47 protein-coding genes (1 of these 47 only partly in view) are annotated in these 57,671 nt (G+C 37.8%); 41 read left to right on the top strand and 6 right to left on the bottom strand.

Annotated elements, in window-relative coordinates:
* The 4 genes from ACEN4L_RS05925 to ACEN4L_RS05910 all read left to right on the top strand — a co-directional run.
* Positions 1–926, top strand: the 3' portion of a protein-coding gene (locus tag ACEN4L_RS05925; protein ID WP_407096229.1) for a ribose-phosphate diphosphokinase. It extends 55 nt beyond the left edge of the window; only the last 926 of its 981 coding nucleotides appear in the window; the start codon falls outside the window, past its left edge; the stop codon is at positions 924–926.
* A gap of 459 nt (positions 927–1,385) precedes the next feature.
* Positions 1,386–3,686 carry a glycoside hydrolase family 65 protein gene (locus ACEN4L_RS05920; protein ID WP_407096230.1) on the top strand — a complete coding sequence of 767 codons (2,301 nt, stop codon included), beginning with the start codon at positions 1,386–1,388 and terminating at the stop codon, positions 3,684–3,686.
* Positions 3,687–3,783: 97 nt separating this feature from the next.
* Positions 3,784–5,121, top strand: a complete 1,338-nt coding sequence (locus ACEN4L_RS05915) for a M20 family metallopeptidase (RefSeq protein WP_407096231.1) — start codon at positions 3,784–3,786, stop codon at positions 5,119–5,121.
* A 1,010-nt stretch (positions 5,122–6,131) separates the two neighbouring features.
* Entirely contained in the window at positions 6,132–7,049 is a 918-nt protein-coding gene (locus ACEN4L_RS05910) for a nuclease-related domain-containing protein (RefSeq protein WP_407096232.1), read from the top strand.
* 103 nt (positions 7,050–7,152) lie between these two features.
* Here ACEN4L_RS05910 and ACEN4L_RS05905 read toward each other — a convergent pair whose 3' ends face one another.
* Positions 7,153–8,121 carry an L-lactate dehydrogenase gene (locus tag ACEN4L_RS05905; RefSeq protein ID WP_407096233.1) on the bottom strand — a complete coding sequence of 323 codons (969 nt, stop codon included), beginning with the start codon at positions 8,119–8,121 and terminating at the stop codon, positions 7,153–7,155.
* A 274-nt stretch (positions 8,122–8,395) separates the two neighbouring features.
* Here ACEN4L_RS05905 and pth point away from each other — a divergent pair, with 274 nt between their 5' ends.
* The 5 genes from pth to ACEN4L_RS05880 are packed head-to-tail and all read left to right on the top strand — an operon-like array spanning position 8,396 to position 15,096.
* The gene (gene pth, locus ACEN4L_RS05900; RefSeq protein WP_407096234.1) at positions 8,396–8,956 is read left to right on the top strand and encodes an aminoacyl-tRNA hydrolase; all 561 of its coding nucleotides are present in this window, start codon (positions 8,396–8,398) and stop codon (positions 8,954–8,956) included.
* 52 nt (positions 8,957–9,008) lie between these two features.
* Positions 9,009–12,518: a transcription-repair coupling factor gene (gene mfd / locus ACEN4L_RS05895; RefSeq protein ID WP_407096319.1), complete on the top strand. Its 3,510-nt coding sequence runs from the start codon at positions 9,009–9,011 to the stop codon at positions 12,516–12,518.
* 24 nt (positions 12,519–12,542) lie between these two features.
* Entirely contained in the window at positions 12,543–14,123 is a 1,581-nt protein-coding gene (locus ACEN4L_RS05890) for an oligosaccharide flippase family protein (RefSeq protein ID WP_407123584.1), read from the top strand.
* 8 nt (positions 14,124–14,131) lie between these two features.
* The gene (locus tag ACEN4L_RS05885; RefSeq protein WP_407096235.1) at positions 14,132–14,845 is read left to right on the top strand and encodes a MazG nucleotide pyrophosphohydrolase domain-containing protein; all 714 of its coding nucleotides are present in this window, start codon (positions 14,132–14,134) and stop codon (positions 14,843–14,845) included.
* Positions 14,842–15,096 carry an RNA-binding S4 domain-containing protein gene (locus ACEN4L_RS05880; RefSeq protein ID WP_079650950.1) on the top strand — a complete coding sequence of 85 codons (255 nt, stop codon included), beginning with the start codon at positions 14,842–14,844 and terminating at the stop codon, positions 15,094–15,096. Before ACEN4L_RS05885 ends, ACEN4L_RS05880 begins: the two co-directional genes overlap by 4 nt.
* 1,581 nt (positions 15,097–16,677) lie before the next feature.
* On the opposite strand, the gene ACEN4L_RS05875 is transcribed toward ACEN4L_RS05880, so the two are convergent.
* On the bottom strand, positions 16,678–17,595 hold the full coding sequence (locus ACEN4L_RS05875; protein WP_407096236.1) for an NERD domain-containing protein: 918 nt from the start codon (positions 17,593–17,595) through the stop codon (positions 16,678–16,680).
* Between the two features lie 300 nt (positions 17,596–17,895).
* Here ACEN4L_RS05875 and ACEN4L_RS05870 point away from each other — a divergent pair, with 300 nt between their 5' ends.
* Both ACEN4L_RS05870 and ACEN4L_RS05865 read left to right on the top strand, forming a co-directional pair.
* Entirely contained in the window at positions 17,896–18,351 is a 456-nt protein-coding gene (locus ACEN4L_RS05870) for an FtsB family cell division protein (protein WP_407096237.1), read from the top strand.
* 121 nt (positions 18,352–18,472) lie between these two features.
* A complete protein-coding gene (locus tag ACEN4L_RS05865) occupies positions 18,473–19,006 on the top strand; it encodes a S1 domain-containing RNA-binding protein (protein WP_407096238.1) in 534 nt (177 codons plus the stop codon).
* Positions 19,007–19,477: 471 nt separating this feature from the next.
* On the opposite strand, the gene ACEN4L_RS05860 is transcribed toward ACEN4L_RS05865, so the two are convergent.
* Positions 19,478–20,380, bottom strand: a complete 903-nt coding sequence (locus ACEN4L_RS05860; protein WP_407096239.1) for a helix-turn-helix domain-containing protein — start codon at positions 20,378–20,380, stop codon at positions 19,478–19,480.
* 133 nt (positions 20,381–20,513) lie between these two features.
* Here ACEN4L_RS05860 and ACEN4L_RS05855 point away from each other — a divergent pair, with 133 nt between their 5' ends.
* The 6 genes from ACEN4L_RS05855 (at position 20,514) to ACEN4L_RS05830 (ending at position 26,902) form a co-directional block, all read left to right on the top strand.
* A complete protein-coding gene (locus ACEN4L_RS05855; protein WP_407096240.1) occupies positions 20,514–20,816 on the top strand; it encodes a hypothetical protein in 303 nt (100 codons plus the stop codon).
* 1,069 nt (positions 20,817–21,885) lie between these two features.
* Complete coding sequence (locus ACEN4L_RS05850) at positions 21,886–23,220, top strand: FAD-dependent oxidoreductase (protein WP_407096241.1); 1,335 nt, start codon at positions 21,886–21,888, stop codon at positions 23,218–23,220.
* Positions 23,210–24,679 (top strand): helix-turn-helix domain-containing protein, encoded by a 1,470-nt coding sequence (locus tag ACEN4L_RS05845; RefSeq protein WP_407096242.1) that lies wholly within the window; start codon positions 23,210–23,212, stop codon positions 24,677–24,679. The genes ACEN4L_RS05850 and ACEN4L_RS05845 overlap by 11 nt, the downstream gene beginning before the upstream one ends.
* A 217-nt stretch (positions 24,680–24,896) precedes the next feature.
* Positions 24,897–25,178, top strand: a complete 282-nt coding sequence (locus tag ACEN4L_RS05840; protein WP_407096243.1) for a hypothetical protein — start codon at positions 24,897–24,899, stop codon at positions 25,176–25,178.
* A 555-nt stretch (positions 25,179–25,733) separates the two neighbouring features.
* Positions 25,734–26,216, top strand: a complete 483-nt coding sequence (locus ACEN4L_RS05835) for a hypothetical protein (RefSeq protein ID WP_407096244.1) — start codon at positions 25,734–25,736, stop codon at positions 26,214–26,216.
* Between the two features lie 98 nt (positions 26,217–26,314).
* Entirely contained in the window at positions 26,315–26,902 is a 588-nt protein-coding gene (locus ACEN4L_RS05830; protein WP_407096245.1) for a hypothetical protein, read from the top strand.
* Positions 26,903–27,195: 293 nt separating this feature from the next.
* Here ACEN4L_RS05830 and ACEN4L_RS05825 read toward each other — a convergent pair whose 3' ends face one another.
* Positions 27,196–27,453, bottom strand: a complete 258-nt coding sequence (locus tag ACEN4L_RS05825; protein WP_407096246.1) for a hypothetical protein — start codon at positions 27,451–27,453, stop codon at positions 27,196–27,198.
* A gap of 272 nt (positions 27,454–27,725) precedes the next feature.
* Positions 27,726–28,853 carry a Fic family protein gene (locus tag ACEN4L_RS05820; protein ID WP_407096247.1) on the bottom strand — a complete coding sequence of 376 codons (1,128 nt, stop codon included), beginning with the start codon at positions 28,851–28,853 and terminating at the stop codon, positions 27,726–27,728.
* Positions 28,854–29,318: 465 nt separating this feature from the next.
* Here ACEN4L_RS05820 and glpK point away from each other — a divergent pair, with 465 nt between their 5' ends.
* The 23 genes from glpK to rfbB all read left to right on the top strand — a co-directional run bounded on the left by glpK (position 29,319) and on the right by rfbB (position 56,776).
* Positions 29,319–30,818, top strand: a complete 1,500-nt coding sequence (glpK, locus tag ACEN4L_RS05815) for a glycerol kinase GlpK (protein WP_407096248.1) — start codon at positions 29,319–29,321, stop codon at positions 30,816–30,818.
* A 282-nt stretch (positions 30,819–31,100) separates the two neighbouring features.
* Positions 31,101–32,930 carry a type 1 glycerol-3-phosphate oxidase gene (glpO, locus tag ACEN4L_RS05810; protein WP_407096249.1) on the top strand — a complete coding sequence of 610 codons (1,830 nt, stop codon included), beginning with the start codon at positions 31,101–31,103 and terminating at the stop codon, positions 32,928–32,930.
* A 4-nt stretch (positions 32,931–32,934) separates the two neighbouring features.
* Positions 32,935–33,651, top strand: a complete 717-nt coding sequence (locus ACEN4L_RS05805; protein WP_407096250.1) for an MIP/aquaporin family protein — start codon at positions 32,935–32,937, stop codon at positions 33,649–33,651.
* A gap of 348 nt (positions 33,652–33,999) precedes the next feature.
* On the top strand, positions 34,000–34,740 hold the full coding sequence (locus ACEN4L_RS05800) for a YveK family protein (RefSeq protein ID WP_407096251.1): 741 nt from the start codon (positions 34,000–34,002) through the stop codon (positions 34,738–34,740).
* 14 nt (positions 34,741–34,754) lie between these two features.
* Entirely contained in the window at positions 34,755–35,459 is a 705-nt protein-coding gene (locus tag ACEN4L_RS05795) for a CpsD/CapB family tyrosine-protein kinase (protein ID WP_407096252.1), read from the top strand.
* A 137-nt stretch (positions 35,460–35,596) separates the two neighbouring features.
* Entirely contained in the window at positions 35,597–37,462 is a 1,866-nt protein-coding gene (locus tag ACEN4L_RS05790; protein WP_407096321.1) for a polysaccharide biosynthesis protein, read from the top strand.
* Positions 37,463–37,546: 84 nt separating this feature from the next.
* Positions 37,547–38,170, top strand: coding sequence for a sugar transferase (locus ACEN4L_RS05785; protein WP_407096253.1), 624 nt, complete (start codon positions 37,547–37,549; stop codon positions 38,168–38,170).
* On the top strand, positions 38,163–39,035 hold the full coding sequence (locus tag ACEN4L_RS05780; protein WP_407096254.1) for an NAD-dependent epimerase/dehydratase family protein: 873 nt from the start codon (positions 38,163–38,165) through the stop codon (positions 39,033–39,035). The genes ACEN4L_RS05785 and ACEN4L_RS05780 overlap by 8 nt, the downstream gene beginning before the upstream one ends.
* 1 nt (position 39,036) lies before the next feature.
* Positions 39,037–40,155 (top strand): glycosyltransferase family 4 protein, encoded by a 1,119-nt coding sequence (locus ACEN4L_RS05775; protein WP_407096255.1) that lies wholly within the window; start codon positions 39,037–39,039, stop codon positions 40,153–40,155.
* Positions 40,145–41,056 carry an ATP-grasp fold amidoligase family protein gene (locus ACEN4L_RS05770; RefSeq protein ID WP_407096256.1) on the top strand — a complete coding sequence of 304 codons (912 nt, stop codon included), beginning with the start codon at positions 40,145–40,147 and terminating at the stop codon, positions 41,054–41,056. The genes ACEN4L_RS05775 and ACEN4L_RS05770 overlap by 11 nt, the downstream gene beginning before the upstream one ends.
* Positions 41,056–42,258 (top strand): glycosyltransferase, encoded by a 1,203-nt coding sequence (locus ACEN4L_RS05765; RefSeq protein ID WP_407096257.1) that lies wholly within the window; start codon positions 41,056–41,058, stop codon positions 42,256–42,258. Before ACEN4L_RS05770 ends, ACEN4L_RS05765 begins: the two co-directional genes overlap by 1 nt.
* Before the next feature lie 362 nt (positions 42,259–42,620).
* Positions 42,621–43,700, top strand: a complete 1,080-nt coding sequence (locus ACEN4L_RS05760) for an EpsG family protein (RefSeq protein WP_407096258.1) — start codon at positions 42,621–42,623, stop codon at positions 43,698–43,700.
* A 117-nt stretch (positions 43,701–43,817) separates the two neighbouring features.
* Positions 43,818–45,119, top strand: coding sequence for a glycosyltransferase family 4 protein (locus tag ACEN4L_RS05755; RefSeq protein WP_407096259.1), 1,302 nt, complete (start codon positions 43,818–43,820; stop codon positions 45,117–45,119).
* On the top strand, positions 45,106–46,152 hold the full coding sequence (locus tag ACEN4L_RS05750) for a polysaccharide biosynthesis protein (RefSeq protein WP_407096260.1): 1,047 nt from the start codon (positions 45,106–45,108) through the stop codon (positions 46,150–46,152). The genes ACEN4L_RS05755 and ACEN4L_RS05750 overlap by 14 nt, the downstream gene beginning before the upstream one ends.
* On the top strand, positions 46,127–47,236 hold the full coding sequence (locus ACEN4L_RS05745; RefSeq protein ID WP_407096261.1) for a capsular polysaccharide biosynthesis protein CapF: 1,110 nt from the start codon (positions 46,127–46,129) through the stop codon (positions 47,234–47,236). Before ACEN4L_RS05750 ends, ACEN4L_RS05745 begins: the two co-directional genes overlap by 26 nt.
* Before the next feature lie 2 nt (positions 47,237–47,238).
* A complete protein-coding gene (gene wecB / locus ACEN4L_RS05740) occupies positions 47,239–48,366 on the top strand; it encodes a non-hydrolyzing UDP-N-acetylglucosamine 2-epimerase (protein WP_407096262.1) in 1,128 nt (375 codons plus the stop codon).
* Positions 48,367–48,718: 352 nt separating this feature from the next.
* Entirely contained in the window at positions 48,719–49,852 is a 1,134-nt protein-coding gene (locus tag ACEN4L_RS05735; protein WP_407096263.1) for a glycosyltransferase family 4 protein, read from the top strand.
* A 21-nt stretch (positions 49,853–49,873) separates the two neighbouring features.
* Positions 49,874–51,178, top strand: coding sequence for a lipopolysaccharide biosynthesis protein (locus ACEN4L_RS05730; protein ID WP_407096264.1), 1,305 nt, complete (start codon positions 49,874–49,876; stop codon positions 51,176–51,178).
* 74 nt (positions 51,179–51,252) lie between these two features.
* Positions 51,253–52,212: a 1-aminocyclopropane-1-carboxylate deaminase/D-cysteine desulfhydrase gene (locus tag ACEN4L_RS05725; RefSeq protein WP_407096265.1), complete on the top strand. Its 960-nt coding sequence runs from the start codon at positions 51,253–51,255 to the stop codon at positions 52,210–52,212.
* A gap of 2 nt (positions 52,213–52,214) precedes the next feature.
* Positions 52,215–53,702, top strand: a complete 1,488-nt coding sequence (locus ACEN4L_RS05720) for a GNAT family N-acetyltransferase (RefSeq protein ID WP_407096266.1) — start codon at positions 52,215–52,217, stop codon at positions 53,700–53,702.
* A complete protein-coding gene (locus ACEN4L_RS05715) occupies positions 53,699–54,790 on the top strand; it encodes a DegT/DnrJ/EryC1/StrS family aminotransferase (RefSeq protein ID WP_407096267.1) in 1,092 nt (363 codons plus the stop codon). Before ACEN4L_RS05720 ends, ACEN4L_RS05715 begins: the two co-directional genes overlap by 4 nt.
* Positions 54,791–54,802: 12 nt before the next feature.
* Complete coding sequence (gene rfbA / locus ACEN4L_RS05710; protein ID WP_407096268.1) at positions 54,803–55,675, top strand: glucose-1-phosphate thymidylyltransferase RfbA; 873 nt, start codon at positions 54,803–54,805, stop codon at positions 55,673–55,675.
* A gap of 75 nt (positions 55,676–55,750) precedes the next feature.
* Positions 55,751–56,776 carry a dTDP-glucose 4,6-dehydratase gene (gene rfbB / locus ACEN4L_RS05705; protein WP_407096269.1) on the top strand — a complete coding sequence of 342 codons (1,026 nt, stop codon included), beginning with the start codon at positions 55,751–55,753 and terminating at the stop codon, positions 56,774–56,776.
* A 320-nt stretch (positions 56,777–57,096) separates the two neighbouring features.
* Here rfbB and ACEN4L_RS05700 read toward each other — a convergent pair whose 3' ends face one another.
* Complete coding sequence (locus ACEN4L_RS05700) at positions 57,097–57,267, bottom strand: hypothetical protein (protein ID WP_407096270.1); 171 nt, start codon at positions 57,265–57,267, stop codon at positions 57,097–57,099.
* A gap of 45 nt (positions 57,268–57,312) precedes the next feature.
* Between ACEN4L_RS05700 and ACEN4L_RS05695 the strand changes: the two genes are divergently transcribed.
* A complete protein-coding gene (locus tag ACEN4L_RS05695; RefSeq protein ID WP_407096271.1) occupies positions 57,313–57,561 on the top strand; it encodes a hypothetical protein in 249 nt (82 codons plus the stop codon).
* Positions 57,562–57,671: the final 110 nt, after the last annotated feature.

The following is a 57,671-nucleotide window of genomic DNA, read 5'->3' as shown; positions in this document are numbered from 1 at the left end:
AGCCTTTAGCTGAAAAAATCGCTAAAGTTGTTGGTGTTGAACTGGGGAAAATTTCAGTAAATCAGTTTAGTGACGGAGAAATTAGAATCAATATTGAAGAAAGTATCCGTGGAGATCATGTTTACATCATTCAATCAACTTCGAGTCCAGTAAATGATAATATAATGGAATTGTTGATCATGATTGATGCTTTAAAACGTGCAAGTGTAAAAACGGTTAACATTGTTATTCCTTACTATGGATATGCTCGTCAAGACCGTAAAGCCCGTTCGAGAGAACCGATCACATCTAAACTAGTTGCGAACATGATTACTAGAGCTGGTGCAGATCGTATCTTAACACTGGATTTACATGCTGCTCAAATTCAAGGATTCTTTGATATGCCAGTGGATCATTTATTAGGCGCTCCACTATTAGCTAACTATTTCTTAGACAACGGTATTGCTAATGAAGACACAGTAGTTGTTTCACCAGATCATGGTGGAGTTACTCGTGCACGTAAATTAGCTGAATTCCTGAAAGCTCCAATTGCGATTATCGACAAACGTCGTCCTAAAGCAAATGTAGCAGAAGTAATGAATATTATCGGCAACGTTGAAGGCAAGAAATGTATTTTGATCGATGACATGATTGATACTGCTGGAACAATCACTTTAGCTGCTCAAGCTTTAGAAGATGCGGGTGCGACAGAAGTTTATGCATGTTGTACACACCCGGTTTTATCCGGTCCAGCGATCGAACGCATCGAAGCATCCGCTTTGAAAAAAGTGATTGTGACAGACTCTATCCAATTGACTGAAGAAACAAAGAGCGACAAAATCGTTCAAATCAGCGTCAGTGAATTAATGGGAGATGCGATCAAACGTATCCACGAAAACAAATCAGTGAGCCCATTATTTGAACAAAGATTCCCATCAACTAAATAAAACAAATTCACTATAGGTCGGGTCAACATAAGTGTTGGTTCGGCTTTTTTTGAATTTTCATCTTCTAGCTTTAATAAGGAAATTTCCTCCGGTCTACGGGGTTGCTTGTGGAAAGCCATGTGACCGCTTAGGTGCCAAAAACCATGTCTCCAATCTTGTAACGTTACCGAAGACGTTGTGAGCCTGAGAGATATACGGATACGTTATGCGCAACGCAGTGGAGAACAAACTAAGAGTACGTAAACAGTGTTTCCTGTTTTTGCATTAAAAAGAAGCGTGTTTTTTACTTACAAACGCCAAATGTTGTAGAACCTTAGAGAGGTTAATTTAGATTTAGACATCAGTAACTTGAGCAATTGTCTCCATCTAGAAGGCGTAAGAGTTGCAGACCTTTTCTGATAAGGAGTACCATGACCGAAATGAGACCGGATACAGCATATCAAAAGGAGGCTGGACTTGATGCGGAAATTATTGGAAAACGGCACCCCGTGGCAGTTGGTTGAAACAGGAATTGACCCCTCTTTTATCCGACACAATGAGACCTTGTTTTCATTATCCAACGGGCATATCGGTACTAGAGGCAGTTTGGAAGAAGGAAAGTTCGTTCCCGATTACGTGTGGAACGAAGGAACTTATATGAATGGATTTTATGAAACGACCCCTATTGATTACTCGGAATGGGCTTATGGATTTGCTACCAACCATCAAATTATCACGCCTCTGCCTAATGCCAAACAAATTCGATTTTCAGTGAATAGAGAATGGTTTAATTTGGAACGCGGAAAAACGAGTGAGCATAAGCGAGTACTGGACATGCAAAAAGGCGTACTGACCCGCAGCTTTACTTGGGAAAACGAGCACAACGATAAAGTCAGTGTCGTCACAGAACATTTTGTTTCCTATGATGTTCCAGAGCTGTTTGTGCAGCAAGTGAAAATCACGCCGCTGACAGAAAATGTTGATTTGATGTTTGAAATGGTGCTGGACGATTTAAAGGATATCAGCCATAGGAAAACGGAAGACGAGAAGAAAGACCCTCGGGTACGCAAATTAACAACACGTTTATTTGCGAGTGAACAACTGAGTGAAGAATCTTTCCCGCTGCTGCATATCAACACTCCTGCCAGCGGAATGGACGCAATCGTGGGGACTAGGACACAAGTGGACGAAATAGAAACAGAATACGTCCGTATAGGGTTGACAGAGAGTTGGAGCTGCAGTCCTGAAAAAGGCAAAACAGTTACATGGAATCGCTATGCTGCATACAGCAGGCCTTACCTAGAAGATAACAAAACGCCAAAACAACTTAAACATGTCCGTAGTTTATTGAAGGCAGCACTGAGTAAAGGATATGAGACAGTAAAAGAAGAGCATATAAAAATGATGAGCGACTTTTGGCAGAAAAGTGATGTTATCATTGAAGGGGATGAACAGCTGCAAAAAGGTTTGCGGTTCAATTTGTTCCATTTGCACCAAGCAGCAGGTCGAGATGGCAAAACCAGCATCTCTGCTAAAGGGCTGACAGGTCCAGGGTATGATGGACATTACTTCTGGGACACGGAAATGTACATGCTGCCGTTTTTTATCTACACCCAACCTGAGATCGCTAAACAACTTTTATTGTATCGCCACTCGATATTGCCTGCCGCCAGAGTCCGTGCGAAGGAGCTGTCTGTCCAACAAGGGGCGCTGTTTCCTTGGCGTACCATCAATGGATTAGAAGCCAGTGTTTACTACCCAGCGGGAACAGCTCAATTCCATATCAACGCCGATATTGCTCACGCTGTATACACTTATATCAAAGCAACCGGAGACAAAGAGTTTGCGTTTAATGAAGGCTTAGAGATCTTGATTGAGACGGCACGTTTTTGGACAGCCTTTGGACAATATGACGCGTTAAATAAAAACCGGTTTGTGCTCAATGGAGTCACCGGTCCAGATGAATACACTACATTGGTAAATAACAACTTTTATACCAATCTTCTAGTGAAACACAATTTAGAGTATGCAGTAGAGGCCGTACTGGAAGTGTTGTCCTCAGGCAAAGAAAAAACTTCTAACGCCTTGGAAGTAGTCGGTTTTGAATGGCGGGAACTGGAAGAATGGTCAAAAGCAGCTGAAGCGATGTATCTTCCATATGAGGAAAATCTTCAATTGACCAAGCAAGACGACAACTTTCTCAGTAAACAACCATGGGACTTGGAAAAGACGCCTAAAGAGCATCATCCTTTACTGATGTATTATCATCCATTGGCTATTTTCCGGTATCAAGTCAACAAACAAGCCGATACAGTTTTGGCTCAATTTTTATTTTCATGGGAATTCGATGTAGAGCAGAAAAGACGGGACTATTACTATTATGAAAAAATCACGACCCATGATTCTTCCTTGTCTCGTTCGATCTTCGGTATCATGGCTAGCGAAATCGGTGATCCAGAACGGGCGTACCATTATTTTATGGATACAGCTTTAATGGACATCACCGATCTGCAAGCCAACACTAGGGATGGTATTCATGCTGCCAATATGGGTGGAACTTGGTTGAGTATGGTTCATGGATTTGCCGGGATGCGGTTATATGAAGACAAGCTGCATTTTTCACCGCATTTGCCGAAACACTGGCAAAAAATCTCGTTCCATATCCAGTATCATTCGAGCTTTTTCCAAGTAACCATCACGCCTGACGGAACAGAATATAAATTGCTTGAAGGAGAATCAGTGGAGATCGAGCACAACGGAGCAGTCCTGCGAGTCGAATAAGAGGCATAAATCACATTCCTTCTGTCGTAAATTTGGTATGAAGGCGCTCATTTTATGGTATGATAATGAAATAGAAAATCAGCTAGGAGGTCAAAGAATGACAACATGGGTAAAGGAAAATCACCAACAAGAAAGTATTGAAGCATTGAAAGAATTGCTTTCAATCGCATCAGTGAACGAAGGAGACGGTACAGGAAATCCTCCATTCGGCCAAGGGATTCAAGAGGCATTGGAAAAAGCATTAGAGATCTGTGAGGATCTAGGCTTGAAGACATTTATTGATCCTCAAGGAAATTATGGGTATGCCGAATACGGCAGCGGCGAAGAAATGATCGGTATCTTATGCCATTTAGACGTCGTTCCAGGCGGTAATCTGGCCAAATGGACCAATCCTCCATTTGAACCTGAAATCAGAGATGACGTCATCTATGGTCGCGGAACTCAAGATGACAAAGGTCCAACGATTGCGGCTCTTTATGGATTCAAATCGGTTCTAGATGAAGGCATCTCTTTCAACAAACGTGTTCGCTTTATCTTCGGTACCGACGAAGAAAGCTTATGGCGCGGTATCCAAAAATACACGGATCAAGAAGAAATCCCAACAATGGGCTTCGTTCCAGACGGTACATTCCCATTAACGTATGCTGAAAAAGGTTTGTGGGAAGTTAATTTGACAGGACCTGGAAGCGACGCAGTGAACTTGAAATTGGGTGAAGCGTCCAATGTTGTTCCCGGCGAAGCAATCTACGACGGCAACAGCATCGAATCGCTAGCCGATGAATTGAATAAACTGGGTGTTGCTTTTGACCAAGAAGACGGAAAAATCATCGTCAAAGGGAAATCCGTTCACTCCAGCGTATCTGGTGAAGGAATCAACGCAATCAACAAACTGGTCCAAGGATTGAACAAAGTAGAATCGCATCCAGCGTTGCGTTTCATTGCAGAAAAAATCGGCGACGAAACAAACGGCTTGAGTATTTTTGGCGAAGTTAAAGATGACGTTTCCGGCGAAATGACCTTAAATACCGGCAAATTAGAGATCACGAAAGACGCTTCTAAAATCACGCTGGACATTCGTTTCCCAGTAACTTACGATAAAGAACAATTGATCAGAACGTTAAGCAAAGTTGCTGGAGTATATGGATTGGAATACAAAGAATTCGACTTCATCCCTTCTCTATACGTCAAAAAAGACAGCGACTTAGTCAAAACCTTGATGAGCGTCTACCAAGAAAAAACTGGCGACCAAACAGAACCATTCGTATCAGGCGGAGCCACTTACGCTCGCCAAATGCCAAACATGGTCGCATTCGGAGCTCACTTCCCACACGCAAAAAGCTTAGCCCACCAAGAAAACGAAGGTCTAGCTTTGAGCGATTTATATAAAGCCATGGAGATTTATGCAGAAGCTATTTATCAATTGGCTTGCAAGTAACCATATAGTGAAGTTTAGATGAGCCTCACCCAACTAGTTAGTGGTACTAGTTGGGTGAGGCTTATTTTTGATTTAAATGATAGATTGGGAGGAAGAAGCTTTACGGCGCTATGAAGTTCGGCGCAACCGATACGTGTGTGGAAAGTGACCGTTACCTGACTTGTGGTGAGTAGTTTGATGCTGACAAGTCAGGTAAAAGGGATAAACCTGACTTATGGCCTTAATTTTCAGTCCCACAAGTCAGGAAAAGGAGAGTTATCTGACTTATCGCTATTACTTTGATCCTCACAAGTCAGGTTATCGACGATAAACTTCATTTTAAGCACTCAGATCCTTTCAAAAAGGAGATTTTTCGCGAGGCGAAAAATTTCTTATTAAAAAGGTCTTGGTTTACTTGGGTATGAAGCTCGGAGGGGCATGAGAAAAGCCGCTTGTGGTCTTTACCTGACTTGTGGTGAGTAGTTTAGTGTTCACAAGTTAGGTAAAAGGGATAAACCTGACTTACGGCCCTAATTTCAGTCCCATAAGTCAGGAAAAGGAGAGTTATCTGACTTATCGCTATTATTTTAATTCCCACAAGTCAGGTAATCAACGATAAACTTCATTTTAAGCACTCAGATCCTTTCAAAAAGGAGATTTTTCGCGAGGCGAAAAATTTCTTATTAAAAAAGGTCTTGGTTGTCTTAGGTATGAAGCTCGGAGGGGCATGAGAAAAGCCGCTTGTGGTCTTTACCTGACTTGTGGTGAGTAGTTTAGTGTTCACAAGTCAGGTAAAAGGGATAAATCTGACTTACGGCCTTAATTTTCAGTCCCACAAGTCAGGAAAAGGAGAGTTATCTGACTTATCGCTATTATTTTGTTCCCCACAAGTCAGGTTATCGACGATAAACTTCATTTTAAGCACTCAGATCCTTTCAAAAAGGAGATTTTTCGCCCCGCGAAAAATTTCTTATTTGTAAAAAAGAGAACGCTTTTTTTTACGTATATTGTGTGTAAAAGGAGGATTTGTGATGATCTATAAAAAAAGAAAGAAACCTACTGTGCTGGCTATGTTGGAAGTGCTGTACAAACGTACTCAGTTAAGCGCTAAAGTGCATAAATACTATATGAATCAAAAGAAAGGGTACTATGGCGAGTGCTGTTTTGATGTGTTAACGGAAAAATTAGAGTGTGACTGCTTGATATTGAACGATTTGCCATTTCAGGATAATGGCAACGAGTTTCAAATTGATGCTTTGATTATCACTGCTTATGCCATTTATTTATACGAAATCAAAAATTATGAAGGAACATACTATTATAAAGACGGCTTTTTTCGTTCAGTATTTTCTGATTTTAAGTTTGAAAGTCCGATTGAATGGTTGAATCGGAAGGAAACGTATTTGCAAAAGATCTTGTACGAATATGGCATCAACTTGCCTATCAAATCTTTTATCGTGTTTGTTCATCCGGAATTCACTTTGTATGATGTTTCTTATTCAGAAAGAGTGCTGCTGCCAACTTCCATTCCGCAACATTTTCGCCAAATGAACCAATTAGATGGAAAATTAACTCAAGAGCATATTTATGTAGCGAGCAAATTGTGTGAAGTTTCCGCTCAATCTATACCGACATTGAAAGGCGTTCCTAGTTACGAGTATGACGAGCTCAAAAAAGGGCTGATTTGCGAGAATTGCGGGGAGTTCATTCATGAAGTTAAAAATAAAGGCAAAACAATAACCTGTGCTGGTTGCGGGTATCGAGAGGTAGCAGCTGAATGTATTTTCCGTCATATTGAAGAATGCAAAATGATGTTCCCGGGAAGAAGAGTAGCGTTTAATTTAGTTGATGATTGGTGCGGCGGGTTGGTGACGGAGAAAAGAATCCGCTATGTCTTCAAAAAATATTACCAGGCACATGGTTCTGGACGTGGAAGGTATTATGAGTAGTTGAGAATGGAGTTTAAATAAAAATCCTGTTCAAGAGAGTATACTCAACCTTGAACAGGATTTTTATTCTTCATCAGTTAATATTGAATCGTTTTGTATAGGTTTATTGATCTTTCATAACTTCTTCCAAAGCCTCATGACCGATCGATTTCAAGGTCTCAGCAGAATGGTTCATTTTCGCTGCTTCAGATTCGCTTAATGGAATTTCCACGACTTTGCGGATTCCTTGACGGTTGACGATGGCCGGAACACCGATGTAAACATCTTCTTGGCCGTATTGCCCGTCTAAATAAGCGGAAACTGGTAGAACGGCATTTTCGTTACCCAAAATAGCTTTAGTGATACGGGCTAGTGCTGCGGCGATTCCGTAGAAAGTAGCACCTTTCTTTTCGATGATGTCGTAAGCGGCGTCGCGTACTTTAAAGAATACATCGACTAGGGCTTGTTCGTCAACACCGGGATTTTCTTTGATCCATTCGTAAATTTGCAGGCCGGCAACGTTGGCGTGAGACCATACTGGAAACTCTGTATCTCCGTGTTCACCTAAAATATAGCCATGGACGTTACGTGCATCGACGTCTAAAATCGTTGCGATTTCTTGACGGAAACGGGCGCTGTCTAGAGAAGTCCCAGATCCGATAACACGGTGTTTCGGTAGTCCAGAGAATTTCCAAGTGGCATAAGTCAAGATATCTACCGGGTTCGTAGCGACTAAGAAAATACCGTCGAAGCCGCTGTCCATGATTTGGCCGATAATGCCTTTAAAAATGCGCATATTTTTTTTCACTAAATCAAGTCTGGTTTCACCAGGTTTTTGAGCAGCTCCTGCTGAAATGACGACGATATCTGCATCGTGGCAGTCGCTGTAGTCAGCCGCATAGATTTTCTTTGGAGAAGTGAAGGCCAAGGCGTGTGATAAATCTAAAGCGTCACCTTCAGTTTTTGCTTTATCGATGTCAATGATACCAAGTTCTTGAGCAATATTCTGTGTTACTAGAGCAAATGCGTAACTAGACCCAACTGCTCCGTCCCCTACTAAAATAACTTTTTGATTATCATTTTTGTTTCCCATGTTCAATTCCTCCATATCTTTAATAGAATCATAAGCTCTGCTTGAACTACATTCAGTATACTGTAAAAAGGAAAAAGTTTACAGAGGTAAGGTTTAATTAAAACGCTGTCATGTGAAATATTTTATAAACTTTTTTTAAAGCAAGCAACCTATTCCTTTTGTGTTTTAAATTGTGCTATACTAGATGAAAGTTTAAAAAGAGATCGTACTGGGCGAAGGTTGTTTCGTGCAGCGCTTTTTTGCGTCCATTAACGTTCAAATTGGAGAGTGTACAATGAAGATGATTGTAGGCCTAGGAAACCCTGGGAAAAAATATCAAGACACCAAACACAATATTGGTTTTATTACATTAGATGAATTGGCTTACCAACATAAATTTTCGTTCAACAAATCAAAATTTGAAGCGGATGTCGCTGAAGCTCGTTTTGATGGAGAAAAAACTTTGTTCGTTAAACCACAAACTTTTATGAATGATTCTGGAAAAGCTGTCAGAGCATTGATGGATTATTATGGCGTCGACGTGGAAGATTTGCTGGTAATTTATGATGACTTGGATTTGCCAGTCGGGAAGATTCGTTTGCGTCAAAAAGGGAGTGCAGGCGGGCACAACGGCATCAAGAGCATCATCCAGCACATCGGGACACAAGATTTCAATCGGATCCGGATCGGTATCGACCGTCCATTTCCGAAACAAACCGTTGTTCAACACGTGTTGAGCGGATTTCCAAAAGAGGTTCATGAAGACATTTTGGACGCGGTGAAAAAAAGTGCGGAGGCTACGAATCATTGGCTGGATGGGCACAAATTTATGGATACGATGAATCACTTTAATTAAGATAAAACGGAGGCAATATCATATGGGAGATGTAGTACAGTTACTGGCTGGTATGGATAGTGTTAAAGCTGTTATCGACCCGATCGGTAAGAAGCAAACGCAACTCGTAACCGGGTTGTCTGGCTCAGCTAGAACTTTAGTGATAGCTGCCATGCTAAAAGAAAAGCAACAGCCGATCGTTGTGATTGCGCACAATTTATTTCATGCCAATCAATTGATGGAAGATTTCACGGGTTTGGTCGATGACGACAAGCTGCATATTTTTCCGGTAGATGAAATGGTCTATGCTGAGATGGCGATCGCCTCACCAGAAGCCCGCAGTGAACGAATTGCTGCTATGGATTTCTTATTATCAGGAGAGCCGGGGGTTATTTTTGTTCCGGTGGCGGGTGTGCGCAAATTATTGCCACCAGTCAGCTTATGGAAAGAGAACACATTTGAAGTGGAAATCGGCGGAGAGTTGGACCCGACAAACTTGGCGCAAAAGCTGGTCGATATGGGATATGTGCGCCAGCAATTGGTAGGTAGTCCGGGAGAATTCAGTATCCGCGGGGGAATCATTGATATTTACCCGTTAACGGAAGAAAATCCGGTGCGGATCGAATTATTTGATACCGAAGTGGATTCGATGCGATTCTTTGAAGCTGGGACGCAACGTTCGGTCGATACTATTGAAGCGATTAAAATATTGCCGGCCAGTGATACGATTTTTACGAAAGAACTGCTGCAGCAACAAGCGCAATCATTTACGGATGCGGTAGAACGCAATAAAAACTTATTGACGGAAGATGCCAGCAAACAAGACTTCACGAACAACATGGCACCGATCGTAGATGCCTTCAACTATGGCGAATCGATCGACGAATTGGTGATGTTCACCGATTATGTGTACACAGAAAAAAGCAGCATCTTAGACTATATGGCTGGAAATGCGGTTTTGGTGCTGGATGATTATCCGCGTATTCTTGAAGCCGAGCGTCATGCGGAAACCGAAGAAGCGGAATGGGTAACGAGCAAATTAAGCACACGCCAAATCTTGCAGCAGCAGCATTTTTCACACGACTTTAAATCATTGATGAAGCAAACACAAAGGGACCGCGTGTATTTTGTTCTCTTTCAAAAAGGGATGGGCAATCTGCGCTTTGATGCCATTCACCCCTTCCAATACCGCAGTATGCAGCAATTCTTTGGCCAAATGCCGTTGCTGAAAACAGAGATGACCCGTTGGGAAAAACAAGAGCATACGGTTTTAGTGACCGTACCGACCAATGAACGGGCGCAAAAAGTCCATCAGACGTTTGAAGACTTTGAGATCCACAGTAAAGTTGTGACTCCAGATGCGCTTGAATTGGGCAGCGTCCAAATTGTCATCGGCAGTATCCGCAATGGATTTGAATTGCCGACAGAGAAATTCGTCTTATTGACGGAACGGGAATTGTTCAATAAAGTCGCGAAGAAAAAAGCCAATCGCCGTCAAACCATGTCGAATGCGGAACGGATCAAGAGCTACAGCGAGTTGAATCCAGGAGATTTTGTGGTGCACGTCAATCACGGGATCGGGAAATATACTGGTATGGAAACGTTGGAAATCAATGGCGTCAATCAAGATTACATGTCGATTATTTATAAAGATGACGCCAAATTATTCATTCCAGTAACGCAATTGAATTTGCTGCAAAAATACGTTTCTTCCGAATCCAAAACCCCTAAAGTCAACAAACTGGGCGGAACCGAATGGGCCAAAACCAAGCATAAAGTTGCCAGTAAAGTGGAAGACATTGCAGACGAGTTGATCGAGTTGTATGCGGCTCGTGACCAAGAAGTGGGCTACGCTTTTTCACCAGACACGGAATACCAAAAAGAATTCGAAGATGCTTTCCCTTACTCGGAAACCGAAGATCAGTTACGCAGTACGGAAGAAATCAAGCGCGATATGGAAAAGAAAAAGCCGATGGATCGGTTGTTGGTCGGAGACGTTGGCTACGGGAAAACGGAAGTTGCTTTAAGAGCAATCTTTAAAGCAGTCCAAGAAGGCAAACAAGCCGCATTCTTAGTACCGACGACAATTCTAGCACAGCAGCATTACGAAACGATGATGGAACGCTTTGCCGATTTCCCGGTGGAAGTGTCGATCATGAGTCGTTTCCGTACTAAAAAACAACAAGCTGAAACGATCAAAGGCATCAAAAAAGGCCAGGTCGATGTGGTTGTGGGAACCCATCGTTTGTTATCTAATGACGTGGAATTCCACGATATTGGGTTATTGATCATTGACGAGGAACAACGATTTGGCGTGAAGCACAAAGAAAAACTAAAAGCATTGAAAGAGCAAGTGGACGTGTTGACCTTGACGGCGACACCGATTCCACGGACGTTGCACATGTCGATGCTGGGCGTGCGGGACTTATCGGTCATCGAAACTCCGCCCGCCAGCCGGTACCCAGTGCAGACCTATGTCATGGAACAAAATCCTGGCGCGATCCGAGAAGCCGTCGAACGGGAAATGGCTCGGGGAGGACAAGCCTTTTACTTGTATAACCGCGTCGAAACGATCGAACGGCGTGTATCGGAACTGGAAGCCCTGATTCCAGATGCCCGCATCGCTTACGCCCATGGTCAAATGACAGAAACGCAATTGGAGAATGTTTTGTTTGAATTTGTGGAAGGTCAATACGATGTTTTAGTCACAACCACGATCATTGAAACGGGTGTGGACATGCCGAATGTGAATACTTTGTTCGTAGAAAATGCGGACCACATGGGCTTGTCGCAATTGTATCAATTGAGAGGCCGCGTCGGACGGAGCAATCGTGTCGCTTATGCCTATTTGATGTACCAACAAAATAAAGTCTTGAATGAAGTCAGTGAAAAACGGCTGCAAGCCATCAAAGACTTTACCGAACTAGGTTCCGGCTTCAAAATCGCCATGCGAGACTTATCGATCCGCGGGGCAGGGAACTTGCTTGGGAAACAACAGCACGGCTTTATCGATTCAGTCGGATTTGATTTGTACTCCGAAATGCTGAACGAAGCTGTGGTGCGCAAACGCGGCGGTGAAGAAAAAGACAAGAAAACTAAAGTGGAAATCGACTTGGGCATCAATGCTTACTTGCCGAACGAATACATTTCCGATCAACGCCAGAAAATCGAGATCTACAAACGCATTCGCGAGCTGAACAGCCACGACGAGTACGTTCAATTGCAAGATGATCTGATCGACCGCTTCGGGAACTTCCCGGATGAAGTTGCTGACTTGTTGACGATCGGACTGATCAAGTTCTACGGCGAATACGCGCTGATCGAAAACGTCAAACGCAAAGACGATTTAATCGACATCACTTTTTCTGCGGAAGGAACGCAGCAGCTGCCGGGAGAAGAAACCTTCCGTGCGCTCAGCGATATTCCGTTGAAAGCCAATGTGGGTGTCGTCAAAGGCAAATTGACCGTGAGCTTGCGCTTGCAGAAAGATTACCTGAAAGCTACTTACCAGTGGCTGAGCTACATTGAAAAATTTGCGCAAAACATTGCGGATTACCGCATGGAAAATACAGCAAGCAAGTAACGTGAAAGAGAAGAGGACGAACAAATGGGCAATCAGCAACTGAAAAAAACGATGAATGGCGCTGTGATCTTAACGATTGCCGCTTTTATAGCAAAAGTCCTCAGTGCAGTCTACCGCGTCCCCTTCCAAAACATGGTCGGCAACACGGGATTCTACGTCTACCAGCAAGTTTATCCGCTTTATGGCTTAGGCATGACTCTGGCGCTGAACGGATTGCCGGTGTTTCTGTCTAAGATCATTGCAGAAACGCCAACCGAACTGCAGCGGAAAGTCCAGCAGCGATTGTTTGTCTTGTTGGGGGGCATTTCCTTGGCGATTTTTCTAGCCTTGTATTTCGGCGCAAATGTGATCGCAGACGGCATGGGGGACCGCCAACTCAGCGGCATCATTCAAGCGGTGTCCTGGCAATTTTTGCTGGTGCCTTTCTTGTCCGTTTCGCGCGGCTATTTCCAAGGTACGTTTCAAATGATCCCGACAGCTGTTTCACAAGTGGTCGAACAAGTCGTTCGAGTGGCTGTGATTTTACTGGTTGCCTATACGTTCAACGCCAGCTACCAATCGGTATACCAAATGGGTGCCGATGCGATGAGCAGTGCGTGGATCGCCGCGATCGCTGCTTCGGTGACGATGGTGATTTATATGGTCTCGCATCACAAGAAGCGGCCGTTTTCCGCAGTCATCCAGCCAGATTCAGATGCAGTGCCGACTTATCAAAGGCTGCTCAAACGTTTAGGGACAGAAGGACTGGTCTTGTGTTTATTGAGTGCGATGTTGTTGTTACTGCAGCTGATTGACTCGTTTACGTTATATAACGGGCTGGTCCAGTCAGGTGTAGCACCTGAAGCGGCTCGGAATTTAAAAGGGATCTATGATCGCGGCCAGCCGCTGGTGCAATTAGGAATGGTCGTTGCAACGGCTTTTTCATCCAGTTTATTGCCGATGTTGACGGCCAGCGTGGTCGAGAAGAAGGCAGCAGACTTTGTGCACATTGCCAAATCATTTTTGCGGATCACTATCACTATTGCTGCAGCCGCTACTTTTGGTATGATACTCTTGACTCCATATTTGAACCACACGTTGTTTGGCGATAAAGAAGGCAACTTGACCATTGGGATTTACTTGGTTTCCATCTTTTTGGCATCCTTGATCGGGGCCGTCAATGCAGTTTTCCAAAGCCGCAACCAGCATCGTCTGGCATTTGTCGGATTGATGATTGGTTTAGTAGTGAAAATGTTGGTGAACACGCATTTGGTGATACTATGGGGAACAGCTGGTTCCAGTTTTGGAACGGTATTGGCCTTATTGACTACGCTTGTGTTCAGTTGGCTCAAATTAGGGGCTAACTTGAAAGCGGCCGTTTATGCGAAAGGTTTTGGCTGGAAGTTAGCCGCGAGTTCCGTCATTATGAGTGCGACGGTATTGGTCGCCACGAGCTTGATCCACGTGACCGGTTTAGACGCCAGTCGTGTCGGCTCATTTATCATGGCACTTTTAGGAGTCGGGATCGGCGTGGCAGTATTTGTGAAAGCCATTATTTCATTCAAACTCTTGGCCTTGCGCGAATGGTTGTCCCTTCCGTTTGGCAAAAGAGTATTGAGAAAGTAGGGAAGAACATGAATTTATCCGTTTTAGAAGTAATTTTTAAAGCTGCACAAAGCGATTTTTCAAATGGATTCCAATGGATCCCCGCTAAAAAGCTGGATGGGGACCAGTTGGCGTTAGGCCAATCGGTCATCATTGAAGACATCCATGATGCGCCTGTATTAAGCCTCGTCGGGTCGATTTTAGATAAAAAGTACCCGCCGGATCACCAAGCAGCCTTGATCCAAGAACCGGGCACCGCTCAAGAAAGTGTGGAATGGTTCACCCTGAACCAAGAGCCTTCCTTCCAAATAAACTCCGCTTCGGCTGTGCTGTTTGTGCCTGCTTTAAAGCAAGATGAGCGCACCAAATCCTTCCAGACACTGCAATTTTATATGGACGAGATTTCTGGAGAAGGCGGCGACGTGTGGATCAAACAGCAGACGCATGAGACGCTGATTCCCTATTTGCGCGAGGAAACGGAGGAATTGGTGGAGGCTATCCAAAACCAAGACACCCGCAATTTAATAGAAGAGTTGGGCGACGTCTTGTGCCAAGTGCTGTACCAAACGAGTTACGCCGAATACACAGGTGCCTTCACGTTGGAAGACGTGCTCGAAGCCATCAATACCAAATTACGCAGACGCCACCCGCATGTATTTGACGGAGTGGAAGCCAATACAGTGGAAGAAGTAGACGCCATCTGGCAAAAAATCAAAGCAAAAGAAAAGGAGCTAGGCTTATGAGATTAGACAAATTTCTAAAAGTTTCACGCATCATCAAGCGCCGCACCATCGCGAAAGAAGTGGCGGACAAAGGCAGAATCCAAATCAACGGCGCCGTTGCCAAATCATCATCGACTGTCAAAGAGGGCGACGAATTAACGATCGCCTTCGGAAACCGCACACTAGTCATTCGCATCGACAAACTAGTCGAAACCACTAAAAAAGACGAAGCCGCAGAGATGTACACCGTTATCAGCAATACGGAAAAATAAATCTCCCTTCAGCCACCTATTTTTTCGATAGGTGGCTTTTTGCTGGGGCAAAAAGCTATTGATTAGTAATGGGGCGGGCTTGCTTTAGGTTTTGTGAGTTTTTTTAAGGTAATGGGTGGGTTTGGGAGCGTCTATTTGGAGCGGTAGTAAGTACTTAAATGGCACTAACACGAGATGTAGCGTCCATTTGGGGTAGCCGCAAGTCCCCAAATGGCCCTAACTAGAGTCGTAGCGTCCATTTGGAGCAGCCGCAAGTCCCCAAATGGCCCTAACTAGAGTCGTAGCGTCCATTCGGTGCAGTGACAAGTACTCAAATGGCCCTAACTAGAGTCGTAGCGTCCATTTGGGGTAGCCACAAGTCCCCAAATGGCTCTAACTAGAGTCGCAGCGTCCATTTGGGGTAGTGACAAATACTCAAATGGCACTAACAAGAGTAGTAGCGTCCATTTGGAGCAGCCGCAAGACCCCAAATAGCCCTAACTAGAGTCGTAGCGTCCATTCGGGGCAGTGACAAGACCTCAAATGGCCCTAACTAAAGTCGCAGCGTCCATTTGGAGCAGCCGCAAGACCCCAAATGGCCCTAACTAGAGTCATAGCGTCCATTCGGTGCAGCCGCAAGTCCCCAAATGGCTCTAACTAGAGTCATAGCGTCCATTTGGAGCAGCCACAAGTCCCCAAATGGCTCTAACTAGAGTCATAGCGTCCATTTGGAGCAGCCACAAGACCCCAAATGGCCCTAACTAGAGTCGCAGCGTCCATTTGGAGCAGCCGCAAGTCCCCAAATGGCCCTAACTAAAGTCGCAGCGTCCATTCGGTGCAGCCACAAGTCCCCAAATGGCCCTAACAAGAGTGGTAGCGTCCATTCGGGGCAGTGACAAGTCCCCAAATGGCCCTAACAAGAGTGGTGGCGTCCATTCGGTGCAGTGACAAGTACTCAAATGGCCCTAACTAGAGTCATAGCGTCCATTTGGAGCAGCCACAAGACCCCAAATGGCCCTAACTAGAGTCGCAGCGTCCATTCGGAGCAGTGACAAGACCTCAAATGGCACTAACAAGAGTCGTAGCGTCCATTCGGAGCAGCCGCAAGACCCCAAATGGCACTAACAAGAGTGGTGGCGTCCATTCGGTGCAGTGACAAGTACTCAAATGGCTCTAATTAAAGTCATAGCGTCCATTTGCAGCGCACACAGCTACTCCAAACCCAAGCTACTCCAAACCCAAGCTACTCCAAACCCAAGCTACTCCAAACCCAAGCTACTCCAAACCCAAGCTACTCCAAACCCAAACTACTCCAAACCCAAACTACTCAATACCTAAAAAACAACCCTTCCTATCCCAAAAATCCCTTCACTAACCTATCCTCATCTAAAACCAAAATTACCTATCAAAGCGCTAACTTCCTGCACAAGCCAGTCTGAACAATAAACCAAGTAATCCTTCTTTTAAAAGCCAACTAGTGAAAAACACTATTACTTTTAATCTCTTGAAGCAGCATGACGAGCCAGACCAAAAAAGTCTTTTCAATCAGCCACTATTCCAAAAGCAATTTGGAAGCAACGGCTAAATTGAAAAGACCTTCATTTAGATATAAGTCATCAAACGCTTCGTACCTGTAGCCTTAAAATATTTCCCCAACACTATCCGTATTCTCTTCTTAGTAAACAATCCGCCACACCACTCATAAATAGCCGTGGATGTGATTTCTCTTCCCGGAAACAGCCGACGATACTCGTCCACCAGGCGGCAAATCGTCTTCGTGACCGGTTCTTGGTGCCCGCACTTTTCACATGCGCAATACCGGCTCTTGCCCGCCGGCAGCGTGACTCGTAAACTCCCGCACTCTGCGCAAGACACACCTTTCGTCAACAATTCATACGTATACTCAGGCAAGTCTTTGTAAGGCGGTTCGAGTACACACCGTTCGCAAAGTTTCATGGCCAACTCGTGATGTTTGCTGGTTAAAGGAGCGCCGTGGCTGGCTACTTGAGTTAAATGTTTTTCTAATTTCCCCGGTAGTAAAAGCTCTGGCCGGTATGGAGCTTGATAGAGACACATATTGGGATCGACAAAAGCTACAAACCCGCTCACCGGCAAATGAATTCCCAACTCGGCCAATACTTGGCGGATAGAAGTCAGCAAACGCTCTAGCTGATTAAAAGGCGTCAGAATACTTTTGTCTGACGACGCAATGTAAAGATCGTCACCTTTAAAAATATATTCTCCCATATAATTCTTTACTTCATAAACTCTCACCGATTTCACACCGATAATCAATGTATCAATCTGAAAATACCTGCCATCCACCTTTAATGGCAAATCATTCAGGACCAAAAAATTCCCATCCAACTTCACAGTCAACTTATCAAAATCGCATTCTCCCTTGTAACCTCTCAACAAATTCTGATAATAATACTGCTGCTTCAACGTCAACTCCATCCGAATACTCAACGACTCCATCATCAACAAATTGTATGACTTCTCTCTTTCCTTATAAGCCATCCTCCATCAACCTCTCTTTTAAGAACTATACGCAAAAATCGGCTCATTCTTTTAATCTTTTTGCAATTCCGCATAGAAATGTAAAGGCATACTTGGTATAATGTGAGCGTAGAAGAAGCGGCTGGTCATTTGGGCAAATGAACCCCTAGACTGGCGGCCACCATCATTGATTCAGAGTGAATAAAGTACAAAGTTGTACAATAAGTCCTCCGGCAATACAAAAAAATAAAAAATTGGTACACTATAAAAGTACGTATTATTTTAAAGAGAAATCCATTTGAGTAGAAGAGGTGTGGGATCATGAAAAATAGAAAATCTGGTAATGTGACGCAATTAGAAAACGAATTTACTCAAACGAAAACCGTTCAAGCGCATCGTGAAACGAAATTTAAAAAGCAGAAAAAAAGACGGATCGCGGCTATCGTAACGATCAGCAGCGCATTTATTTTGGCGCTGTCAGTTAATCTGGTGAAAAATACGCAAGAGATCGCAGCCCTGGATACCGCAAATGTAGTAGCAGCAGAAGAATTAACAGATGTAGAAAAGCAACATGAAAGCCTTCAAGATGAGGTCAAAAAGCTTGAAGATGACGATTACATAGCGAAATTAGCTAGAAGTCAATACTACTTATCCCAAGAAGGAGAGATCATCTTTAGTTTCCCAGAAGACAATGCAGCGAAAACGCAAGAAAAGGAAAATACGGATAATCAAGACTCTGCTGAAAACGAAGAGGAATCATCAGAAAGCAATGAATAGTCCGTCATAAATTGTGACAAAAGACATCGAAATCAAAGTTCCTGTTAATAAAAAGCTTTATATGTAGGAAAGACAATGATATAATGTCATTACTAGTATCCAAGGAGGAAATGAAGTATATATGTCAATCGAAGTCGGTAATAAGGTCCCAGGTAAAGTAACGGGAATAACAAATTTTGGTGCGTTTATTGATTTAGGAAATGGTAAAACTGGATTGGTTCACATTAGTGAAATCTCCGATAGTTTTGTCAAAGATATCCACGATGTATTAACTGTTGGTGATGAAGTTACAGTTAAAGTTTTAACAATCGGAAACGATGGTAAAATTGGTTTGTCCATTCGTAAAGCAGTAGATCAACCAGAAGGAGAAGCGGCTGCCAGTGCACCAAGTTCAAGTGCTAGACCATCAAGTGCTAGACCAAGTTCAAGTGCCAGACCAAGCAGCAGTTACCAACGCAGCAACGATAGAGGCAGCTCAAGAGGTTCATCTTCCAGCTACCAAAAATCTAGTCGTCCTTCATACGCTCAAAAAGATAGAAAAGAAGACTTTGATACACTGATGAATTCATTCTTGAAAGATAGTGACGATCGTTTAACTTCTTTAAAACGCAACACTGAAGGCAAGCGTGGCGGACGCGGCGGACGTCGCAACTAGTCTCCGAATTTAAAACAAAAACTAACTTATAAAAACTCTAGCGAGGCGGGATTTATTCCAGCCTCGCTTTTTTTAAATGCAATCCTATAAGTATGTTCTTTGTGAATGTCTCTAAATTCAATAACTGAACAGAGATAAAGCAAGATAAGAATCGCAAAGGATCGAGACATCTCGTTGTGGAGGATAAAAAAGAAACAAGATAAAATATATCCTGGTCCTCAGTTATCGCAGGAATCGTCACATTCAAAGGCCTGTCTCAACATAAAATGAGACAGGCTTTTTTTAGATTTTATAGAGAAAAAAGCAGTTAAAGATAACGTCTGGATGGGTTTACTAGGCAAATAGCGTCCATCCGAGGGTAAAAAAAGCACCAGATGGCTCTTACTAGGTAAGCGGCTGGATTGCTCATTCAATAAAAAAGAAGCTGCTTCAAAATCGAGTAAACATACTCGATTTTTGAGACAGCTCCTTTTACTTTAGTAGTTTCGTTTGTTTTTTTGCATACAAATTGTAGAAGTTCTCGGGGTCGTTTTCAGCCCACTCTGTTAATGTCGGTTTGTCTAAACTGTCAAACACACGCTTAGCTTTTTCAATGAGTCTTAATTCCGTTGTATCGCCAAGTTTTGTCATACAGACTTCTTTGCGGATCAACGCGGTTGCCCACATGATGGGATGTTCCGTACTTTGAGCAGTACCTTCCATTTGCTTAACGTAAAACAGCGCTTGTTCGTAATTTTTGTCCACCATAAGCAAATTGGTCACATGCAGCAAAAAGCTGATTTTTAATGAGGTTGCTTCTTCAAGGTGGGGATAACAGTCTAAATTGGCAAGAGCTCGATTAGTCAGAGATGCAGCTGTTTCACTATCAAATAAGTACAAAATACTATTGAGGATCCGCATTTCTGCCAAATACCAGTTATCTAACGTTTCCAACCGGTCCCAGACCTTTTGAGCGTAGACTTTTGCTTTCGTTAAATCTTGTTCTTCCAGGATGATCTTGTAGCCCTGGCAGGCATTCAGAATATCCAGTATTAATTGGTCGTACCGTTCTTGGACCAACGCTTCGCCTTTTTCAATAATCTCATCGATCAATGCGCTGTTAGGATTTTTTTCGATTTTTCTAAACAAATAAAGAATGGTTTCTTTTTGCCCCAATTCGTATTCATTTAAAATGTAAATAAATTCTTCATGCGACATATCCATGTGGTCCAAAATAGCCATATACTTTGAAAGCGTCGGAGTGATGTCATTCCGTTCAAATTTAGTATAAGTGGAACGAGCCATGGTATCGTCTGAAATTTCTTTTTGCGTGTAGCCTTTGTTCTCCCTGATTTTTTTCAGTGTTGCACCAATAGAAAAAGATGTGAGTGACATGTGACAAAACTCCTTAAATAGTACTGTTATTATGATAACTTTTCCAACAGAAACGATTAGAACTCGTTATACTAGTTACAATGATACTTAGTCAGAAGAGCAGCTGACTCGTAAGTTACGTATAAGAAAGCAGGTGACGCGTATTACAACGGAAAATCTTTTAGGAAAAACCGAGCACGACTCCGCCAAAAAGTACTCGTATGTAGTAAAAGCAAAAGATAAGATCGTGCATTTAAAAATAGACAATACCGATGTACTCATCAATGCAGACGGTGAAGTTGACTGTCCTTTAGATGGGGTATTGCGCAAGAATGGATATTCCATCTATGACTTGCTGAGTTGGAATACTAAGGAAATTGATTTTATTGTAACGACCAATAGTGTTGAACGCCTTATCCGCACCATTCCGCTAAATGTATCACTCGAACCGATTTAAGCTTATTTTACCCGAAAGTCACAAAAAAAAATATCTATTAGCCAAAGTTTTGTTCCTCTATGGAGCTGTTTTTGAACAAATTGAGTCATGCTGGAGCTGCGACAAAAGTCGCGGCTCCTTTTTTAAAAAATGCGTTGTGAAAGGCAGAGCTCACACTCCCATTAAAAAGCTCTTAGACTAGCGCAGGTATGCAGTCTATATCTGACTTGAGGCGAGTATTCTGATGCTCACAAGTCAGATAAAAGGATAAAACCTGACTTACGACCTTAATTTCTAGCTCTACAAGTCAGGAAAAAGCGAGTTATCTGACTTACCGCCACTATTTTGACGCCCATAAGTCAGTAAACAGGAAATAAATCATTGTGTAAGCACTCAGATCCTTTTAAAAAGGAGATTTTTCGCACTGCGAAAAATTTCTTAATAAAAAGGTATTGAGATTGTGCAGGTATGAAGCTGATGGGAAACATAGCGAGAGGTAAACAGCCTGTATCTGACTTGAGGCGAGTATTTTGATGCTCACAAGTCAGATAAAAGGATAAAACCTGACTTGTGCACTTAAATTTTATCTCCACGAGTCAGGATAAACGGATTTATCTGACTTGCCGCCAGTATTTTAATGCCCACAGGTCAGGGAACATAGGATAAATCGTTGTGCAAACACTTAGGTCCTTTTAAAAAGGAGATTTTTCGCACTGCGAAAAATTTCTTAATAAAAAAAGCATTGAGATTGTGCAGGTATGAAGCTAATGGGAAACACAGAGGGAGGTAAACAGCCTTTTATCTGACTTGTGACAAGCATGTTGATGCTCACAAGTCAGATAAAAGGATAAAACCTGACTTGTGCACTTAATTTTTAGCGCCACAAGTCAGGATAAACAGAGTTATCTGACTTACCGCCACTATTTTGATGCCCACAAGTCAAGTAATCAAGCACAAACCGCCCACAATCACCCAGAGCATTTGAAAAGAAACGCTAAACACGCCTCACTTCAACTCCAAGTTCTGTTTTGCCCCCAACTCTTGTAAAATGCTATACTACAATTAAGAAAACAACTAGAGGAGTATCAATATGAGAGTAGCCATTATTGGTGCCTCTTTTGCTGGGGTCGCTGCAGCGTTAGAGGTGCGGAAGAAATTTAAGCAAGCGGAGATTTTTCTGTTGGAAAAGCAATCGAAACTGGGGTACATCCCAAATGGATTGCACTTGTATTTGGACAAGAAAATCGCTTCTTTAGAAGAGGCTTATTTTATTACGGCCGAACAACTGCAGAAACAGCGCATTCAACTGCATTTATCTTCAGAAGTCGAGAAAGTCGATATCGATCAAAAGCAAATTTCGTACCGTGATCCCGAGGGAGAAGAAACCATAGGGTACGACAAATTGATCATCGCCACCGGTTCCAGTCAGCTATCGCAAAAGATTTCGGGCTGCGACACTACACGAGTCTTGAAATACAAACGATTCCATGAAGCAGAAGACGCCCTCGAAAAGCTAAAGGGCAGCCAGCAAGTTACCGTCATCGGCGGCGGGCAAATTGGTGTGGAAGCAGCGGATCTGCTGCAAAAAAATGGGAAGCAAGTCACGTTGGTCGAAAATATGGATTATGTCTTGTTCAAGTATTTTGACAAAGAAATGATTGAACCGCTGCAAGTCGAGATGAAAAAATCAGGCGTCAACCTACACCTAAATCAGACCGTCTCCAGTGTAGAAGAAACGGACGAAACGGTGGTGGCACATTTGCTGAATGAATCCATCGTCAGCGACACGGCTATATTAGCGGTAAATGTTCGACCAGACTTAAGGTTCTTAGGCGACCAAATCAAATTGCACACCGATCATACAATCAAAGTAGACCAATACCTGCGGACGTCTGAAAAAGATGTATTTGCCGTCGGGGACTGTATCCAATTGCAATTTGGAGCCGACAAAGATACGTTCTATATCCCGCTGATCAACAATGCAATCCGGACAGGAATGGTTGCTGCGGCCAATCTTGTTGAACCGGTATTGCCGTTCAAAGGTTCGTTGCGCACGATCGGAACGTCGGCTTTTGGCTATTACATCGCCAGCACCGGGATGACCGAAGAGGAAAGTTTGTTTTATACCCATCCGGTCAGCGCAGTTTGTCAAAAGGTTAAGCTGAATAGCTTGCCGACAGCTGAAACGGCTACCGTCAAATTTATTTACGATAAAGAAAGCCGCGTTTTATTAGGAGCACAGCTGCTGTCCAAAGCCAATATATTAGACAAGATCAACACACTCGCTCTAGCTATTCAAACCAACCAAACGTTAGAAGACTTGATGCAGAAAGATTTCTTTTTCCATCCGGTCTACACCAACCTTGTTGAAACAACGAACTTAGTACCTTGGCCTGACGTAAGGTGTGATGCATATGAAGATTGAAAATTTCTTAGAAAAGCACGAAATCAGAGAAATCACTATTTTTCAAAAACTCGTCTTAAGCGGAGGGCAAGTGGGGTATACAGAGATGATTGACCATCTAGACATCTCCAAAGCATCACTGGATAAGGACCTAGAAGCCATCACATTCCGCTTTCAATCGATTTCGTCAAATGTACGCATTGATTACGACGGACATATGATCTCTTTGTTTATGGGGCATGAATTTTCCTTGGAGCAAATTTACCAGCACTATCTCAGGCAATCGATCAAAGTAAGCATTATCAGCTATTTATACGAACACCAAGAATTCACGATCACTCAATTAGCTCAGAAATTGACTGTCAGTGAGTCTTCTTTGTTCCGCAAAATCAAAGAGTTGAACAGCTACTTGAAAGAATTTCAGATCAAGATCCGCAACGGCCGCTTGCAAGGAGAAGAGCTGCAGATCCGTTATTTCTATTACCAATTTTACTGGTATATCGCTGATAAAAGTGCTCTGGCCTCTAGAAAAAATGACGACCAAGTCGAACGCATGACCCAAGCGATGGAAAATTTCCTGCAAGCCACATTGGATCCCGAAAGCAAACAACGTATTGGTGTCTGGTTCCATATCAGCAAAAACCGCGTCAACAGCCGGTCTAAAGTCTACAAAACCTTACACCAGCAAATAGAACCCTACCACAAAGATCCGATGTACCACAAAGTCCGCACGATGGTACTGCGCTTCTTCAGCCGCTATTCGATTGAAGTCGATGAAGAAGAAGGCATGATGCACTTCATTTTTCTGCTGGCCTTCCCGATCCTTTCTGAAAATGACTTCCACGAATACACGCTTCTTCGCGGCAGAAGGACGCCGACAGCTGCTCTGGATACCTATATTGTAGAGACGATCATCATCCAATACAATTTGCGCAAGTTGCCTTACATGTTGGAGCGGGAGATGTATTATTTCCTCTCGCAAATCCATACCCGGATGTACTTTTTCAAAGGAGACATCGAAATCTACGACTACGACGCCATCCTAGCCAAAGAGAAAAAGTTCACCGGCAAAGACCTGTTGTCCTTCGCCAAACAATTACGCGACATCAGCATAGGCAAATTAAACATCGAAGAAACAGCCGGCGACACGCTATTGAAAATGGAGTTGTTAAAATACGTCAGTCTCCTAGCCATCGTCACTTTCCAAACAGCGACCATCCTGCAAATCGGGATCGACCTGAAAATGGAAAGCATCTACACGAAAGCCCTGAACCAGCTGCTCGTGATGAACATGCAACACATCAACGGTACACACATTGAAAAATACGATCCAAAAAAAGACTACGACCTGATCCTGACCAACGTTCCGCAAAACCACAAAGACCGTTACGGTAAAGCCAAGGTCTATGTACTATCTGAGATATTGTCACCGTTTGATCAGAAGAATATTCAAGAGATCTTGCAGACACTGAATCAATAAAAGATGCACTTCCTACTATAGGGAGGCATCTTTTTTGCTACTTCTGGAAGAGGAAAAAATAATAGTTGAATAAACTAAAGAGAATGGAATTCTTTAGTCCAAGTTATGTATAAATATAAGACTTTGTTACTAGAATATTAACTGACAGTAGGTACAAACTCCCAGAAAAACTGAAACGGAACGGGCGAATTTAAATACATTTAACGAAGAAACTCGGTTGGTCATATTAGGAATGGATTCAGGAGAAGGGAATGTTAAAGCCATAAATACAAGTGAAAATCTATTTCAAAGTTTGTCCAAGGAAATAAAAGGGGATAGTTTAGGCCATCTGCCAGCTATAAAAGATTTCTCTCCATACACTATTGCTTCTGAACGAGTTACTGCAAAAGTAAGAATCAATGAAATTGAGACCTCATTAACTTCAGATGGAAGTAGAAGTCAATATATTGGAATCATATGGGTACAGAAGAGAGGAAACTCCATCTGGATATACCTATAACGACTATTTTAAAACTGAGAACTATTAAGTATCCCTAGTTATACTTTAGGAAAGAAAGACTTTACCGGCACGCTTTATACTGCCAGAAATGCTGATATTGCTATAAATTATGAAGTTATAGACAATTCTATTCGAAGAGACTTCGAAGAAACAGTTAAGGATTTAATCCCTAAATAAAAAAGAAGATGGGAAAGTAAAATTCGAAATTCTCTTGGTGATTCCATTACTGCCAGAAACTGGTATCAACCCTTAGTTTACAAAGAAACAGGTTTAACTAATGTCAATTAGGGGGACAATTGGTCCGGGTGGTCTGCATCCTAGCATTAGTTTTCATGAGTTTAATAATGATAAAGTTGTTGATTTTATTGAAAACATTTAGAAACATTGTATAAGCGCTCTTGTGAAAAAAGCTAAGATAGCATGAATCCATTTGATATACTATTATGGACAGAAGAATTCTATAGCTATTTATACCGATAAAAAAAATATAGATAAGATATAAATTCTGAAAGTTGTTAAAACAATATAAATAACAAATGGAGGAAATGATTACTAATGACAGAACAGCATGACGGATTAATTGAGACTATAGAAAGTTTACAAGGAAGTGATTTAACTACGCTTTGGAGTCTTTTGATTGGTGGAGCTATAACTTTAGTTGGTAGTGTGATTGGTAGTATTATATTCTACATGTATGAAAAATACAGTAAGAAAAGAGAATTGAAAAGAATAATTAATTCTAAGTTAAGAGTGATTGAGCAAATAATTTTAAAAAGTCATGAGAAAAGCGAGAACCAAGAAAAGATTAACTTAAAGTGGTTTAAGAGTAGTGTAATGTTATTAGAAAAGGAAATTGAAAGTCTTTTTCATCTTTATGTGCAAAATGACAAAGAAGTTGATAATCTAATCAATTTAAATGCCCATACTTTTGATTTGATGGAATGGATTGAATACGCTGAGGAAAATCGATATATAAGCATTAATGCGAAATCGGTTAGAGAAATATTAGCTAGTATGGAGTATATCTTCAATTCATAAATGAGGGTAGAACCAAATTGTGCGGTAAGCAAATAATTAAAGTAACAACAACCTCCATTTTTTGATTATACTTAGTATAAAAATTGGAGGTTCTTATAATGAATAAAAAAAGAAAAGAATTATATATAGATGAATTAAAAACTCAGATTAATTTCGCTTTATATTCTGTGGAAGGCGTGAATGAATACCTTAATTTAATGGATAGTGGACAAAAATTAGACTCGGAAAAATTTTGGTACTACGCTCAAAGTTTGATTGTTTATAGTGGCAACATTTCAAAAATTTTATGGGGGATAAATGGTAAGGACCAAAATAAAAATAGAATTAGAAAGAATGAAAGAAAAGCATTGAGAGAAGAATTAGGTGTTAATGATAATTCGTTGTTGGAAAAGAGATTTTTAAGAAATGCTCTAGAGCATATAGATGAGAAGTTAGAAGATTTTACCGTAGTTCCTCAGACCATCATTATGAATAAAAATTTTGGTCCCGTTAAAGGGATGATTAGTTTTGGTGATGATATATATGATGTTTCTAAGCAAAAAAACCTAAGGCATTATGACCAATACTCAAAGACATTTTATTTCTATGATGAGGGAGCTAATATAGAAAATCTTTACAAAAGCATATTGCAACTCAAAGAGAGTATTGAAAAATATGAGGTGATCAATGATGATTTTTATCGCTAAACTAGACTATGTAGAATGTGAGCTATTAAAAGAGGCAATTACATAGCTAAACAGAAGAATCAGCTCTGAGTATTGTTAATAGTGATGATTTATTTGAATAAGTATGGTTTTATCGGTGTGGAGAGAGACAAACCACAACTATGGGTAGACGAGGAAGTTGAATAGAATTTTAAGGGTACATTATCAGCTTCTTTACATTGATAAAAATATAAAAATTGAATAGAGAATCAAACTACGAATTATAAAAATTCCAATTTGATAACATTTTTTTCATCGCCAAAGTGGATTTTCAATTAGTTATCTAGAGTAACAACCTTTAATTCCTGAGTAAACGGAACGTTAAAGCGGAATACGCACGCATTATTATAGACTTCTTCAGATACAATAACTCCTTTTTTGTAAATGGATAACCTTTGGAATTTATCGTCTGTACTGGTGGTAGCAAGAATGTTGTGTTCTCTTTCAAAGTTACCGTTTACTTGTAACGAAAGACCTTCTGGGTCTTCAACAGCAGTTAAAGTAATAACGTAGTTTAATGACACTTCGCTCATTTTTAAATTATCTCACTTTCCAAGTAATACAAGTGATATTAGAAAAATATTTCTCAGAGAAAAGTAGGTTTGTTTATTGAGCAGAACCAAACTGCGCATTAACAACATAGCAATAAAATAATAGATAGTCTTCCTTACCCGATACGTTTACACAGTATCAACTCCAACTAAGGAAATATAATTCTCTAAGTTAGGAAGTTGACTATGATTATGGGTTTTTACCCACAGAAAATATAAAAAGGAGCTCAGGCTAAACTGGCTCCTATTTATATCTATAATAAATTAATTAAATCGTAGTTCACGTAGACTCTATTTTTGGTCTTTGATTTATCAAAATCGAGTAATTTTAAATCTGCAAGAGTGTTTAAACCTTTTCTAGCTGTAGCTACGCTGATGTTTAATTTAGTTGCTACTTCTTGAACAGTTACAAACGGCTGATTAAAAGTGCTAAACCAAATGTTATTAATGTGACCCTCTCTATTTATAGACTTTAATCCATGTGTCGCTAAATCGTTGATATTTTCTAACTTATTTAGCATATTATCTGACATTCTTTGACAAGCATCCAAAAAGAAATCAATCCATTCAAACCACTCTGGATCCTCTCCTCTTACGCCATTCAATTTGTTGTAATATCTAATTCTTTCTTTTTCCAATTCTTCACTGACAAAAAAAACGGGTTTTTCAATTAATCCATCTTGCATCGTACTTAAAACAATTAAGATTCTTCCCAATCTTCCATTTCCGTCTAAAAAAGGATGGATAGACTCGAATTGAGCATGTAATATAGCAGTTTTAATTAATGGATCTGTATTCTCATCTAACAAATGTTGGGTATTCTCATCAATCTCTTTATTAAATGAAGAATGAGTGGTCGAGTTTACATAGTACTCCCAGTTTGTCATATAATTCCCAATTAAGTTGGCATCAACAGGTATATATACTGCATCTTCTATCCGGTTTGTTGGACCAATAAAGTTTTGGATTTTTCTAAATTCTCCAGAGGAGGACGTGGTTCCACGCGTTTCATTCTCCATTAAAATTTTGTGTAACTCTAGTATTAATCTAGTAGAAATAGGATATCCATTATGGATGCGCTCTATCCCTATTGCTAAAGCTTTCTGGTAATTTTCCACTTCAGTAACTTCACTACTTTTATTTTTTTTAGTGGCTTCATCTATCATATCAGCAAAAGTAACTTGTGTTCCTTCTATTCTTGTAGACTGAACCGATTCTCTTAAAGAAAGAATTTGGATTAATTGATCATTTACAATTGAATGGTCAAGTTCGGAATTTAGTTTTCCAATGGATGTTTTTATTTGTGCTACTTTTTTATACAAGGATAAAGCTTGTTTGGTACTTACAACTGGAGGTAACAAATCAATTCCTTTTAAAACCATTTTGGTTGTCCCCTTTATGTCTAATTTAGTATATTATTACATTCTATTTGATAAAACTCAACATAAAAAAACATATAGATGTTAAAAATGCATCTATAAGAAACTTAAATAGTAATATTTAACTATATGATTTTAATTAGCTCTCCATGATTAAGTATCTCCTATAAAAATGAAGAAACCTATCGGTTTCACAAAAGTAATAGACGAGTAAAAAAAATGACATTCCAACTCCAGTAAAGTTGCAGAATACCAATTTTAAAACTCAAAATACAAGAGACCTTCATACTGCACCAAAAACCAGTATTTAAGCACCTATACCAAACCGGATCAATCTTGTAAGGGTATCCAAAAATGCCATTTTTTTAAACAATCGTCCAAAAACATGACATTTTTTTTGTTTGAAAACGTATTACAATTAGAACATCAAGTAGGAAACGTTTGCATACACAAGGAGGAACTATCAAAATGACTGAGAAAAAATATATTATGTCCATTGACCAAGGAACAACTAGCTCAAGAGCTATTATTTTTGACAAAAACGCTAATAACGTTGGAAGTTCACAAAAAGAGTTTACTCAGATTTTTCCTGAAAGCGGTTGGGTAGAACACAACCCGAACGAAATCTGGAACTCTGTACAATCCGTAATCGCAGGGGCATTTATTGAATCCGGTATCAAACCTGCTGAAATCGCTGCTATCGGAATTACTAACCAGCGTGAAACAACTATTATTTGGGACAAAAAAACAGGACGCCCAATCTACAACGCAGTAGTATGGCAATCACGCCAATCTGCACCAATTGCAGCTAAATTAGCAGAAGACGGACATGCTGACATGATCCATGCTAAAACAGGCTTGATCATTGACTCATACTTCTCTGCAACTAAAATTCGTTGGATCTTAGACCACGTTGAAGGCGCACAAGAACGCGCTGAAAACGGCGAATTGTTATTCGGTACTGTTGACACTTGGTTGACATGGAAATTAACTGGTGGAGAATCATTTGTAACGGATTACTCAAATGCTAGTCGTACGATGTTGTACAATATCCACGATTTAGAATGGGACCAAGAGATCTTAGATTTATTGAACATTCCACGCGCTATGATGCCAGAAGTGAAATCAAACTCTGAAATTTATGGACGCACAACGAACTACCACTTCTACGGAGCTTCTACTCCGATCGCAGGAATGGCAGGAGACCAACAAGCAGCATTATTTGGCCAAATGGCTTTCGAACCAGGTATGGTTAAAAACACTTACGGTACAGGTTCATTTATCGTGATGAATACTGGAGAAACTCCTCAATTATCAAACAACAACTTGTTAACAACAATTGGTTATGGAATCAACGGAAAAGTTTACTATGCATTAGAAGGTAGTATCTTTGTTGCAGGTTCGGCTATCCAATGGTTGCGTGATGGATTGAAGATGCTTGAAAGCTCATCAGACTCAGAAGCATTGGCAAAAGCATCAGACAACGAAAATGAAGTCTTTGTAGTACCAGCCTTTACTGGATTAGGTGCACCTTACTGGGATTCTGAAGCACGCGGAGCTGTTTTCGGATTGACTCGCGGAACCAGCAGAGAAGATTTCGTTAAAGCAACTTTACAAGCTATTGCTTACCAAGCACGCGACGTTATTGATACAATGAAGAAGGACGCAGAAATCGAAATTCCATTATTGAAAGTGGATGGCGGAGCAGCTAACAATGACTGGTTATTGCAATTTCAAGCAGATATCATCGGAACAAAAGTTCAACGCGCTCACAACCTAGAAACAACTGCATTAGGCGTTGCTTACATGGCAGGACTAGCTGTCGGATTCTGGGACAGCATCGATGAAATCAAAAACATGTACGAAGAAGGCGGCACATTCGAACCGCAAATGGCAGACGAAGAACGCGAAAAACTGTACGAAAACTGGAAACTAGCAGTGAAAGCAACACAAGTGTTTAAGCCATAGAGAGCAGAGAGTGGAACTAGGCGATTAGCTTACCGGATATAAGGCAATCTTCAACAGTTAGGTGTTTTTCCTAACAGTTGAAGATCGACTTATAGACGTGTAAGCTGCCTCGTGCAACTCGTTTAAGATCAGAGAGTGGAATGAACCGTTTAGACTCCCGTAGAGTTCACTTTTGCCTTTTAGGTGGTGCTCTTTACCACCAAAAAGGCAAAATGAAATCATAGGGAGTCTGGTTCATGCAACTCGTTTTAGAATCACCACATCAATAAAGGAGGAACAATCATGGTTTTTTCAATCGAAAGAAGAAAGCAAGACATCAAAGCACTACAAGAAGAAACGTTGGACGTCTTAATCATCGGCGGAGGGATTACAGGTGCTGGGACTGCATTGCAAGCCAGCGCTTCTGGACTTAAAACAGGTCTTGTGGAAATGCAAGATTTCGCAGAAGGAACCTCTTCTCGCTCGACTAAATTAGTTCACGGTGGATTGCGCTACTTGAAAAACTTCGACGTTGAAGTTGTAGCAGATACCGTTCAAGAACGTGCGGTCGTACAAGGAATTGCACCACACATTCCAAAAGCAGATCCAATGATTTTGCCAGTTTATGACGAACCAGGCTCAACTTTCTCTATGTTCTCTCTAAAAGTAGCTATGGATCTTTACGATCAATTAGCGAGCGTTACCGGAACAAAATATGCGAATTACACATTAACAAAAGACGAAGTTCTAGAACGCTTACCACAACTGAAAAGCGAAGGCTTATTAGGTGCTGGAGTTTACCTAGACTACCGTAACAACGATGCTCGTTTAGTGATCGAAAACATCAAACGTGCAGCTGAAGACGGTGGACACATGGTCAGCCGCATGAAAGTTATTGGTATCTTACATGACGAAAACAACAAAGTTTCTGGTGCAACAGTTGAGGATTTATTAACTGGCGAAACATTCGACATCAAAGCTCGCACAGTTCTAAATTCAACTGGTCCTTGGTCTGATACGATCCGTCAAATGGATGCTAAATTAGACGCTGTACCACAAATGCGCCCAACAAAAGGGGTTCACTTAGTTGTAGACCGCGAAAAATTACAAGTTCCACAACCAACTTACTTCGATACAGGTAAAAACGACGGCCGTATGGTGTTCGTGATTCCTCGTGAAGAAAAAACGTACTTTGGAACGACCGATACAGACTACAAGGGCGACTTTGCACACCCGACAGTAGAACAAGAAGACGTGGATTACCTATTGGAAGTTGTCAACAACCGCTACCCATCAGCAGATATCAAATTAGACGATATCGAATCAAGCTGGGCAGGATTACGTCCATTAATCTCTTCAAATGGCGGATCAGATTACAACGGCGGAAACAGCCAACCGATTTCAGATGAAAGCTTTGACAAAGTCATCTCTACTATAGAACAATTCCAAAAAGGCGAAGTTGACCGCTATACAGTAGAAGACGCTTTGAAAAATATCGAAACGGGTAACTCTGAATCAGAAGATAACCCTTCAGCGATTTCACGTGGAAGTGCGTTAGACATTGATGAAGACGGTTTGATCACAGTAGCTGGTGGTAAATTGACCGACTACCGTAAAATGGCCATCGGCGCGATGAAAGCTGTTATTGAAATCTTGAACAACACGTTCAACGAATCTTACGAATTGATCGACTCTTCTAACTACTCTGTATCAGGTGGAGAGATCAACCCGCAAGAAGTAGAAGAAGAAACCGGAAAATTAGCACAAATGGGTGTCGAAAAAGGTTTAAGCGAGTCAGAAGCTTTATATCTTGCTAACCTATACGGTTCAAATGCTCCTAAAGTTTTTGCTTTAATCGGTGAAGTAGAACAATTAGAAGGATTAACATTAGCTGACTCATTAAGCTTGCGTTATGCAATGAACGAAGAAATGGCTTTGACGCCAAATGACTTCTTAATCCGTCGTACAAACCACATGCTATTTATGCGCGACACATTAGATGGTATGATAGAACCAGTGATTGCAGAAATGGCTCGCTACTATGGCTGGACAGATGAAGCAAAAGCTGATTACACTACAAAATTAAACACTGCAATTGCAGAGTCTGATTTAAAAAACTTAAAGGAGATGTAAAGTAATGAGTGGAGATACACTACAGATTTTTAGTGAGTTCCTCGGAACAATGATCTTAGTTTTACTCGGTGACGGAGTATGCGCGGCCGTCAACTTGAAAAAAAGTAAAGCTGAGGCAGCAGGATGGGTTGCTATTGCTCTTGGATGGGGAGCAGCCGTAACAATCGCTGTTTACGTTTCAGGAACTATGGGACCAGCTCACTTAAACCCAGCTGTAACAGTTGGTATGGCAATTATTGGTAATTTAGATTGGGCATTGGTTGTGCCGTTTATTTTAGCACAATTAGTGGGAGCTTTCGTAGGAGCAGCTTTAGTTTGGTTAAGCTACTTACCGCATTTCAAAGAAACAGAAGATCAAGGTTACATTCTTGGAACTTTTGCAACAGGTCCAGCTATCCGTAACAACGTCAGCAACGTCTTGACAGAAACGATCGGTACATTCGTATTGGTATTCGGTATCATGATGTTCGGACAAAACACTTTTGCTGATGGTTTAAACCCATTAGTAGTTGGAGTATTAATCCTTTCAATTGGTCTATCTCTAGGTGGGTCAACAGGATACGCTATCAACCCTGCACGTGACTTAGGTCCGCGTATTGCACATCAATTGTTGCCAATCGCGAACAAAGGTAAATCTGAATGGGATTACTCATGGATTCCAGTAGTAGGACCAATCTTAGGAGCAGTTGTTGCTGCTTTACTATATATGGTTATTCTATAGAAGAAATATAGCAATTAGATGAACTAAAACGAACCACATACTTGAGCATAATCAGTGCGCAAGTATGTGGTTCTTTTGTATTTTTATATACTATTTTGTGTATTTTCAGCATGCAATATACTGAAAATTGAGTAATATTCAAAATGTTTTTAAAATAACGTATATTCTAGTTGATATAAGAATAATCTTCTGGGATAATCTGCCTATGTAAAAAGCTGTAATTTTAACATTTTGTACATAAAGTAGGAGGAAAAATGTGTTATAGTGATAAAGAATGTTATTAAAATTGGTATAGAAAATTGATAATGTTTAATTATACTTTGGCTAATCGCCGTTCAGGAGGAAATCATGGAAGAAGAAATTAGTTTAGTTGAGCTGTTTGATGTTATAAAAAAACGAATGAGCATGATTGTGAGCTTAGGTCTAATCGGGTTGATCATTGCTTCAGTATTCACTTTTTTTATTGTCACACCACAGTACAGTGCGACTACGCAAATATTGGTTAATCGTACCACTGAATCTGCAGAAGGCATTCAGTTAAACGACATTAATACTAATGTTCAAATGATTAATACATATAAAGATATTATCAAAGGACCGGTTATCTTAGACGAAGTTAGTCAAAATTTAAAGACTAACTTAACTACAGGTGAACTAGCAGAGAAAATCCAAATTATAACACAAGATAATTCACAAGTTTTTTCATTAACAGTAACAGATGAAAGTCCTTATGATGCGGCTGAAATTGCCAATTCTGTGGCGAGTACTTTCCAAAACGAAATTGGAAATATTATGAACGTAGATAATGTAACTATTATTTCTGAAGCAATTGCTAATACAAGTCCTGTTTCACCAAACACTCCTTTAAACTTGGTCATTGGACTCTTATTGGGATCAATGGTTGGAGTCGGCTTAGCATTTGTCTTTGAATTTTTAGACAAAACTGTTAAAGATGAAAAATTCATCTCGGAACAACTGGGATGGACAAATCTTGGGAAAATTTCTGAAATGTCTGAAGACGAGTTGAAATCAGAACAACAAATACCACAGCGCAATACAGAAACGCGCAGTGCAAGAAGCCGTGTATAGAAGGAGGATATGAAATGTTTGGGATGAAAAAGAAACCACAAGCAACAAAAGAACGTCCAGGTTTAGTTGTTTCGAGTAAACCTAATTCAGTTGTCTCTGAACAATTCCGTACTATTAGGACAAATATCCAGTTTTCAATGGTAGATGAAAACTTGAAAAGCTTAGTCATTACTTCAGCAGGTCCGGGATCCGGGAAATCAATTATATCTGCTAATTTAGCCGCAACATTTGCTTCAGAAGACAAAAGAGTTCTCTTAGTAGACGCTGACTTGCGTAAGCCGACTGAACATAAAACATTCCGTGTCCGCAACAATGATGGACTAACTACCTTATTAACAGACCGTGGGACAAGAATTGAAGATATGGTTTATCGCACTAACATTGAAGGTTTATATACCTTAACAAGTGGAGCTATACCGCCAAATCCGGCTGAACTCTTAGGCTCTAAGCGAATGGACGAGTTAATGAAGGAATTGGAAGAAGAATTTGACTTTGTTGTTTATGATATGCCTCCGGTTCTTGCAGTAACAGATGCACAAGTGATGGCGAGTAAAGCAGACGGTACCATTTTTGTATTACCAAAAGGGCAAGCCACCAAAGAAGAAGTCCTTAAATCAAAAGAGTTATTAGAAATGGTGAATGCCAATGTTTTAGGAGCTATTTTCAACAGAGTAGAAAAAGCAAGTGATAGCTATTATTACTATTACGGAGAAGAATAGATAGCAACTATCATACAGGAGGCAAAAAATGAATCCACATTACCTTTTTAGCAGGTGATTAAAAATTGCAGATTCATTTTTTGTTTTATATTCAGTATGAAATACGGAGGAGGAGAGATTAAGTGATAAATCGCAAAATGAAGCGGAGAGTACTGCTAACGTTTGATACATTTGCTATCTTGGCTTCTAGTATTCTTTCTTACATATTTTTAGAACCTTATATTTCGTTATTAACAAGAGATTTTTGGATTGCCCTCGGTCTAAGTTGGGTGTTTTACTTGTTCTTTGCCTTGCGTTTCCAATTGTTTTATAAAATTAATCGATACACGAGTATCCGAGAAACTTTTAATCATATGTTAGCAGTAACGTTAGCGTTTTTTGCAGCTTCCTTGTTATCAGTTCCGTTCGTAGAATCCATTAGTCTTCGCTTCATGTTATTGACATACCTATTTTCTGTAGCACTTATTCCAGGAAGTCGGATTATTTGGCGGATTTATAACGAACATCAACAAAAATTAAAAGAACTATCTGTTCATGGCGAAGTTACTCAAAAAGTGCGGACTTTGATTGTAGGAGCAGGACAAGGTGGCAGTTTGTTTATCAAAAGTCTTCAACGACATGACTTTGAAGTGGAACTGATTGGGTTAATAGATGATGATTCAGCTAAAGAGCGCATGACGTTATACGGTGTGCCGGTTATTGGAAAAGTAGAAGATATTCCAGAATTGGTCAAACTTCATGAAATCGAACAAATTACTGTAGCAATACCTTCTTTATCACCTCAAGAATTGAATGATATTGTAGAGGTATGTGCTCAAACAAACGCTAAAGTGAATCAAATGCCTTCAGTAGAAGAAGTCGTTTTAGGCAAGTATGAAGTCAACAAGTTTAAAGAGATTGATGTGGTTGATTTACTTGGCCGTGAAGAAGTGCAATTGGATATGGAAACCATTGCTGAAAAACTATCTGGTCAAACGGTTCTCGTGAGTGGAGCGGGTGGGTCGATTGGGTCAGAGATTTGTCGGCAAATTATCCGCTTCTCACCAAAACGCATTTTGTTGTTAGGGCACGGAGAAAATTCCATCTACTTGATTAATAAGGAATTAACAAACTTACATACCAATACAGAAATTGTCCCTATTATAGCAGATATCCAAGACCGAGAACGGATCTTCAAAGTCATGGAACAATACAAACCAGACCGCGTTTACCATGCGGCGGCACATAAACATGTCCCGTTAATGGAATACAATCCGACTGAAGCTGTAAAAAATAACATTTATGGAACGAAAAATATGGCGGAAGCCGCAAAAGCTGCAAGTGTGCAGAGTTTTGTGATGGTTTCTACTGATAAAGCAGTTAACCCACCGAACGTTATGGGGTCAACTAAACGGATTGCTGAAATGATTGTGACTGGATTGAACGAAGAAGGAAAAACGAACTTTGTAGCTGTTCGCTTCGGTAACGTCTTAGGCAGTCGAGGAAGTGTCATCCCATTATTTAAAGAACAGATTCAAAACGGAGGTCCTGTGACCGTCACCGATTTTCGAATGACGCGTTACTTTATGACGATTCCAGAAGCTAGCCGCTTAGTACTCCAAGCAGGAGCATTGGCACATGGTGGAGAAATCTTTGTTTTAGATATGGCTGAACCCGTTAAAATTGTTGATTTAGCTAAAAAAATGATCAAACTTAGCGGCTACACAGAAAAAGAGATACCTATTGTAGAAGCAGGTATTCGCCCAGGAGAGAAGTTGTATGAGGAGCTACTTGCAGGCAGTGAACATACAAATCAAAAAGTGTACGATAAAATTTTTGTAGGTAAAGTTAATAACTTGCCGCTGCCGAATGTTATGCATTTTGTTCATAGTTTAGAACATTCCGATGATGCACAACTGAAAGAAAAGCTCGTTGATTTTGCAAATGGGCGCTACTCATTGGAAAAAGAAAGTACCGTAAAAGATTTGGAAACATCTTATCAAGAAGAAGCAGTATTTGTCTGACAGTTTAATAGAAAGCTTTAGTCTAGCAAAGAAAAGGACTGAGACTTTTTATGCTGTACGAGGATTAAAGGAGGAGACAATAGAGTGAAGTATAAAAAAGTGAAACGAGTGTTAGATATTCTATTATCTGTTTTAGGACTTATGGTATTGTCCCCTATTATTCTGTTGTTAATTATCGCCATAAAACTCGATTCTAAAGGACCAATTTTATTCAAACAAAAAAGAGTTGGTTTACATAAGAAACACTTTTATATCTTGAAATTCCGTACGATGCGAATAGATACGCCAAAAGACACCCCGACTCATCTTTTAGAAAATCCAAACCAGTGGATTACTCGAGTAGGGAAATTTCTTCGGAAAACTTCATTGGACGAACTTCCTCAAATTCTAAATATCATCAGAGGCGATATGAGCATTATTGGTCCTCGTCCTGCTTTATGGAATCAATATGATTTAATCGCAGAAAGAGATAAGTATAATGCTAATGATATTTATCCAGGACTGACAGGATGGGCACAAATTAATGGCAGAGATGAACTATCCATTGAGAAGAAGGCTTCATTGGATGGAGACTATTTACAACAAATGAGCTTTTTCTTTGATGTAAAGTGTTTTGTAGGCACTATTATTAGTGTAGTAAAAAATGACGGTGTTGTAGAAGGCGGTACAGGGACATTAAGCAACCAAGAGGTGTTTGAACATGAGTAAAAGAATACTGATTACTGGTAAAAATAGTTATGTGGGCAATCAGTTAGCAGAGTGGCTAAATAAAAAACCTCAAGAATACACGGTAGTGAAAAAATCTGTACGTGACGATAAATGGAAAGAAATTGATTTTTCGAATTTTGATGTGGTAGTTCACGTGGCAGGCATCGCGCATCAAGATACTAAGAAGGATCAAGAAGACCTGTATTATAAAGTAAATACCGATTTAACAATTGATATTGCTATGAAAGCGAAGGTCGAAGGCGTAAAACAATTCATTTTTATGAGTAGCATGATTGTCTATGGAGCAAGTAGTAGAATTGGAGAACCTAAGGTTATCACAAAAGAAACTATACCAGAGCCGGTTAATTTTTATGGGAATAGTAAACTTTTAGCTGAAAAAGGAATTCAATCATTACAATCCGATAGTTTTAACGTTGTAATTGTACGCCCGCCAATGATTTACGGAAAGGGTTCTAAAGGAAATTATCTAAAATTAGCGAAATTAGCACAAATCTTACCTGTATTTCCTGATATTGAAAATACTCGTAGTATGTTATACATAGATAATCTCTGTGAATTAATAAAGTTGATAATTAATTATAAGGAATCCGGGATTTTTTTCCCGCAAAATAATAAATATGTTAAGACAAGTGAGATGGTAAAAGTAATTAGTAATGTGCATGGGAAAAAAATGAAATTAACAACAATATTTAATAAGCCACTTCAATTAATGGCTAAGAAAATAAACCTTATTAATAAAGTATTTGGTAATTTATCGTACGACTCTTCTTTAAGCAGTTATCATGTGGATTACAGAATGAGTGGTTTTGAGGAATCAATAAAGCTCACCGAAAGGAGAAATTGAATTGTCAAAAAAGAAAGTTCTTATTCTGGTTAACCATGACGTTGTAATTTATAACTTTAGAAGAGAATTAGTAGAACGGTTGATTCAAGAGGGATACGATGTAGTGATTTCCTCACCATATGGCGAAAGAATTGATGATTTAATTGAAATGGGATGCAAATACTCAGAAGTGTCTATTGATCGTCATGGAACAAACATTTTAAAAGAAATAAAGTTACTTAGTTACTATCTGAAAACGATGAAAACTATTAAACCAGATGTTGTTTTAACATATACAATAAAACCGAATATTTATGGAGGCTTAGCAGCAGAAATATTAAATATCCCTTATATTGCTAATATAACAGGGCTAGGTACTGCAGTAGAAATTGATGGATTCATGCAAAAAATTTCTATTATGCTCTATAAGTTGGCCTTTAAAAAAGTAAACAAAGTTTTCTTTCAAAATACGGAAAATATGCAATTTTTTATAAATAATGAAATAGCTTTAGAAAAGCATAAGCTACTCCCAGGATCTGGAGTTAATTTAGAACAATTCTCTGTTTTGGATTATCCAGAAAACGAAACTATTGAGTTTGTATTTATTTCTCGTATTATGAAAGAAAAGGGTATCGAACAATACATAGATGCAGCAAAGTATATTCGGAAAAAATATCCTTTTACTAGGTTTCACATATGTGGTTTTTGTGAAGAAAATTATGAAAAGACTCTTAAAGACTTAGAAGAGCAGCATATACTTAAATACCATGGGATGTTAAGAGATGTAAAAAAAATACTCCGGAAAATTCATTGTACTGTTCATCCTACTTATTACCCAGAAGGTATTTCAAATGTCCTTTTAGAGAGCTCAGCTTGTGGTAGACCATTAATTACTACAAATAGGAGTGGGTGTAGAGAAGTTGTAGATGAAGGAATAAATGGTTTTTTAGTTGAACAAAAGAATAGTCTAGATTTAATTGATAAAATGGAAACATTTATAAAATTGGAGCATAAAGAGAAGAGAAGAATGGGATTAGCTAGTAGGAAAAAAGTGGAAAATGAATTTGACAGAACTATTGTGGTTGAAGCTTATATTAAAGAAATTGAAATAATTTGGAGTGAAGAAACTTATGAATTATAAGAAAATTATACCAAATAAAAATTTAAGACTTAAAATACTTGAATTAACGAACTTTATTCCAGATGAGATGATGATTAAACTTCAGTATAGAATTAAAACTGGTAGGAGCCTCAATCTAGAAACTCCTGAGAGATATACCGAAAAACTACAATGGTATAAACTTCATTATAGAGATTCACTCATGACTATATGCTCCGATAAATTTCGAGTACGAGAGTATGTTAAAGATAAAGGATTAGAAAGTATACTAAACCCTTTATATGCTACATATACTAATGTGAATGAAATTGATTACGCAAGCTTACCAATGTCGTTTGCAATAAAACATACAAATGGATCAGGAGCGAATATTTTTGTGAATGATAAGGAGAAAATAAATTTCGATGCATTGAAAGACCGGTTGTCTTCTTGGATGAAAAGAAAAGTTGTGAATTACGGTAGAGAATGGTCATATTATGAAGTGGAATCGAGAATTGTTGTTGAAAAGTTATTAGAACGCGACGAAAATAATGATCTTCCTGATTATAAATTTTTTTGTTTTGATGGAAAAGTAAAATATTTGTACACAATGATTGATTATGTAGACGATCACAGTCAAGGGAAATGTAGTTTTTTTACTCCTGATTTTGAAAAATTACATTATAGAAGATCAGAATATGCTCCAATTGATAGACAGATAAAAAAGCCAAAAAACTTTGATAAGATGATAAAGATAGCGGAACGATTATCTGAAGATTTTCCGCATGTAAGGGTGGACTTATATAATATTAAAGGTGAGATAGTTTTTGGAGAATTGACTTTTTATAACGCCGGTGGATATTCAGTCTTTAGTCCAGATGAATTTGATTTCATAATGGGGAAAGAATTTAAATTACCTCTTAATCAAATGGAGAAATCATAATGAAAAAAATACTATACATCGGTAACTTTTCTTTTCCAGTGGGAAACGCAGCAGGAAAAAGAGTATATGCTAATGGAAAAATTTTAAAAAAATTAGGGTATGAAGTCATTTTTATTGGTACAGACTATGATATACAAGCAATAACCAAACTTCAAGATACTAAAGAAGAATATGATGGATTTGAATTTTACAATTTCCCTTATCCTACAAAAAGTATTTCGTGGATAAATTATAATAAAACATATAAGTTATTAGTTAATTTTATTGAAGAAGAAATAGGTATCAGTAACATTGAAATGATTATATATTATGGTAGTCCTACATTATCACTGTTTATTAATAAATTAATTAAATTGAGCAGAAAGAATAATATAAAAGTTGTTTCAGATTGTGTCGACTGGCTTACCGTGAGAACTAACAACCCAGTATTCAATTTTGTTAAATGGCTAGATACTACATACCAAAAGACGTGCTTAAACAAAAGAGTAGACGGAGTAATAGCTATTAGTAAGTTTTTAGAGGGGTACTATAGCAAGACTGGGCTGAAAACGGTCGTTATCCCTCCGTTGTCCCCGCAGGATTGCAAAGAAGTAGTAGCAAACAATAAGGAATATAAAGTAATTGTATACGCTGGTATCCCCTTCAGAACTGGTCAAATAATTAAAGACCTAAGTACTTTAAAAGACAGAATTGATAAAACAATTATTTTGCTTTATGAAGCAAAGAAACGAGGAGCATACTTTAAATTCAATATTTACGGTTTTACAAAAGCAGAATACTTAAAATCCATACCTTCTCAAAAAAAATATGTGGTAGGTTTAGAAGATAGCATAGTATTCCATGGAATGAAATCAAATAAAGAAGTGACAAAAGAAATTTCTAGAGCAGATTTTACTATTTTGATTAGAGATGTAACTCGTGACACAACAGCGGGATTTCCAACTAAAGTTTCTGAGAGTATTAGTTGTGGTACTCCTGTAATAGTTACAAGGACTAGTGATTTAGAAAATTATATCGTTGATGGAAAGAATGGAATATTGATTGATGTGGAAAATTGCAATCAAGCAATTGATGAAATAACGCAAGTGCTTTTAAAAAACAAAATAGATGTCTTCAATATGAAGCAGGAATGTATTAATTCAGGAACGTTTTCTTATGAAAAATATATTTATAGACTAAAAGAATTTGTTTTTAGTTTATAAAATGAATGGCTAAAAAAACGAGTTTTTTTCAATTAAATACTAAGAATCTCTGTAACAAAAAACTAAGTAGAGAAACGGTGGTACACAGAAATAGAAAACTGTAGCAAATCCACCTCTAAATAAATCATCTTATCCTTATATGTTTAATGCTATTTAGGTTACGAGAAACAGATATTGAGATTTTCCAAGGGACAAAAAGACATAAAAATACTTTACCAATCAGATAAAAACGTTTATGAGATTAATAGATTTAGAGAATATAGATAGTAAAAAAGGATAAAACATTTACAGTACCGTGCTTTGATATTAGTATGGTAAAGTTTATAAAAAATTACAGATGAAAAAAGCAGGAGTTATAGTTTATGGAAGTTTATTTGTTATTAGTATTTCTATGGTCAGTAGGCTATTTTACAATAAAAGCCCTTGATAATCGATTTGTAAACATAAATGGAAAAATGATTTATTCAATATTTGCTGGTATACTAATGTTTTTAGTAATAGGATTTAGAGATAAATCTATTGGAGCAGATACTGAACAATACTTATATCTTTATGAGTTAAGAGGAAATTATGATTGGCATACTATTTTTAAAATAGATGAATGGTTGTTTTCGGCTCTTATGAAGGCATTGTCTAGCGTTGGTATAGGAGAGCAAGGCTTTTTATTAATTATGTCATTGATAATTTGCGTTATTTTTTCTGTGTTTTATTATAAGTATTCAAAAAATGTGTTTTTAAGTTTTTATTTGCACTTAACTATAGGTTTGTTTGCTATGTCAATGTCAGGAATAAGACAGGTGTTTGCTATTTGCATAGTAATCATAGCCTTTATCTTTATGATGAAGAATAAACCAATTAGCTATATTATAACTATCATATTAGCAGTGCAAATCCATACTTCTGCGATAGTTTTTTTGCCCATGTATTTTATAAAATACGTAAAATTTAATAAGAAGTCAGGATGGATTTTATTATCTATTACCACATTAACCTTGGTTTTAAGAAAACCATTAATTCCAGTAATAGAATTTTTACTGCCTGAAAGGTATGAGAAGTACGGAGCATTTTCTAATAATCAACTAGTCAATCCTCTATTAATAGTAATCGCTTTAGCTATTCCTTTCACCGTACTAATTCTCATAGGCAATCTAAATAGAAAGCAGGAAATAGAGCAAAAAAACTTTTCGATATTTTTCACCCTTTCCTGTATTAATGCGATCATAAACATACTTTCTCTTAATTCTAATATGATTGGTAGAGTATCTTTTTATTTTGTTATTTTTAATATGGTCTTAATTCCAAATGTTATTGATAATTTAAAAGATCCATTATTAAAATTGGTTGCTACTTATTTTTGTATACTATTTCCTGCGATACAATTTTTAATGGCAACCCCAGGAGGAACTATGAAAATTGATAATTTCAAGTTTTTTTGGCAATAAAAATTCGATATTTACGAGAAAAATGATAAAAGACATAATTTCTGAAATTAAAAAGTAAAATATTTCAAGCTTGTTTACTTCAAGTATTAATTATTTATTAAGGTGATGATATAAATTATGAAAGTATTGTGGGTCGTAAACCATCATATGGCTGAACTTGCAAATGAAATAGGCTTGAAACCTCCGGTAAGTGGCTCGTGGTTGGTTGAAATGTCTGCTTCATTATCAAGCATAGAAAATATCGAATTAAATATAGTATGCCCTACGAAAAAAAAAGATAAAAAAAGATACATTAAAGGAATAAATTATTATCAATTAGAAATGTCCAATTACGATAGATATAAAGCACCGTCAAAAAAAATGATGGAGCAAACATCTAGTTTAATTGAAGAATTAAATCCGGACATAATTCATCTACAAGGTAGTGAATTTGCATATAATCTTGCATTCTTAAAACAAAAAAAAGTCCCAGTTGTTATTTCAATTCAAGGCTTAATTTCTGAAATTGTAAAAAATGATAATGATTGGGGAGGAATTAATTATAAAGGTTTAGCAAATTATTTTAGTCTAAACAATTTGATGATTTATTTGCCTCTAAGATTGAAAAAATTTAGGAATAAGTTAAGAGCAAATGCTGAAATAAAACAATTACAACAATGTAATTATAGGATTGGACGAACTAATTGGGATAAAATCCATAGCTATTTTTATAATCCTCAAGGCCAATATTATTATTTACAGGAAACAATAAGAAAATCTTTCCTTTACCAAAAATGGGAAATAGAAGAAGCAAGCAAGTTTACAGTTTTTTGTGCTGGAGGGTATAGTTCCCCTTTAAAAGGAGCACATAAGACTTTTGAAGCCATTGCATTATTGAAAAAGGAATTTCCAAAAATTCAAGTTCGAGTCGTTGGAAGAGATCCCAGAGAATTAAAATATAACTATGGATATACTAAATATATAGTTAATTGTATAAAAAAGTTAAAATTGGATGACAATATTGTTTTTACCGGAATATTAAGTGATAGTCAAATGGCCGAAGAGTTTTCCAAAGCTCATGTTTATGTAATAGGTTCAAGTATAGAAAATAGTTCTAACACGATGGGAGAAGCCATGTGTGTAGGTACACCCGGGGTAATCGCTAATGTCGGTGGGTTACCTAGTTTGGCTGATGATGAAAAAGAAGTCTTATTTTATCGGTTTGGAGATGTCGAGCAAATGGCTTGGCAAATAAGAAGGATATTTAGAAACGTAAGTCTTGCTTCAAAGCTAAGTAAAAATTCTAAAAAAAGAGCAGAAGCACAATATTCAAATAAAAATATTACAACAAAATTAATAGGTATATATAACGATGTTATTGAAAGCTCAAAAAAAAATAAAATATCTGATAAGAAAGGAAATGAAGATGTTAAAAGATAAAATTCTACTAATAACTGGAGGTACTGGATCCTTTGGAAATGCTGTCATGGAAAGATTTCTTGATACTGATATAAAAGAGATTCGGATTTTTTCACGTGACGAAAAAAAACAAAATGATATGAGAACACTTTACAAAAATGACAAGATTAAATTTTACATAGGAGATGTAAGAGATATTGCAAGCGTGAAAAATGCGATGTACGGTGTGGATTATGTTTTTCATGCGGCAGCTCTTAAACAAGTTCCTTCATGCGAATTTTTCCCTCTTGAAGCAGTAAAGACAAATATACTCGGTACGGATAACGTATTAACTGCAGCTATCGAAACTGGTGTAAAGAAAGTGATTTGTCTTTCCACTGATAAAGCCGCATACCCTATTAATGCAATGGGTATTTCAAAAGCAATGATGGAAAAAGTGTTTGTAGCGAAAGCGAAAGCAGTTGACCCAGAACGTACTCTCATTTGTGGAACACGATATGGGAATGTTATGGCTTCCCGTGGTTCTGTTATTCCTTTATTCATCGAACAAATTAAAAGTGGCGAACCGATTACGGTTACGGATCCTGGAATGACTCGTTTCTTGATGAGTTTAGAAGAAGCAGTTGAACTTGTCGTTTTTGCTTTTCAAAATGCAAAGGCAGGGGACATTATGGTACAGAAAGCTCCGGCTTCAACCATTGGAGACCTAGCTCAAGCAGTAAAAGAATTATTTAAAGCAGAAAACGACATTAGGGTTATTGGAACTCGTCATGGTGAAAAGCTGTATGAAACTTTGATGACTAAAGAAGAATACCATGTAGCTACTGACAGAGGCGACTTCTATCAAGTACCAGCGGATAAAAGAGATTTGAACTACGACAAGTATTTCGAAGAAGGCAGCCACGCATTATCCGTTGAAGAAGAATACCATTCGCATAATACTGAACGTTTGAATATTGAACAAATAAAAGAGAAATTATTAGAACTAAGTTATGTCAGAGAAGAATTGGAAGGCTGGTTGGGTAAAAATGAAGATCTTAGTCACTGGAGCTGAAGGGTTCATAGCAAAGAACTTAATAGCTGAGTTAAAAAACAAAGGCTACGAAACTATTTTTGAATACCATCAAAATACGGAACCAGAATTATTAGATCAGTATTCCAAAGAAGCTGAGTTTGTTTTTCATCTTGCAGGAGTGAATCGTCCGAAAGACCAATCTGAATTCATGGAAGGAAACTTTGGCTTCACTTCTACTCTGTTGGAAACTCTGAAGAAACACAACAATACAAGTCCGGTAATGATTTCTTCCTCCATTCAAGCGGAGATGGATAATCCATACGGAAAAAGCAAAAAAGCAGGAGAAGATCTCCTCTTCAAATACGAAAAAGAAACTGGCGCAAAAGTATTAGTATATAGATTTCCAAATGTGTTTGGAAAATGGTGCAGACCGAATTACAACAGTGCTATCGCTACTTTTTGTCATAACATTGCTCGTGACCTGCCTATAACGGTAAACGACTCTAATGTATTGATGACACTCGTTTACATTGATGATGTGGTGAATGAATTGAGTGATGCATTAGAAGGACAAGAAAACCGAACAAGAGATTATTGCGAAGTGCCTGTCCAACACAAACTTTCTTTAGGAGAGATAGCTGACTTAATCTATTCGTTTAAGGAAAGCAGACAGAACCGTTCTATTCCTGATATGTCAGATGCATTGACAAAGAAACTCTACAGTACTTATTTAAGCTATCTTCCAGAAGATGACTTTAGCTATGACCTCAAAATGAATGTAGACAATAGAGGTTCTTTTACAGAATTTTTGAAGACATCGAATAGAGGTCAAGTATCCGTAAATATATCAAAACCAGGAATTGTCAAAGGAAATCACTGGCACCATACGAAAAACGAAAAGTTTCTTGTGGTAAGCGGAGAAGGTATGATTCGCTTTAGAAAAATCAATTCAGATGAAGTAATTGAATATAAAGTAAGTGGAAAAACACTAGAAGTAGTGGATATCCCGGTTGGATATACTCATAATATTGAAAATGTCGGTGAGACTGATATGGTGACCGTTATGTGGGCAAACGAGTCGTTTGACCCAAATAATCCGGATACTTACTACGTGGAGGTATAATTGTGAAAAAGTTAAAAGTTATGACAGTGGTGGGAACACGCCCAGAAATCATTCGCTTGTCTGCGGTAATTAATAAATTAGAAGAATCAGAAGCTATCGATCATATACTAGTACATACGGGCCAAAATTATGACTATGAACTAAATGAAGTATTCTTCAAAGACTTCAATCTAAGAAAGCCTGATTATTTCTTAAATGCTGCAACAGGAACGGCAATTGAAACTGTAGGAAATATTTTAATTAAGATTGATCCTATTTTAGAAGAAGTACAACCAGATGCTTTCTTAGTGCTAGGGGATACGAATAGTTGTTTATGTGCGATTGCGGCTAAAAGAAGACAAATTCCGATTTTTCATATGGAAGCAGGGAACCGTTGTTTCGATCAACGCGTACCTGAAGAAACAAACCGTAAAGTTGTGGACCACGTAGCTGATATTAATTTAACATATAGCAGTATTGCTCGTGAGTATTTACTAGCAGAAGGTTTACCTGCAGACAGAATTATTAAAACAGGAAGTCCAATGTTTGAAGTATTAGAATCACGTAAGGCAGATATTAAAAATTCAGATATTTTAGAGCGCCTTGATCTTGAAGAAGATAAATACTTTGTGGTATCAGCACACCGTGAAGAAAATATCAATTCTGAAAAGAATTTTAATGGATTAGTGGAAAGCTTAAATGCAATTGCAGAGAAATATGAACTGCCAATCATCGTAAGCACTCATCCGCGCACAAGAAAAAAGATTGAGGAAAAAGGCATTACCTTTGATGAAAATATTCGATTAATGAAACCTATGGGCTTTAATGACTATAATCATTTACAAGTACGCGCTAAAGCCGTTTTAAGTGATAGTGGGACTATAAGTGAGGAATCTTCTATATTAGGGTTTAAAGCATTGAACATTCGTGAAGCACATGAAAGACCTGAGGCAATGGAAGAAGCTTCAGTCATGATGATAGGTCTTACAAGAGAATCAATACTTCAAGGTTTAACAATTTTAGAAACACAGGAGAATGATAAATTAAGGTTGGTTGCTGATTATAGTATTCCAAATGTGTCTGACAAGATATTAAGAATTATCTTATCGTATACACACTATATAAATAGAAACGTTTGGAGAAAAAATTAGATAATGTAAGCGGGAAGTACATTCGGGTAAATTTTAATACTAGTTATAGAAATTACAATGTATTCAAGAAAGTATTTATTAAGAGTATTATTTTGCAAAGGAAAAGTAATTCCAAAAAAGTTTGTGAGTTTTTTTGATTTCGAGTAATGTTCAGATGGAAAGAAAAACTTACTGAAATTTTAGTAAGGATTAATATTAATTTATTGTTAATGATTGTAATAGAAAAATAATCGAAAAGTAAAAAGTAAAAGAATATTCTCATAAGATATGATAGTAAAACAGAAAATTTTAATTTAAAATTACTATAAAATAGGAATCATATGAATCGATAGTAAAGAATGGGTGAAAATAGTTGAAAAAAAAGTACCTTTTTATAAGCAACATGGCTTCACCGTATCAAGTTAAGTTTTGCTATTCACTTCAAAAATATTTTGATGCGGAGTTTTGGTTTTATGAGCAGGTTAATGAGACGAGACCAAAGTGGTGGAAAATTCCGTTAGGAAAAAAATGCAAAGTTATGAAAGCATCAGGTCAGCTGCCTAAAATAGGGTATTTTTCATTTGGTTTGTTTATAGACTTGTTTAGATTTAAACCAGATATCGTTATACTAGGTGGCTTTTTGCAATGGAATGTTCTGGTTTTTAATTTATTAAAAATATTAGGAATAAAAGTTGCAATAATGAGTGAACCTTTGAGATACGTAACGCATGACGATGAAAAGTCCACTGAATTAATCAGTAAGAAAAATTCACCAAGAAACATAAAATTGATAAAGAAGTTATTTAATAAAGCAGATCTTTACATCGGAATGGGAGCAATAGCGAAAAAACAGCTTATTGAAGAATTTGAATTTCCAGAAGATAAAGTAGTTAATTTGAGTTATCCACAAGATATTGAAGATTACTATAGTCATCCTTTAAGGGAGAAAAAAAAAGGAGATACTATAACCTTATTGTTTGCAAATCGACTTGTTGAAAGATATCAGCCATTAATGGCTTTAGAAGTATTTAGAAATATTTCTAAAAAGTATCCTCATGTAAAAATGTTAATGAATGCAGAAGGGGCTTTAAAAAAAGAATGTATTAAATTTATTGAAAAAAATAATCTTGAGAATGTAGAATTTTTAGATAAAATTGATTCTTGGAATAAAATGCCTCTAATTTATAAAAAATCTGATATTCTCATATTACCCTGTGTTTATTCTAACGGGAATGGGACTATAATCGAAGCTAGGGCTTCAGGTATGGGTTTAGTTTTAAGTAATCAGATTAATAACATTCAAAGACATTCTAAACATGAAGAAAACTGTTTTATTTGTGAATTGAATGTAGATGATTTTGTAAATGCTGTATCTATGTATATCGAGAATGTAGAACTGTTAAAAAAACATGGGATTTTGAGTAGAAAACTTGTGGAGTATAGAAGGAATGATAATACTGCACAAGAATACTTTGAAACATTTAAAGAATATGGCCTTGTTGATTAAAAAGTAGAAGGTGGGACACACTTGAAAAAAATAAATGCATTCATGCATTCACTTAATAAAGGTAGTTTTACAAAAAATGTACTCATGATTACCGGAGGAACCGTTTTTGCGCAAGGATTAAGTGTCTTTTTATCCCCCGTTATTACAAGGCTTTATACTCCAGAAGATTATGGTGTATTAACAGTTTATGGAGCCTTTTTAGGGATGATCAATTTATTAGGGGCTTTTTCCTATGATTCTGCAATTCCTATAGCTGATGATGATGAAAAAGCATTTAATATACTAACTCTTTGCTTATCAATTTTGTTGTTTGCTACTACAGCGTTGTTAATATTATTGTTTTTTGCAGGGGATTCCTTACTCGAGTTTTTTAATGCAGAGCAAATACTGGATTATAAATACTTTATACCAATCGGTTTTTTTTTAACAGGTCTTTACACTGTTATGTCCCAGTGGGCTTTTAGAAAAAAAGAATTTAAATCTATTACAATTACTAAGTATAGTCAAAGTATAACCGGAAATTCCATAAAAATTACTATGGGATTATTTGGTATAAATTCCATTGGATTAATCTTGGGGAATATTTTTAGTCAAAGTGCAGGAATACTGACACTGATTAAGCCACATATAACTGAATTTAAAAAAATGATTAAAGAAATAAAATTTCAAGAAATTAAAAGACTCTCAAAACGATATATCAACTTCCCTCTATTTACAGCTCCTGGGCTATTTGTTTTGTCTGCTTCAGGGCAATTACCAACACTTTTCATGACATTCTTGTATGGAGCAAACATTGTGGGTCTATATGGTTTAGCTAGAAGTATTACTTTTTTACCAATGAGAATCATTGGTAAGTCAGTTCAAGATGTCTTTTATAGTGAAGCAGCCAGTATAGGAAAAAGTAATCCTATCAAAATAAAAAAGTTGTCAAATAAGCTTTTAAAAAAATTAGTTCTACTAGGCGGCGTGCCTATGATTATTTTGGGATTATTTGGTCCTGTATTATTTTCATTTATTTTCGGGGAAGACTGGGAAATAGCAGGGGTTTTTGCAAGATTATTATCAATAGAATCTTTTTTCCATTTTATATTTCATCCAATAAGCACTATATTTTCGATATTCGAACAACAAAAGACATCCTTTTTACTTAGTATTGGAAAACTTTTATTGGTATTAAGTATATTTGGAATTGCCAACGTATATAATTGGGGATATTACGCTATAGTTTTTATATTTAGCGTTGCAATGGCAGTAATCGAATTGCTAAAATATGTCTTAGCCCAAAAGATTATAGACGAAGAAATTTCAAAAGTGATTGGTTCTTAGTCAGAAAGTTTATAGTGAAGAAAGAGTAATAAAAAAATGTTGTGTGTCTGAGAAAATAGAAAGGTTGTGTAGTATTGAATTATACGATGCTAGAAACGCCAATTCATAAACTGAATTTTTCTTTCGGCGAAAATACATTTTATATGAAGAGAGATGATTTATTACCCTTTTCATACGGAGGAAATAAAGTAAGAATAGCGGAAAAGTATTTCAAAGAAATTGAGCAGAATGATTATGATTGCGTAATTTCCTATGGCAGTAGTTCATCAAATATGAATCGTGTGGTTGCGAATATGTGTAGTACGTTGGGTATTCCTTGTTATATTATCACTCCTCGAGAAAAAAAAATTAAAGAAGAAACTTTCAATAGTAAAATACTGGACTTGCTAGAAGTTGACATCATTTATTGTGATAAAGATAAAGTAGCCATAACTATAAAAAACGTGATGGATGAAGCTTACAATAAAGGTTTCAAACCATACTACATATATGGTAATGAATATGGAAAAGGGAATGAAAAAATTGCTGTTCAAGCATACAAAGAAGTATATGAAGAAATTATAAGATACGAAAATGACGAGAAAATTCATTTTGATCTTATGTTTCATGCTTCAGGAACAGGAATGACTCAGGCAGGTTTATTAAGCGGTCAATATGAGAAAAATGATTCTCCCAGAGTAGTAGGGATTTCAGTGGCTCGAAATCACCAACAAGGAGTAGAGAGTATATATAATAATATGCGTTCGCTATACAACGAAAAAGTAACTGAACATATCAAAGAAATGATTCAATTCGAGGATCAATATTTATCAGGTGGATATGGACAGTTTAATGATGGTATTGCTAATGTTATTAAACAATTATTGAAGGTAGATGGGATAGGTTTAAATACAACTTATACAGGAAAAGCATTTTGGGGAATGCTTGAATATATAAAGAAAAATAAAGTAAGAGAAAAAAATATATTATTTATAAACACTGGAGGAACTCCTTTGTTTTTCAATGATGTAACCACTTTTTATGAAGGAGAATAAAAATGAATATTCTTTTGACGTCTGTAGGTAGACGTAGCTATCTTGTTAATTATTTTAAGGAAGTTTTAGGAAGAGATGGAAAAGTACATGTTTCTAATAGTTCATCAGATACTCCTGCATTTAAAAGTGCAGACTATTCAATAGTTTCACCGCTAATTTACGACAATGAATATATTCCCTTTTTATTAAAATATTGTAAAGAAAATAATATTGGAGCTATAATATCACTTTTCGATATAGACTTACCTATCCTTTCCAAGAATAAAAAATTATTTCAAAAGAATGGCATTCAACTAGTTATTTCAGATGAAAAAGTTATCGAAGTATGTAATGATAAATTGAAAACTTTTCAGTTTTTAACAAACCATGAAGTAAAAAGCCCTTTGACGTTCACTTCTTTAGCTGAAGCTAAGACAGAAATTGAAAATGACAACTTACAATTTCCAGTTATTATAAAACCACGATGGGGTATGGGGTCAATAGGCGTTTATGAAGTAGACAATGAAGAAGAATTGAACACTTTATATAATAAAACATTGAAAAGTATTGAAAGGTCTTATCTAAAATACGAATCGGATAAGAACTTGAAAGAAAGTATTGTCATTCAAGAGAAATTAAAGGGGCAAGAATATGGGTTAGACATCATAAACGATTTAGAAGGGAGATATCATACTACTATCGTCAAAAAGAAGTATGCGATGCGAGCAGGTGAAACAGATGCCGCAGTTACAGTAGATAACAAGAAATTAAAACTACTTGGAAAAAAAATTAGTGAAACATTTAAACACATAGGAAATCTTGATGTAGATGTGTTTTTAGTTGATGACATACCGTATGTTTTAGAAATCAACGCTCGTTTTGGAGGAGGCTATCCATTTAGTCATATTGCTGGTGTGAATCTTCCTAAAGCAATTATCAAGTGGCTAAAGAACGAAAAAATTTCCGAAGATTTATTGGAAGAAAAAATAGGTGTTTTATCTCATAAAGATATAAATATTACTGTTTTAGAAAGTTATTCTGACGAGCACAATGAAGTAAATATCAAAAAAATAACTAGAAAAGATGATTTAACTAGATTGTTAGAGAATTACGATACTGTTTTTCGACCTTCCTTATCAAGCAGAAAAGATAACCTTGAGGAGTATTCAAATAAACTTTTAAGTAAGGCTCAAACCTTTGTAATCGAAAATGAAAAGACAGAATTAGGGTTCATTACTTTTTATGCTAACGACTTTGAAAAAAACATTGCTTATATTGTCTTTTTAGGCGTATCATCTTCTTGTCAAGGAAAAAAGCTAGGGCAGAAATTGTTGAACCAATGTCTTAATACAGTTTTTGAATTGGGCATGAAAGAAGTTAGACTGGAAGTTCGTGTGGATAACATCAAAGCTCTTAACTTTTATCAAAAAAATAATTTTTATATTACAGAAAAAGCATCTGAAATTTCTTATTATATGACAAAGAAGCTAGACAAGGGGGAAAAGGAATGAAATCTATTCAAGTAACTCAATCTTCCATGCCCCCAATTGAAGAATATATGGAAGAAATCAAAGATCTTTGGGACAGCAAGTGGCTAACAAATATGGGAGAGAAGCATCAAAGGCTAGAATTTTCCCTGAAAAACTATTTAGCTACTCCTAATATTAAATTATTCACTAATGGACATTTAGGTTTAGAAGCTGCATTGTCCGCCTTTGATTTAAGAGGTGAGGTAATTACTACTCCTTATACGTTTTCTTCCACCACACAAGCAATTATACGAAGTGGTTTAAAACCTGTGTTTTGTGATATTAATCAAGAGGACTACACTATAGATGTCACTAAAATAGAGGAACTTATCACGGAAAAAACAAGCGCAATTGTACCTGTCCATGTTTACGGAAATATTTGCAATGTGGAAGAAATCAATAGAATTGCCAAAGAGTATAATTTAAAAGTGATCTATGATGCTGCTCACGTATTTGGTGTAGAAGTAAATGGCAAAGGAATTGGAAATTTCGGCGATGCATCGATGTTCAGTTTCCATGCCACAAAAGTATTCAATACTATTGAAGGCGGAGGAGTTACTTATCAAGATGATAATCTATCTGAACCTTTAGATGCCCTAAAAAACTTTGGACAAACAAAACTAGAAACTGTAGATTTTGTAGGCGGAAATGCAAAAATGAATGAATTTCAAGCTGCTATGGGTTTATGTAATCTCAAACACGTCGATGGAAATATAGAGAAGCGGGAAAGAGTTGTTCAAAGGTACATTTCGAACCTAAAAGATATAACAGGAATAAAACTTTCTCAAGAACAAGAAGGGGTAAAAAGTAATTATGCCTACTTCCCAGTTGTGTTTGATGGATATAAAAAAAATCGAGATGAAGTTAATAATCAATTAAAAGCCAACGGAATTACTGCACGTAAGTACTTCTACCCATTAACCAGTAGTTTTACAGCGTATGACGATGAATTTAATCCTGAAGATACGCCAGTAGCAAAGTATATCTCTGAACGTGTTCTAACTCTTCCGTTGTATCCAGATTTATCTTTAGAAGACGTTGATAGAATTTGCCAAATAATTATTAACTAAAGGAGATATATCATGAAAGGTATTATTTTAGCTGGAGGAAACGGTACACGATTGTATCCTATTACTCAAGCAGTATCAAAACAATTGCTACCAATTTATGACAAACCACTAGTTTATTATCCGTTATCTGTTTTAATGTTAGCAGGAATCAATGAAATACTTATCATTTCTACTCCGCATGATATGCCGATGTTTAAGAAGTTATTAGGGGACGGTTCTACTTTAGGCATAAGATTAAGTTATAAAATACAAGAGGAGCCAAGAGGCTTAGCCGATGCTTTTATAATCGGAGAAGAGTTTATTGGAGAAGATAATGTCTGTTTGATTTTGGGAGATAATGTTTTCTATGGCCAGGATTTGACTCGAACGTTAAACAGAGCGCAAAAAATTGAGGAAGGAGCAGTTATCTTTGGATATCCTGTAAAAGACCCTAAAGCTTTTGGAGTAGTGGAATTCGATGATAATAAGAATGTCATTTCAATTGAAGAAAAACCTAAAAATCCAAAATCAAATTTTGCTGTTCCAGGACTGTATTTTTATGATAACAATGTAGTAGAAATTGCTAAAAATGTAAAACCATCCGATAGAGGCGAAATAGAAATCACCTCGATAAATAATCATTATTTAGAACAAGGTAATTTGAAAGTGGAATTACTTGGTCGAGGAATGGCTTGGTTAGATACTGGTACTCCTCAAGGTTTACTAAACGCAGCAGAATACGTAGAAGCTGTCCAATCTAGACAAGGATTCTATATAGCTTGTTTAGAAGAAATCGCTTGGAGACGTGGTTTTATTAATGATGAACAATTCGAAGAAGTTGGAAAAAGTTTGAAAAAAACTGATTATGGTCAATATATACTTTCGCTTTTATCTGAAAAAGTATAAGAATAGTTTATAAATATTTTTTCGAGTTCTATTTATTTTTTTGTAGAAAGTTTATTAATTTGGAGGCTGCATAAAATGAAAATTCTCGTCACTGGTGGAGCAGGATTTATCGGATCTAATTTTGTCCATTACATCGTCTCTAGCCAGCCAGATACCCATATAACAGTACTAGATAAATTGACATACGCTGGAAACAAAGAAAACTTAGCTGGTCTTTCAGACAGCCAGGTCGAATTGGTCGTCGGGGACGTTACTGATGCGGACCTTGTAGACAGGTTGGTGAAAGAAACTGATGCTGTAGTGCACTTTGCAGCTGAATCTCATAACGATAACTCCCTAGAAGATCCGTTTCCGTTTGTGCAGACAAACATTATAGGAACTTATGTTTTAATTGAAGCTTGCCGAAAATACGGTGTTCGCTACCATCATGTTTCAACGGATGAAGTCTATGGGGACTTGCCATTGAGGGAAGATCTTCCAGGTCACGGAAAAGGGCCGGGAGAAAGATTCACAACTGAAACACCATATAATCCATCTAGTCCCTATTCTTCAACAAAAGCTGGTTCGGATTTGATGGTCAAAGCATGGGTACGCTCGTTTGGTTTGAAAGCGACTCTTTCAAACTGTTCAAATAACTATGGACCTTATCAACATATCGAAAAATTCATCCCTCGCCAAATTACAAATATTTTGTCCGGTATTCGACCAAAACTATACGGAGAAGGGAAGAATGTTCGAGATTGGATCCATACCAACGATCATTCTTCAGCAGTGTGGACAATCCTGACTAAAGGCCGTATTGGAGAAACTTATTTGATAGGTGCAGATGGAGAAAAGAACAACAAAGAAGTGTTGGAACTGATTTTGGAATTGATGAATCAGCCCAAGGATGCCTATGATCACGTGAAAGATCGTGCTGGACATGACTTGCGTTACGCTATCGACTCCACCAAAATGCAAGAAGAGTTGAACTGGGCACCAGAATATACGAAGTTCCGTGAAGGATTGGTAAATACAATCAAGTGGTACACTGAAAACAATGAGTGGTGGCGAGCTGAAAAAGAAGCAGTCGAAGCGAAATATGCTAAAAACGATCAGTAAGAAAAAGGCAGGATGCTTCCTGCTTTTTTTTATTCAGGGATTCATCAATAAAGAATACTTGGAACTCGGTTTTGAACAAGTTGAGAATATTAGGTAGATAATTAAGATGCTTTGAATTATATAAATGGCTAATTACAAATGAAGTATGTAAAAAATATTATTATCTTAATAATTCAGCTGTTCAATTTCACCAACTAAACATGGCACTGCATGCTTTCTTCAGCAACTCTAGGCTTACCTAGTAACTATAAAGCTATATGCAAGCTTAGATTCAGCGCAATGGTACGGTAGTCATACAAATGTTCATTGGATCACTTTGTTTACTTTTGAATGGCGAATGTTTTTATAGTCAATCCGACATAAGATAGATATTTTTGATTGCGTGAACCAGTATTATATAAGGTTGCGTCATATTCTTTTTGAGTATTGTGGTAAACCTCAAAAGTACATGAGATCACGTAGCGGTTTTTGTTGTCGGTGACTAACTTCATTACAAAATCTACTAAAATTATTTCTTGACAGAAAGGAAGAAACAAATGTATAGTCATCAGTTTGATATTACAAACATAGTATCAAATCCAGATAGAGAAGGAGAGTATCTTATTGGGATTAGTGGCTATGATGCGGAACAAAAACGAGGATTTGAGGGACAAATTAGACGTGACAGAGGTGGATATTTAAGAGGTAGTTATATCGATCCAAAAAGAAATCCACTATCGAGAAGTCTTATTACGCGAATTAGAACTGAAGTAGAGGAAAAAATACGTGAACTAAGAAAGAATTAAAGTAGGCATCAGAAAAACAAAAAGGTCACTCATTTTTATTTTTGATGTGAAGAGATTTTTCGGCTCTATGTAAAATAATGTTGGAAATATATTGAGCAAAAAAACTTGCT

The organism is Desemzia sp. FAM 23988 (assembly GCF_045528365.1).
GTDB lineage: Bacteria > Bacillota > Bacilli > Lactobacillales > Carnobacteriaceae > Desemzia.
Note: the sequence above shows the minus strand (reverse complement) of the source record. Positions and strands in the feature narration are given on the sequence as shown.

Bases quoted from the DNA above. Each gene is read 5' to 3' on its own strand.
- ACEN4L_RS05920 (WP_407096230.1), top strand. From the start codon at position 1,386: ATGCGGAAATTATTGGAAAACGGCACCCCGTGGCAGTTGGTTGAAACA.
- ACEN4L_RS05915 (WP_407096231.1), top strand. From the start codon at position 3,784: ATGACAACATGGGTAAAGGAAAATCACCAACAAGAAAGTATTGAAGCA.
- ACEN4L_RS05910 (WP_407096232.1), top strand. From the start codon at position 6,132: ATGATCTATAAAAAAAGAAAGAAACCTACTGTGCTGGCTATGTTGGAA.
- ACEN4L_RS05905 (WP_407096233.1), bottom strand. From the start codon at position 8,121: ATGGGAAACAAAAATGATAATCAAAAAGTTATTTTAGTAGGGGACGGA.
- pth (WP_407096234.1), top strand. From the start codon at position 8,396: ATGAAGATGATTGTAGGCCTAGGAAACCCTGGGAAAAAATATCAAGAC.
- mfd (WP_407096319.1), top strand. From the start codon at position 9,009: ATGGATAGTGTTAAAGCTGTTATCGACCCGATCGGTAAGAAGCAAACG.
- ACEN4L_RS05890 (WP_407123584.1), top strand. From the start codon at position 12,543: ATGGGCAATCAGCAACTGAAAAAAACGATGAATGGCGCTGTGATCTTA.
- ACEN4L_RS05885 (WP_407096235.1), top strand. From the start codon at position 14,132: ATGAATTTATCCGTTTTAGAAGTAATTTTTAAAGCTGCACAAAGCGAT.
- ACEN4L_RS05880 (WP_079650950.1), top strand. From the start codon at position 14,842: ATGAGATTAGACAAATTTCTAAAAGTTTCACGCATCATCAAGCGCCGC.
- ACEN4L_RS05875 (WP_407096236.1), bottom strand. From the start codon at position 17,595: ATGGCTTATAAGGAAAGAGAGAAGTCATACAATTTGTTGATGATGGAG.
- ACEN4L_RS05870 (WP_407096237.1), top strand. From the start codon at position 17,896: ATGAAAAATAGAAAATCTGGTAATGTGACGCAATTAGAAAACGAATTT.
- ACEN4L_RS05865 (WP_407096238.1), top strand. From the start codon at position 18,473: ATGTCAATCGAAGTCGGTAATAAGGTCCCAGGTAAAGTAACGGGAATA.
- ACEN4L_RS05860 (WP_407096239.1), bottom strand. From the start codon at position 20,380: ATGTCACTCACATCTTTTTCTATTGGTGCAACACTGAAAAAAATCAGG.
- ACEN4L_RS05850 (WP_407096241.1), top strand. From the start codon at position 21,886: ATGAGAGTAGCCATTATTGGTGCCTCTTTTGCTGGGGTCGCTGCAGCG.
- ACEN4L_RS05845 (WP_407096242.1), top strand. From the start codon at position 23,210: ATGAAGATTGAAAATTTCTTAGAAAAGCACGAAATCAGAGAAATCACT.
- ACEN4L_RS05835 (WP_407096244.1), top strand. From the start codon at position 25,734: ATGACAGAACAGCATGACGGATTAATTGAGACTATAGAAAGTTTACAA.
- ACEN4L_RS05830 (WP_407096245.1), top strand. From the start codon at position 26,315: ATGAATAAAAAAAGAAAAGAATTATATATAGATGAATTAAAAACTCAG.
- ACEN4L_RS05825 (WP_407096246.1), bottom strand. From the start codon at position 27,453: ATGAGCGAAGTGTCATTAAACTACGTTATTACTTTAACTGCTGTTGAA.
- ACEN4L_RS05820 (WP_407096247.1), bottom strand. From the start codon at position 28,853: ATGGTTTTAAAAGGAATTGATTTGTTACCTCCAGTTGTAAGTACCAAA.
- glpK (WP_407096248.1), top strand. From the start codon at position 29,319: ATGACTGAGAAAAAATATATTATGTCCATTGACCAAGGAACAACTAGC.
- glpO (WP_407096249.1), top strand. From the start codon at position 31,101: ATGGTTTTTTCAATCGAAAGAAGAAAGCAAGACATCAAAGCACTACAA.
- ACEN4L_RS05805 (WP_407096250.1), top strand. From the start codon at position 32,935: ATGAGTGGAGATACACTACAGATTTTTAGTGAGTTCCTCGGAACAATG.
- ACEN4L_RS05800 (WP_407096251.1), top strand. From the start codon at position 34,000: ATGGAAGAAGAAATTAGTTTAGTTGAGCTGTTTGATGTTATAAAAAAA.
- ACEN4L_RS05795 (WP_407096252.1), top strand. From the start codon at position 34,755: ATGTTTGGGATGAAAAAGAAACCACAAGCAACAAAAGAACGTCCAGGT.
- ACEN4L_RS05790 (WP_407096321.1), top strand. From the start codon at position 35,597: ATGAAGCGGAGAGTACTGCTAACGTTTGATACATTTGCTATCTTGGCT.
- ACEN4L_RS05780 (WP_407096254.1), top strand. From the start codon at position 38,163: ATGAGTAAAAGAATACTGATTACTGGTAAAAATAGTTATGTGGGCAAT.
- ACEN4L_RS05770 (WP_407096256.1), top strand. From the start codon at position 40,145: ATGAATTATAAGAAAATTATACCAAATAAAAATTTAAGACTTAAAATA.
- ACEN4L_RS05765 (WP_407096257.1), top strand. From the start codon at position 41,056: ATGAAAAAAATACTATACATCGGTAACTTTTCTTTTCCAGTGGGAAAC.
- ACEN4L_RS05760 (WP_407096258.1), top strand. From the start codon at position 42,621: ATGGAAGTTTATTTGTTATTAGTATTTCTATGGTCAGTAGGCTATTTT.
- ACEN4L_RS05755 (WP_407096259.1), top strand. From the start codon at position 43,818: ATGAAAGTATTGTGGGTCGTAAACCATCATATGGCTGAACTTGCAAAT.
- ACEN4L_RS05750 (WP_407096260.1), top strand. From the start codon at position 45,106: ATGTTAAAAGATAAAATTCTACTAATAACTGGAGGTACTGGATCCTTT.
- ACEN4L_RS05745 (WP_407096261.1), top strand. From the start codon at position 46,127: ATGAAGATCTTAGTCACTGGAGCTGAAGGGTTCATAGCAAAGAACTTA.
- ACEN4L_RS05720 (WP_407096266.1), top strand. From the start codon at position 52,215: ATGAATATTCTTTTGACGTCTGTAGGTAGACGTAGCTATCTTGTTAAT.
- ACEN4L_RS05715 (WP_407096267.1), top strand. From the start codon at position 53,699: ATGAAATCTATTCAAGTAACTCAATCTTCCATGCCCCCAATTGAAGAA.
- rfbA (WP_407096268.1), top strand. From the start codon at position 54,803: ATGAAAGGTATTATTTTAGCTGGAGGAAACGGTACACGATTGTATCCT.
- rfbB (WP_407096269.1), top strand. From the start codon at position 55,751: ATGAAAATTCTCGTCACTGGTGGAGCAGGATTTATCGGATCTAATTTT.
- ACEN4L_RS05700 (WP_407096270.1), bottom strand. From the start codon at position 57,267: ATGAAGTTAGTCACCGACAACAAAAACCGCTACGTGATCTCATGTACT.
- ACEN4L_RS05695 (WP_407096271.1), top strand. From the start codon at position 57,313: ATGTATAGTCATCAGTTTGATATTACAAACATAGTATCAAATCCAGAT.